Raw genomic sequence first — 56,619 nt, forward strand, 5'->3', positions numbered from 1 at the left:
CCCGCCGCCGGGCGTCGCGGTGGTGAAGGCGTAGGGCTCGCCCCGGCGCAGCGCGACCACCGAGGCGTCCATGGCCCGGTGATCGCCCAGCCATCCCCACATGGTGTGGAAGACCTCCCGGTCGAGGAGGGGCGCGACCGTGTGCACGGACTCACGCACCCACTCCACGGCTTCCCCCGGCACGGTGGTGGTGAGGCTGGACAGCGGGATGTGCACGGAGCCGGGGACGACCTGATCGGCGCGGCACCAGTACGCACGGGGCAGTGGACGTTTCACCGGGGATCACCGCCGTCGAAGTGGGGTGAGGGGTCGGGGACGTCGTCGCTGACGAGGTCGAGGAGGGCGCCGACGAGCGAGGCGAGGAGACGGGCGTGGCTCTGCGTCGGCACGAACTCCCGCGCCCGCCGTTCGGTGTCGAGGCGGGCGGCGGAGGCGACGAGCTGTCGCAGCAGGCTGTCCGGGCGGCCCTCCGCGCCGTGCAGGGCGTCGGTCACCAGGGGCCAGAGGCAGCCATGGAGGCGGTCCACGAGCGTGCACGTCTCGTCCACGGTGAGCGGCCTCGCCCCCCAGCCCAAGATCCGCTCCAGGAAGTCGTCCACCCCGTCGCTCAGGAAGGCGCCGTTCAGGCTCTTGAGCAGACCTAACAGAGCCACCTCGGAGGCGGGCCGCGCGGGTTCGACGCTTCTCGTACGGGCCGCGGCGGCGTCTCGTACGGGCAGGTCGTGAACGGTCATGGACATGCGTGCCTCCCGGTGGGGAGTGGGGGAGAAGCGGAACAGAGAAGGCGCGAAGAGACGGGAGCGCGTGGACGCGGCGGGGTCGTGAACACGGGCGGCCCCTGCTCCCGCTCCCACCGGAGATGTCGTTCTGTAGCCAGGTAACTACGGCGCGGGGGTGGGGCGGTACGGTGTCGGGCAGGCGAGGCGGTATATCGGGTATACGGGCAGGTGGTTCCATGACGACGCGCACGCCGAATGTCCAGCTCCGCGAAGCGGTCACCGAGTCCGGTCTCACCTACGCCGCGCTGGCCAGAGACATCAGAGCGGTGGCCGCCGAGTGCGGCGTGACGCTGCGGACGAACAAGTCGACCGTGGAGCACTGGCTGTCGGGCGTCGTGCCTGCGGGGGACACCGTCCGCTACCTCGCGGTCGCGCTCTCGCGCCGCATCGGCCGCGTGCTGACGCCGGCAGATCTCGGACTCGCGCCCCAGTCCCCGGACGACGAGGCGGTGGGCCTCACCCTGAGCACGGACCCGCTGGAGGCTCTGATGCCGATGTGGCGATACGAGCTGGACCGCCGCCAACTCCTGGCCAAGTCCGCGTACTCGGTGGCCGCCGCCGCCCTGCCGCTGGCCCACGTACAGGAGATTGCCGCCCGAACGGCCGCCGCCCGCACCGGCCGGACCGTCGGCATGGCCGAGGTCGCCGCCGTCCGCGACATGGTCGCCTTCTTCACCGAGATGGACGAGCGCCACGGCGGCGCCCACGGCCGCAGCGCCCTCGTTCAGTACCTCTCCGACGACGTCGCCGCCCTCGTCCGGGGCACCTTCCGGACCGAAGAGGCCCGCCGACAGATGCTGTCGGCCGCGAGCCGGGGCGTGCACCTGCTCGGCTGGAAGAGCTACGACGCCGGGCAGCAGGGGCTCGCCCAGAGGTACTACCTCCAGTCCTACAACTTGGCGGCCGAGTCCGGCATCGTTGGGCACGACGGGTTCGTGATGCGGACCATGGCCATGCAGGGGCTGAAGCTCCACCGGCCCGAGCACTGCCAGGCACTCGCGGAGACCGGCCTCACCCGCGCCAAGGGCAAGGTCGCACCCTCGGCCGAAGCCCTGTTCCGCGTCGTCCACGCCCACACGCTCGCCAAGTCCGGGCGGAAGAAGGCCGCCCTCACCGAAGCCGGCCTCGCACAGAACCTCCTGGAGGCCGGGCGCGACGACGAGCTGCCGTTCTGGGCCCTGGCCTGGGGACCGCCCGCCGCGTCCGTCTACTCCCGCACGGCCAAGGTCCACGAGGCGATGGGCAACCACCGAGCCGCCGCCGAACAGTACGAACGCGCAGCAGAGTCCCGCCCCGCACCGACGTACGCGCGGATCGTCGCGCTCGACCTCGTCGCCGGAGCGGAAATGCAACTCAAGGCCGGAGGCATCGAACAGGCGTGTACCACCTGGCACCGCGCGATCGACCACATGGCCGGCGTCCAGTCCGTACGCACCCGCAAGGCCGTCAGCCGCCTGCGCCGGGACCTGGCGAGCTTCCGCAACCGCGGGGTCCGCAGCGCCGCCGAGCTGGACGACCGCGCCGCCGACTTCCTCAGCACCAGGGCCTAGCGGGGCTGCATCCCGAGGCTGAACGCCGCCGGGGACCGCGCCGGTCATGAGGCGGCATCCGAGGGAAGGGCGAGGGAGCACCAGACGGTTCGCCCGTCACCGGTCGTGCCCCACTTCTCAGCGAAGGCGTCGACCAGCAGGAGCCCCCGGCCCCGCTCATCGTCGTCTCCGGCCTCGCGCAGCACCGGCATCTCGGGGCCGTTGTCGGTGACCTCGATCCGCAGCTCGCACACGCGGTGCTCCACAAGGAGCTGAACGGTGCCGTCGCCGTGCTGGACGGCATTGGTCACCAACTCGCTGACAACGAGGAGGGCTTCGGCTGTCACCGAGGCCAGCTTCCAGTGGCGGAGCGAGGCCCGGGTGATCCGCCGCATGTGTTGGACACGCGAGTCGTCAGGCTGGAAGGCCACCGCGAAGGCGTGGACTGGGGGCGTCGCCGTGGGAAGCCCTCTGGTCATCGAGGTCATCGGCGTTCTCCGGACAGGGGAGGGAAGGGGCGAGTGGGGATGGAGGCGCGGAGATTCCGCGCTGCGCAACTCACCCGGCTGATCACCGCGAGTGCTGGCGTGGTCACCAGCCCACACCGGGAAGGCGTTTGCAGGGAACGAAGTTGCGCTGAAGTTGACCCGTCAGTAACCACGATCGGGGTAACGGCGTACACCGGACCGGTGCCATGCTGACGGTCATGGCAAAACTCAGCGACCAGCCTGTAACCGCCGACGACTTGATGCCTCTCGCGCTCACCTCGTACGGCCACTTCACGTCCATGCGTGTCGACGCCGAGGGCCGTATCCGGGGCCTGTCCCTGCACCTCGACCGGCTGTCCCGTGACAGCCGGGAAGTCTTCGGCACCGCAGTTGACCCGGGCCGCGTGCGCACCCTGGTGGCCGCAGCCCTCGCGGAGCACTCCGGTCCGTGCATCGTGCGCGTGACCAACTACGACCCCGCGGTGAACCTCGGGCGCCCGGCCGACGCCCGAGAGCCGGAGCTGCTGGTGACCGTCCGGCCCGCCGGACAACTCCCGCCGCCTCCGCTGACCGCGATGACCATCCCCTACGAACGGGACCTTCCGCTGGTCAAACACGCCGGACTCTTCGGCGCGCTGCACGCCCGCCGCGCCGCCCAGCTTGCCGGGTTCGATGACGCCCTGTTCGTGGGCCGCGACGGCTTGGTCTCCGAGGGCGGGACGTGGAACGTCGGGTTCATCGACACCGACGGGACAGTGGTGTGGCCCCAGGCACCGGTCCTGCCCGGCGTCACCATGGCCCTGCTCCAGGAACAGCGTGCCGACTGGAAGACCACACCGGTCACCGTGAACGAGGCCAAGGGCATGGCGGCGGCGTTCGCCACCAACACCTCCATCGGCGTCCGCGCGGTCGCCGCCATCGACGACCAGCCGATGCCCGTCGAACACCCCCTCCTGACCGAGCTGCGCGACGCCTACCTGTCGGTCCCCGGCGAGGAATTGTAGGAACCGCCGATGACGGGGGTGACGCGATGGACAGGCCAAGAAGTCGCGCTGCTGCGGCGAGCGATGCGGCAGACCGGGCGGGACTTCGCGGCGATGGTCGGTGTCAGCAACCGGCAGCTCACCACCTGGGAGACCCGGGGCGCAACGATCGAACTGCGTCCCGGCAACCAGGCCGCCCTGGACACACTGCTCGCCCGCGCCGGCATCGCCGCCCAGCGCCGGTTCGCCGCACTGCTCACCGAGCGGGCCGCCGCCACCGAGGACCAGCGAACCGAAGAACTGCTGCGCCGTGACCCGAGGATGTTCAAGCACCCACTCGACGGCAAGCTCATGGTCCGGATCGAGGAGGGCATCTTCCTGTCCGGCCCGGAGAACGTACCAACCTGGGCGGACAGCTTCCTCATCGATGTCCACCCGACTACGAACGCCGACTATGCGCGCTTCGTCCGGGTCACCGGGCACCGGGCGCCCCAGCACTGGCCGCAGGGACGGTGCCCGGAAGCACTCCGGGACCACCCGGTGGTCTGGGTGGACTGGAACGACGCTGCCGCATATGTGCGCTGGTGCGGCAAGAAACTCCCCACCTCGCAGCAGTGGGAGAAGGCGGCCCGCGGCCGGAACGGGCGTGAGTACCCCTGGGGCGACGAGCCCACGGCCGCCAAGTGCAACACCTCGGAAGCCGGGATCGGCCAGACCACACCGGTCACCAGGTACCAGTCCGGCGTCAGCCCATACGGGGTCTACGACATGTGCGGTAACTGCTGGGAATGGTGCGCCACCCAGGCCCCGCAGGAGCCAGGCCGGTTCGAGCTGAAGGGCTCGGCCTTCACCTCCCCCGTCGAGCGCGCCCGCCCCTCGCTCCACAACGCCGCGAACACCACCATGCAGGACAATGACACCGGCTTCCGCGGCGTAACCCCCGCGTGACGACGGCGCGGCCAACGCGGCGGTCAAATCAGGTACACCGGGGCGTTCACCTGTGGTGGTCCTCGATGGGAATGCGAACGGCACGGGTCGGCCCTCCACGGTAACTCGGACTGGTGCACGTTTTGAGGATGAGCGTGGCGATACAGCCGAATTGACGCCATGGTCCGGCTTGCTTCGGTACAACCAGCCTGATGCACGCTCCAGTTAACATTCAAGGGAAACCTCGCAGGAGTCCGCATTGGCACATGCCATCCGGTCGGCAGCGGGCTCCATGTGCGGTACAGGGCAGTTCAGTTGACGGACTGAAACCCCTCGATGGCGGACAGATAACCTATGTCGCCGGACTGGGGCCTCGATCCGACGGATAGATGTCGAAGTGAGGGGACAGGTGGCTGCACGACGAGGACCGACATACCTACGGGTCATGCTCGGAAAGGAACTCCGCGAGCTGCGCGAAAATCTCAGGCTCACCGCGGAGAGCGTTTCGCTGGAGCTCGGCTTCTCCCGGTCGAAGCTGAGTCGTGTCGAAAGCGGGGACATTCCGCTTCCCAAGCTCAAGGACTTGGAGGAACTACTCGACCGCTACGGGGTCAGCGACCCTGACCACCGCGACACCCTGCTCCAGATGCAGCGGGACTCGCTCAGTCGAGAGCCGTTCACCTCGTACTCACCCATCCTGCCGTCCGGGCTGCCCATGTACTTGGGTCTGGAACGTGAGGCCGTCCGTATCCGTGGTTTCCAGAACCACGTAGTTCACGGACTGCTTCAGGCCGAGTCCTACGCCCTCGCGCTCGCCGGTTCCGCCAAGATTGTGGAAGAGCGCACCACGGACTTCGTTGAGCAGGGCGTCAGACTGCGGATGGATCGCAAGGCCCTGCTGACCCACCCGGACGGGCCAGAGGTGCACATCATCCTGACGGCCAACACCCTGCGCACCATGATCGGTTCCCCCGAGGTCATGCGTTCCCAGTACGACGAGATTCTGCGCCTCTGCCAACTCGACAAGGTGGACGTGCAGATCATCCCCGAAGACCTTGCCACCTACCGGTCCAGCTACAACTTCACCGTGCTGGACTTCAACGGCCTCGATTCCGTCACCCAGGGCGACAGCGCGAAGGCAACCACCATGTGGTCGAAGCCATCGGACGTCGCACAGTTCCAGCGTCAGTTCGACGCCATGGCGAAGGCCGCACCCGGCCCCAGCCAGACTGCACAGATACTGACCGAACTAGCAGAGAAGTTGTGGACATGACCAGCAACAGCGACACCCAACATGGGCCTCTCGCCGACTACAGCACCGAGCCGGACTGGTTCAAGTCCAGCTACAGCACGCAGGACAACGGCAACTGCATCGAGGTCGCCGATCTCCGTGCCCACGGCTGCATCGCGATCCGCGACTCGAAAACCCCGACCGGCCCCGTGCTGATGGTCTCCTTCGACGCTTTCACCAGCTTCATCGACGCTCGGCGCGAGCCCAACGACATCATCTGAACGGCTGCCGAATGCATGGCCCGCACCTCGAACTGCAAGCCGAGGTGCGGGCCATGCCCGTGGGATGAGGTGTCAGTCGAGACTGCACGCGCTCCCGCTCGCCTCGTCGCTGGAACCCTGCCACGCGTCGACCAGGTACCGAGCCGGCCGGGGGCCGTGTCGTCCGGCGCGGCAGTCGTCTCCCGCCCGGCCGAGCCCGGAGTTCATCCGCTGGACAGCGCGGTCGAGCTGTTCGTGCCAGCCCACCGTGGAACCCGCGGCACACAGGGCATCGGCCCGTGCGAAGGCCAGCGCCGCCACCTCGTAGGCGATCTGGCCGTGTCCCCGCCAGCAAGGCGGGATCACCTGATGCGACTGCCACGCGTAGGTGGAGTTCAACCACCGGCAGACAGCGTCCAGCCAGTGGTCCAGCTCCGTCACCAGCTCGACGGGAAGGGCACCGAGGTCCCAGGGAGCCGGGGCGCCAACCTTCGCCGGGTCCGTGATCCGGGCAACCTGGTACTCGGCGACGGCCGGCGGTTGGTCGGGAAAGGGAGCCCAGGCGTTGGGGACGGATTCCGTCATGCTGACGTCCTCCGTCCTGCCCAGACGTCCGCCGCGTGGCGGACGCGGTCGTCCCGTACCTTCTGCTGACGGTCGCGTTCGGTGGCTGCCGAGCGGCGGAGTTCCTGGACGTGCTGTCCGATCTCGCCCCAGGAGTCCCAGGTCCACATGCCGTCGATGCGGGTGATCACGGGAGGAAGGTTGTCGGCGAGCACCAGTGCTTCGCCTTCGCCCAGCGCCTTGATCTGGTCTGGTCGCAGGACGGGTTCCAGGGCCATGTGCGTGGCCGTCGAGACTCCACCGCGGTCGCCCCCCGATGTGGTCCGGGACGTTCGCACCCGCTCGACCTGGCCACACAGGTCTGACATGGACCGGAGGAAGTCCGGGTCCTTGCAGCCGCCGAAGACCACCACATGGTTGGTGAAGGAGGCGAGTTCGGCGGCGGTGTCCGGCCCGAACCGGGCAACGGCTGACGCCCACCCCTGAAGCCCGTAGATCACGGTGATACCGCGTCCCCGGCCATCGGCCACGCGTTGGCGAAGGCTCGGGATCGGCGCGATGTTCGGTGCCTCGTCCAGGGCTGCGAGGAGCGGCGGGTCGAGGCGGCCGGCGGGGGTGGTGATGGCGTGGGCCTCGGCGATGTCGAGCAGGTCTTCCGTGACCGCGGTGGTCAGCGGTGCGACGGAGGTGGCCTCGGAGTCCTTGCCGAGCAGGTAGATGGTCCCGCCCGCGTCCAGGAAATTCCGGAAGTCCGTCGGTTCGTCGCCGTTCCCTTGGAGGGCGTCCACCACGGACTGGTGGGACAGAGGTTCCAGCGCCGCGTGGAGGGTGACCGCGGTGTTTCCGACCGTACGAGAATCGCCGGTGGTCGCCGCCCGGAGCATGTCCGCCCACCCGGGGCCGGCCCCGGGGTGGGACTCCAGGATGGCGAGCGGGACTGGGTCGTCCATCTTCCGTGCCCACGCCAGCAGGTGATCGAGGCGGGCGCCGTCCAGCGCGGCGGCGTGCAGTAGCGCGGCGAGGACCTTCGCCGCCTGGCCACGGAAGAAGGACGCGCCCTCGGACTGCCCGGCCGATCCGGGGGTTCGGGACCCGGCGACGAGGGCTTTCGCGCGGGTCATCGCCACCTCCGTGGACGACGCTCCTGCGAAGGGCAGCCACTTGTAGCGGGGCAGGTAGGGGGCAATGTTCTGCGGGTCGAAGGTCAGGACCGGACGGCCGTCTCGTTTCCGCGCGTCCAGAGTCAGTTCCACCAGGTCGGGCTTGGTCGAGGTGGCGAGTACCGGCCCGGCCCAGTTGCGGATGGTCGGAGCGAAGAACCGCAGGGTCTTACCACTACCCATGGGACCGATGACCCGGCACGCCTTGTCGGCACGGGACCACAGCTCCACCCCTTTCGGGCGTCGAGAGGTGCCCAGCGAGTAGCCGAAATCGTGAGGATCGAGGGGATGGCGCATGGCGTGCTCCGGAACGAGGAGGGGCGAGGGGCGGCTCAGGAACCGATGGATCGGTCTTTCGACAGGCTCACCGCAGTCGTTCGGACGGGGCGGCCTCCACTACGGGTGAGGGACGGGCGGATCTCTGTGGCCCTCAAGACCGCCTTGGCGGACATCTGGCGCTTGAGCAGCGCCTTGGCGGCGAACCCGGCGTGGCGGCGGCCCCGGTTCGTCAGAACCCAGACGGCGGCCAGGGCCACCGCACACACACCGGTGAGCGCGTACAGGGCCACGGAGATGCTGTTCGGCACTACTCGGCCCTCCGTGCGACGCGGGCCGCCAGGTAGCGCATCCGGCGACCGCACAGTCCGGACATGGACGCATAGGGCCCGGGGTAGCGGGGCGGGGCGGTGTGGAAGGCGCTGTGGAGGTCTTCCGCCGCGCGCCAGATGTGGGCGACGGCCGTACGGACGCGGCCACCGGCGGCCGAGTAGTCGCCGTGGTCGAGCACGGTGGCCAGCATCTTCGTACGCTGGGCCAGTTCGAGGGCATCGGCGTGCAGCCTGTCGATGTCCTGTCGAACGGCGTGTTCGCCGGCCGGGCGCGTGGTCCCGTTGGTGGTGATGGTCATGGAGGGAACACGCTCCGAATCTGATTGCAAGGAGTAGGCGGGAGAGAGGCGCTGGTCCTTGCTCATGCGGCGTCCGGGGAGGTGCTGGTCAGGTCCGACATCGAGCCGGAGGAGAAGCACAGGTGCTGCTCGGCTTGGACCAGGAGGTGTTGGACGCCGGGGTAGATGACCTCTCCGACCTTCCACAGCGCGATTCCGCGGCGCAGGCGCATGATGTGCTCCGCCGTCCAGGACGGCAGGCCCAGGCGGGACACGGTGGCCTCCGCCTCAGATTTCTTCTGGCTGTAGATCACGATGGTGTCGGCCATCTTCAGCGCCGCTTGGGTCTCCGGGCTGTCGTCAATGTCCGACAGGTGGTGGACGATGAAGATGCAGCTCAGCCCGTAGCCACGGGCGAACTTCAGGAACTTCTCCAGCAGGCGGGCGAGTTGAGGGGTGCCGAGGATGTGCCACGCTTCCTCGCAGACCAGGATGCGCTTGCGCTGGGTGTAGCGGCGGCAGCCTGACTCCGGGTTGGGGCCCAGTTCCCACGCGCCGGAGTTCGCGTCGACCACGACGCGTTCGTGCCGACTCGGCTCCGTCCCGCACTCGCACCGCGGGCGCAGCCAGACCTCTTCGAGGAACACGCTGATGACGGCGACGAGGATGGTCATGGCGACGCCGCCGGACGGGACCTTGGTCAGGTCGACGACGATCATGTCGGCGTCCAGGTCCACGCCGAGGCTGGTCGGTCCGTCGAGCATGCCGGTGAGGTCGCCGGTCGCGTCCTGTTCGCTTCCGCAGAGCCTGTCCAGTACGTAGGACGCTTCCAGCCCGTCACCGAGAAGTTCGTCCCGTGTCCGCTGCTTGGCCGCGGCGTCGGACTCTTCCGGTGAGCGGAGCGCGGCGGCGACGTCCGCCAGGACCGGCGTACGGCCGAGGTCGCCCGCCCGCTGGTGGGCCCGGCGGATCGCGATGCGCAACGCGGAGCCGGCGAACTCGTCCAAGGTCTTACCGAGGCCGAGTTCCACGATCGTCCGGACCAGTTCGATCTGCCGCTTGCCCGCGATGGCGGGGTCCATCGGGTTGATGCAAGAGGCGTCGCGCCCGCCGCCGGGTGCGAACTTCACTGGGGCTTTGCCGGTCAGCGATCGGCCGAGCGCCGCCCACTCGCCCTCTTCCCGCTCCTTCTGTTCCTTGGTGTCGAGCACGACGACTTGACGGCCGAGGCGGATCTGTCGCGCGGTGTACGTCTTGGTGAGCGCCGACTTCCCCCGTCCCGTGTCGCCCATCACGATCATGTTCCCGCCCGGCAGGCCATCGCCGAACGCCGAGAACGGGCAGTAGATGAACGCCTTCCCGCTGTAGAGCTCCCGGCCGATGATCGCGCCCGCGGTGCCGAGCGTCGGCGGCGCGATCGGCAGGTACAGGGCTTGGCTGGTGGTCGTCGCTGTGTAGAGCGGACGGCGCACCGTCTCGTACATCGGGGACAGCGGGGCGAGGTCGAGCAGATCAGTCACTTGATGCCTCCGGCCAGGGGAAGGGTCGTGGCGAAGGCGCGGGCGTGTTCGAGGTCGAGCCATTCGATCCGGAGGTGAGCGTTGCGGGCACGGGAGGCGGTGGTGCGCTTCGTGCGCTCCAGCTCCTCAGCACTGCGCGAGGAGATGGTGACATAACCGACGACGGCGGAGCCGGCCGCGCCCGACGAGGCCAGGGCCATGCCCCGCGAACCGGTCGCGTTCGCCGCGATCTGGTCCCTGGGGTCGATGTTCTTGCCCCGCTGGCGGTTCCGGTGCATCTCCGCCTGGTTGTTCGTGTCCTCCGCGAGCATCCGTTCCACGGCCTTGTCGTTCGGCTCAAGCTGCTGCGTGATCGCGATGGTGCGGATGACGTCGGGCATCCCGATGAGCAGGGGCGAAAGGAAGTCGGGCCCGACCGGCGTGCTGGGCCATCCGACGACGGCCGCGGTGGCGTGGACCCAGGTGTCGGCTGAGCCTGCGGCGCGGGTGGCGACGTACGTTCCGTTGCGGACGTCGACGTTGCGCGGGAAGGAGTGTGCCTGCGGAAGGTCCGTGTCCCAGATCGCGTGGTCCGGGTCGTAGGCGTTGCGGATGAAGGCGGCCATGCGGCCCTCGTCCAGAGGCGCGATCACCGAGAGGTCGGCGTCCTCCGCGCGGGACCACAGCTCTTCCAGATACGCGGCCATCGCGGCGGCGACCCCTTCGTCACCGGTTCCCCGGGCCGCGCCTTCGGCCGCCAGGTCGCGGGTGAACTTCGCGTGGATGGTGATGTAGTAGCGGTGCTCCTCTGCTGAGGTCGATACCGCGTTGGCCAGCACGTCGTACGAGTCCTTCAGCCACTGCGGAGCGTCGGCCGTCGCCGCCGACTCGTCGCGCTGGGCGATGAAGCGCTGATGCGCGTAGGGGTCCGACTTCATCTGCCGGGCGAGGACCTGAACCCGCTTGACCGGGTGCTCCTCGACGTTGCCGAAGGCGTCAAGCAGCTCGCCCCAGCGCTCCAGGGCAACGACCTGTTCCCCCACCTCCTTGCCGCCCAGTCCGGGGGAGGCGATCTCCAGAGTGGCCGTGACGCAGCCGGCCTCCGGCTGGAGGACAACGACGGCCTGCTGACCGCGGACCGTGACGGGCACCCACGTCATACCCGCGACGCCTTCCGGCTCAGCGAGAGCGGCATCCGGAGGGGTGCCGTCGCGGCCCACGCCGGCCTCGAAGGCCGGGGACACCCACACACCACCAGTGCGGCGGAGCGCCTTGCGGTGGTAGCGGTTGATCCTCCACCAGCGGTAGAGCGTGCGCCGCTGGGACGTTCCCTTCGGCCGGTACGGGGCGTAGACGACGACGAGGGCGAGCACGATCGGCAGGACGAGGCACGTCGCGGCGACGGCCGTCACACCGCTGAAGAGGTAGCCGAACAGGATGCCGGTGGCCGCACCGCCACCGAGCACGACCTGTTCGCCGAGGTCGCGGCGGCCGACCAACCCCGTGGGGCGGTGCTTTCCGAACTGATACGTACGAGTCGACATGGGTCACTGATCCTTGCTGGGGGTCGGCTGGCCGGGTGTCTGGCCGCCCGACGTCCGCGACGGCGGCGTGGGCGTGACCGAGGGCCCGGAGCCCGAGGTGGTTCCTGATGCTGAGGAGGGGGAGGAAGGTGCCGGTACTGGAGACGGCCCGGTGGAGGCCGGAGCCTGCGGCGAGTACGGCTGTGCCGTCGGTGCCCCGCCGGTGCCGGCCGGGGCACCGGACGCTGCGTGGCTGCTGGCGGAAGACCAGTCCGGAGACGAACTGACGACCGGATCGGAAACCGCTCCCTCTTGGCGGGCAGCGGCCGGTGCGTCGGACGCTGCGTGGCTGCCAGCGGAAGACCAGTCCGGAGACGAGCTGACGACCGGGTCGGAGGCTCCCCCTTCCGGGCGGGCGGCGGCCGGTGCAGCAGATGATCCGGCGTGGTCGTCGTTCCCCTGCTGGCCCTGAGGCTGTTCCGAGCCGACGCCACCGCTGGCGGCCTCCGCGCCCTGCATACCGGGGGAATCCGCGGCCTTGTTCTTCACCATGTCCGCGCCGGCCTTGGCCACGGCCACCCCTGCGGCGACCGGCCCGGCCGCTGCCGTTCCGCCGCCCATCTTGGCCCCAGCTGCCTTGGCACCGGCCGTCTTCGGGCTCCCGCCGACCAAGGAGTCCTGCACGTGGGAGTTGATCGCACGGTTCGCGTGTTGCCCGGGACCGTCGATCGCAGCGGCCGGCCCCGAGGACTGGGCGGTCTTCCGGTCGTGGTGGAGCTGGGCCATCTCGTCGCCAAAGGCGGGCACCCACTTGTAGAGCGTGGCGCTCGCGAACACGGCGAGCAGGAGGATCAGCGCGCCGACCAGCGTCCTGGAGACCGCGTCCGACATGCTTCCCGACGTGTCGCTGAGGATCGCGCCACCGAGGCCCAGCAAGGCGAAGAGCACGGGCTTGCTCAGGCCGATCGCGAAGATAGCGCCGAACCACTTCTTGCTCTTGTTCCACAGATCGCGGTCGACAAGTCCGGCGTTCACGATGGGGCCGAGCGCGACGGCTACGTAGATCGCCGCGCTGCGGATCAGCAGCTCGACCCACATCAGCAGCGCGCCGAACATCATGACGAGGTTGACGACCAGGAGTACCCCCACGCCCTCCGTGGGGGTCGCTGCCATCACTTTCAGGATGTTCTCCAGGAAGGGCTTGAAGTTCGCGGTGGCGTACGGCTCGAACACGGCCGTGACCTCGTCAATGGCCGTCATCAGCAGGGCAATCGCACCCGGCGTCATCGCGTTGACCACGAACTGGAGCAGCAGGAAGCCGATCGCCTCGGAGACCGCGGTGGTCACGGCCACGCCGCGGACCGCCCGCTTGGCCACAGCGATGAGCCACAGGGCCACGGTGAGCAGACTGGAGGCCGCGAAGATGATCGCGTACTGCTTCAGGAAGCCCGGCGACGTGAGGTCGATCTTCGTCGTGTTCTGGATCAGCTCCAGCATCTTGCGCAGGAACCAGATGTTCGCCTCGGTGAGCTTTTGGAGCAGAAACCCCAGCGGGTCCTTCACGAAGTCGATCGCGGCCTTCGCCTCGCACACCAGTGGGATGTAGCAGAAGGGATTGGCGACCGCGGACGGGATGAACAGGAACCCGATGATCACGTTGACCATGGCCACCGTCTGAAGACGGGCCCGCCAACGGCCGGGGGTCCGGGTACCCCGCTCGATGGTCAGCAGGCCGGGGGCATCGTCACGCAGTCGCAGGCGCATTGCCAGCACCCCCCACGCTCGTGAAACTGTCGGCGGGGTCCGCCTCTTGCAGGGCCGGCGGCGACGGAACGAGGGGATCGTTGGGCGTGACGGCCGTCGTCTTCCACGTCGAGCCGTCCCAGACCAGGTCCACCGTCATCCGGAGGAAGGCGACCTGTGGGCGCTGCGTCTCGTCCTTACCCGCGACTCCGCCCACCGACGCGGTCCACAGCTCGATGCTCGCCGCCTGCTCGGAATAGGAGATCGCGCGGGTTCCGAGTGCTGCCGTCCGCGTGATCAGTTCACTGCCGTCGGCCATCTTGCCGTCCGCCCCGACCCCCCGGTTCTGCACGACCAGGCGGGCCATCGAGTCCGCGTTCGACCTGACCGCGCCCAGCACGCTCGGAGCGGCGGTGGCCGTCAGCATCCGGTGTCGCCAGTCCTCATCGGTGAAGAACCGTGGATCGCCGTAGAGCATGGTGGCGCTGACAGCGGCAGCGCGGGCACCTCGCTCGTTGTGCCCGTACGGCGCCGGGAACCCGTCCTGGTTGGCCGCGCCGCTCAGGAGGGGGTCCTGTGCCGATGCCGGGACGTAGTCGGAGAAGTCGCTCGCGACGTTGGACGCCTGCCTCACATCGATCGGGGCGACCAGTCCGGCCCTGGTCGAACTGTCCTTCAACTTCCAATCGTTGGATTCCCAGGTGAGCGTGACCGTCACTGATTCGAAGCCTGCCTTCGGCGTCGCGTCGCCCGCCACGCTGCCGCGGATCGTCGTCGTCCACAGCCGGACCATGGCCTCGTTGGCGTCGAAGCCCAGAACACGGGCGGAGAGCACCCCAGTGCGGGCAATGGCCTGCTGGGCGGAGACCTTGGATCTGTCGCCCCGGAGCGTGGCAGCGGCGCGATCGGCAGTCAGATCTGCTTTCTTCTTCACCGCGCCCGCGCTATCCCGGGCAGTCATGACCGACACCGCGCGGTGGCGGGCCCCCTTGTCCGTGAGGAAGCCAGCACTTCCGCTGGCCGTGGTGTAGTTGGCCGCTGCTGCCTTCGCGCCGGCCTCCGTCCGCGGGTGTCCCACGGGAATGCCGTGCACCTCACGTCCACGTTCTCCGATCACCTGCGGGGCCGAGTGAGCGGGCGATGACACCGAGGGAGAGGGACCGGGCGGGTTGCCCGTGGCGAGGGTGACGATCAGTCCGGCTGTGGTGACGACGGAGACTCCACCGGCGGCGATGCCCCAGAGCCGCGCCGACGGCTGATGCTCTCCGGCTGTCGAGGAATCGTTCCTTCTGTTGAATCGGGGAACCATGGGTCACACACCCATGCCGTAGGTGATGCCGAAGATCGTTCCGAAGCTGGCCACGAGGAAGACGCATGCGAGGCCGCCGACCATCATGCCCTTGCCGCGCGAGCTGTCCATCGTGCTGTGGCCTTCGCCGAACCAGCCCTTCGACTTGCCGACGCCCGTGAGGAATGCGCCGGCCCCGACGACGAGGACGACGGCGGCGATGACACCGAGGATCACCTTCGCCGTGGAGCCGAGCTTCCCGAAGGGGCCCCAGTCCGGCTTCACGCCGGACACGACGTCAGCCCCGGCGGCGAGGGTCGTGTGCAGGGAGGGGTCAGCGGCGGCAGACAGCACGTAGTACATGTTGAGTTCCTTGATGCTCTGTTTGTGAAATGGGATATTTTGTGGCGATTAGCCGATGTGCCGCATCGCGATGATCTGCGGCTTCCAGTAACTGAGCGGCTTGATCCGCACCTGAACGCCCGTGCGCGGAGCGTCGATGACCTGGCCGTCGCCGATATACATGCCGACGTGCTCAGGACCGGCCCTTCCGGGGACGGTGAACAGCAGGTCACCGGGCACGAGCTGGGAAACGCTCTTGACGGCCGTCCCGGCGTGGACCTGGTCGTAGGTCACCCGCGGCAGGTTCACCCCTGCCGAGGCCCAGGCCATCTTCGTCAGAGAGGAGCAGTCACAGCCCCCCGCACCCTGGTACGGGGGGACACAGGTCCCGCCCCACTGGTACCAAGTCCCCAGCGCAGTCTTCGCGGCGGCGATCGCACGCGCGGCACCCTTGCCAGCCGGGACATCCGGCCCCACGGCGTCCGCCCACTTCGCGGCCAGCTCACGGATGACCCGCACATAGTGACGGGTCTCGGGGTACGGAGGGACGCCGCCATACCTCAGCACGGCGCCGCCGCCAGCGTTGTACGCGGCGAGCATGTTGTCCGTGGAGTCCCCCGGCACGCCTTTGACTTCCTTGGCCAGCGTGCAGTTGTACTTCGCCTGCGCGGCGATGGCATCGGCCGGGTTGAGGATGTCCTTGATTCCGTCGCCGTCGCCGTCCACGCCGTGTGCTGCCCAGGTGCCTGGCATGAACTGTGCGATCCCGCGGGCACCCGCGTGCGACTTGGCGTTGGGGTTGAAAGCGGACTCGGCGAAGAGCTGGGCCGCCAGGAGTGAGGCCGTGACCTGCGGACACTTGCCCGCGTGCTTGTTGACGAGTTCGCGGACCCAGCCGGGGACCGGAGCGTCCGTCGAGATGCCGCCACCCGGGCCCGTCTGTTGAGCGGAAGCGCTGTCGGCGCCGCCGAACGTGGTCAGCAGGGCGACACCCGACACCATCGCGGCGGTGAAGAGCCCAAGGCCGGCTTGTGTGCTCTTGTTCATCGCGCCCCGTCACGCCCAGGGCAGTTCGGTGACGCGCCAGCCCTCGGAGGTGTGCTCCAGACGGAGGGCGAGGTGTTCGTCGCTTCGCCGTTCCTGCCCGGACTGCGGGGCCGTCGTGAGGGTGTAGCCGACGCGGGCCAGAGCGGAGGACTCCGTCACGGCTGGTGCACCGCCGGGGACCACAGCAGAGGTGATCTTGACCGACAAGCGGGCCTTCTCGGCGCGCAGTGCGGCCCACGCGCCATCCTGGCTCGGCCGTTTCTGGCTCAGGACGCCCACCAGCTCGCCCGCTGCGAACTTGGCCGCGCGAGCGCCAGCGTCGGCGTACGAGCGGTCCTTGCCATCGCGGGCGTCGTGCTCGGCGTAGGCCGTGGTGAACGCTCGCGCTGTTCGCTCGACAGCGGCGGGCAGGGCGGTGCCGGGCGGCGGCGCGGGGCTCTCTGCTCTCGGTGCGGTCGTTGCGGTGACGCCCGCCGAGACGGAGTGCACTTGTTCGCGTGCTGCGGTCGTCGACGGACCGTCCGTCGAGCTGGAGCACCCAGTCGACAGGGCTGCCAGCGAACCGGCTATGCCGATAGCGGCAGATATAGGTATGAAGCGGGTGGATCGAGGCATGGGGGGCTACAACCTTGGTGCAGGAGGGATTCGAGGGATCGGGTGTTGCGGCCTCGTGGAGGTCGGGACCGCAAAACACCCCTTCGCGGAGGGAAGGGGGAATCCCTCCCGCGGGCTAATACCGGCGACTGTCGGAGAATTCGGGGAATGAACCAGGGCGCATAGAGCCCAATTCATCGTCCTTTTTGCACGGGGAGTTCTCGGTGAACCCTTCGAGGTGGGCGCACACTTCCGTGTACGCCTTCAGCCCGTGGCATAGTGCAGAGAAATGGGTGTGGCTCAAGCCGTTACTCATATCAAGGCCATCACCCCCTCTCGGAAAAGGGGACACGGCGCGCGAAGCCCCCACCCGTCCGAAGTGCCTTTTGGCATCGGCCGTGCCTGAATCCTCGCAGGGGTGCGCGGACAACTCGAATCACCAAAAAAGCTGGAACCTAATTCCAGGAATTAGGTTCCAGCTTCTCGGCTGAGGAAGACATTCCAGTCTGTTCGGCCCTACAGGGTGGTACGGCGCAGGTGTTCGATCGCTACGCCGAGCCAGGGCGCGGCGGGCCCTGTAAGGAGCAAGGGTGCGCACACCGTGTATGAGAGCACGACTTCGGAGCGCCCCAACGTGACCCCGGAGAGAAGGGAGTGGTCGAACGGTAGCCAGGTCGGCGAGCCGGGTGGCCTGAGCCGTATCCCTGCGGAGGTCAGCATGAGGCGAGCAGGCGTGTGGTCGCGCCACCGCGGTTCGGCGGCGGCCTCCGCCTCTCGGTGCCGCCGCGCGTTGAGCCGACGGTTGGGCACCCATCGCTGGCCGAACGACGGGTGGTCCTCGACGTACCCGGTCGATCGCGGGTACGGGTAGACGACTTCGGTTCCGTAGAACCGGGCGGCCGAACACATCACGTCCGCGAAGGCGATCTCGCCCTCGGTCAGGTGGAGGTCCGCCACCTGAACCGGTGCGAGTTCGCCCCCGCTCTGGAGGTACAGCGCGAGCGTGGACGCTGCCTGCACACCATCGGGGCGGACCCCGCCCTCCCCGCGGCTCCTGCGGCGTCGCCACATGGTCTTTCCTTCCTGGTCAAGAGGATCGTTCACGGCCGCGGTGGGGAGAAAAGACACCGGCCGTGGGTGTCTACGAGAGGAGATCACCAGAGGACGCTGGAGGAACCGGCGGGCGCTTTCGCGGTCGCGTCCTCCTCTTCCTTCAGCCGGGCCAGAAGGACGCCCAAACGGTCGTTGCTGATCGGCTGCTGTGCGCGGACTGCCTCTTTGACCGCCTCACGGCTGATCCGTCCGGCCTGTTCGGAAGCGGCCCGTGCGATCGGCAGCAGTTCTTCCAGCCACTCGTCATCGGCCTCCCGGTCCTGGGGGACGTCGGTGTCGTCCGGGACGGGCGACTCCTCGCAGTCCGGACGGGTGTGGGCCGTCTCCAAGACCGAGGTCCCGGCCATCGCGGAGCCCGGCGTCACTGCCCCGTGGTCCTCCACCCAGGGAGGCAGTCCGTCCGTCTGGTCCGGTTCCACACCCGGGTGGTCCGCTCCCTGGGACGAACGCGCCCCGGAACCATCCGCAGGAGGCTCGCCGCACTGAGCCGTCTGGTGTTTCCGCAGGTCAACGGCAGTCCCGATAGCGCAGTCCGCCGGGGACGGACCAGCCGCGATGCTGTGCGGGGCGGATTCCACCGTGACGTCCAGCGGACGAGCGTCCGGCCCCACCAGGGTGGTGTCACCTGGCAGAACGTTTGTGCGGACCGGTCCCGGACCGCTGCTGTCGCCGTCCCGGACCGACAACTCTGCGGTCCGCGCCATCAGGATGTATAGGTGCACGGAGCCCGCCAGCGCGAGCGGCGCGAGCGTCGACAGCACCCCGACGACGCTGTCCGAGAGGTGCAGCGCGGACTGTCCGGACCGCGGACCGCGGTTCAGGGTGACGGCGTGCAGCGCGTTCGCCCCGAGACTCGCCCCGGTGGCCGCGAGGAAGAGGAACCAGGCGTACAGCCGGGCACCGAAGGGCCTGTGTCGAAGGAGCACGATCGCTCGAACGCCGTACGCAATGAACCCGTCGATGAACACTGGGAAGAGGTAGCTCAAGCTCTCCTGCGCGTGGATCGCGATAGCGATCTGCCGCAGCGCGTCGTAGGAGAAAGCGAAGCCGGCCGCGCCGAGCAGGACGATTGCCGAGCGGTCCCAGGCCGTCATGCCCCGCAGGTTGAACCCGCTCTGCGGTTCTGCCGTCGCCGCTATGTGCGCGTGAGACATCAGAGGTCGCCTCCGTCGCGCGGGTCGATGGACTGCCAGGCCGGGGTCTGAGAGAGCAACTGCCCGAGCTGATCAAGAGACCTCACCTCGTGCACGTGCTGACTTGGGCAGCTCACACACGACACCCGCAGCAGGATGCGCTCGGTACCGCCCTGATCGGTGTAGTACAGCTCCAGGTGCTGACCGCCGACGGTGTCGAGCGACGCGATCGCCTGGAGGTGTTCCTCGAAGGAGAGGAGTCCCAGTACCTCCCAGTCGAGCGTGACCGCCTCGTCCCCCAGAAGACGGCGCGCGTACTTCGTCGCCGCGGTGACGGACCTCGGCCCCCAGGTACGGAAGGCATTCGCCCGGGCGGTAGTGCGTCGCTCCTCCGCCGCCGTGAGGCACTTGGCCGCAGCAACCATGATCGGGTGACTCATCGGGGGCCTTCCAGGAGGTAACGGGTGCAGATCGTGTTGCCGTCGCCGGATTCGTTGGCGAGGCGGAGAAGGACGTCCGCGTGACACGGCACGTCGAGAGGGCACGTGCACATCAGGTCGAAGCCGCGGAGCGCGCGGGCGAAGAGGTCGGCGTAGCAGCGGCCCACCGGCCCACGGAGCGTGGCGGCGAAGAGGTCAACCACCTCGGCCTCAGCCATCGGAGAGCCGAGCAGGGACGGGCCACGGGTTCCCACGGTGAACGGATTCGCGTACCGGCTGCGGGGCCCGACATACGCACAGGCTGTGGACAGGGCTACGGCGTCTCGGGAAGCGCCGCAGAGACGGACAGGCATCAGGCGGCCCTCCCGCCGCGTCGCCGGTCGGACCCGATCATGGGCACGAGGCTGGTCACCATCTCGGCCAGTCGGCTCGCGACCCGGGCCCCGACGAAGTCGCTCAGGTCCGGCCCGTGCTCGTCCCGGGCGGGAAGGTTGGACGTGATGATCGTCGGGAGGCAGCGGTTGTAACGGGCGTTGACGAGCCGGTACGTCACTTCCTCGGTCCACTCCGACGTCTTGGCCGTGCCGAGGTCGTCCAGCAGCAGGTACTGCACCTCGCTCAGCCGCCGCAACTCACGCTCGGCGGCACCCATGATCTGCGAGGGCCGCAGTCGGCCGTACATGTCGGCGGAGTTCACGGTGATCACCTCGAACCGGTCGGGGCCGCCGGCCGCGACCCTCCGGAGTGCGCCGTAAGCCTCGTGGGTCTTTCCCGTGCCGGTCTGACCGGTCAGGAGCAGGGCACCGGCGGCGGCGTTGTCGGCCAGAGCCCGATCTGCCCAGGCCACGACTTCCGGGAGGGTGGCTTCCGCGTCACGGTACCGGGGCGGCGTCGCGGCGCTCCAGCGGCTCAGCGCGTAGTCGGCGCGGGCCCGGAGGTGCCACTGCCGGTCGCCGGGGTTGGTGTCCGACGGGTCGGTGATGTCTTCCGGCACGACCGGTAGTCCTCTCGCTGTGAGTATCCGTTCCATGGCCCGCAGGGATGCGGCGCTGCCCGCGCGCTGGGGGTGGGCCATGATCAGAATCCGTTCTGGTAGGCGCTGGGCTGGGCGGTGTTCTGGAAGGGAACCCAAGCTCCGGGCTGCCGCAGCGGGACGACGTTGGTTCGGGCCGCCGGTTCCGGGGCTTGGTCGGGGAGGTCCGCCCAGATGCGGAGCAGGTAGCGGGCGGACTGTGGCGGCCGATCGGAGTTCCATCGCCGGGCGACCATCTCGACCAGTCGGTCTTGCCCCCATCGGGCCGCAAGGGCTGTTACCCGATCCCATTCCGCCCCGGTCAGTCGCCAGCCGACGACCATTCCGGCCCCGGTCAGCGCCGCCACCAGCTCCCGGGCTCCTTCCGGGACCTCGACCGAATCCTGCCCGGCCGGAACTTCCCGAAGATGTGAATCAGCAAAGCTAGCTTGCTTTTTGGTGGTAATACTCCCGTAGGGAGTATTACCACCATGCGCACGCGATGAAGTAACTTCCGATTCCCCCCGAAGATGCTTCCAACTTGAGGACGCCGCAGGGGATTTCCGGGAAGGCTCTTCTCGGAAGTCCCTGCCGGATTGCGGCGCGCTGGGGCCCGAAGTGGGAAGTTTCATGCCCTCGTGCGCTGCCATACCGTCGGCCGTGCCGCCGAGGAGGATGGAGTACCTGCTGGGGTTGGATGCCCCTCCTCCGCGTTCACGGCTCAGCTCCCCGAGCGATGCCAGGTCACTGAGGCACGTTGTGATCGAGCGGACCGTCAGCCCGGTCAGCCGCGATATCTCCTCCAGGGTCAGGGTCGCCTGCCCTTGGTCGTCGGCCTCCCGGGCGAGAGCGAGTAGGACGAGCCGCGAGCCCCTGCACGCCTTGGACTCCGACCACACCAGGTCCGTGGCTATCTCGCTCATTCGAACTTCCCGTTGGATATCGCTATACGCCGTGCCGGTACGAGACCGAAGGACTGATCGTCTTCCGGGATGTACCCCTTCTGGTGTGGTTCTGGAGTGAGATAGAGCTCGTTGGCCGGAAGGTAGAAGTCGTGAGCGAGCCGCCAGTCCGCAAGGCCGCCGAAAAACCGGCGGACTCTTCGCGCCACTTCCTCTTCCGTCTTACGGTCGAGAAAAATGCGATAGAAATGTTCTTCGAACAGGTAGATGGAACCCCGTCGTGATGGCAAGATTCGTACGAGCACCGCAGTGGGTGCCATCTTCCCGATTTCTTCCCCGAGGCTTTTTCGCGCCGAGGGAGTGAGTTTTTTCTGAGACATGGATGGCTCCAAGGTGCAAGGAAATCCTTGCGAGAGAATCGTTTCCTCGCTGTCGTCAGGCGGTGTTACCGGTTCGAATCGACGGCTTGGCCAGTTCGCTCCGGCACTTCTGACGGTGAGCCCGTGCCAGCTTCAGCAGGTACTCGTGGGTGACTCCGAGCCCCCGTGCAACAGCAGCGGCGTCCACCGCGGGGTCCGCTGCGAACCGGGCGATCACCTCATCCCGCTCGGCCTGGCTCAACGCTGCGGTTGCCCCACGCAGCGCTCGGCCTACAGCTTTCGTGTCCACGCGCTTTTGCCAGCTGGCACGCAGAGCGGAGCGTTCTGATGCGATCAGACCCCCGCGAATGCCGAATTCCTCGTCGTTGCGCAAGGACTCGATCAGGCAGCGGGCGGCGGTCGTCAGCGGGCAGGCCGCGCACAAGTTAAGCGGCCTGACCAGCGAGAGGCCAAGACGCTCCACGGCCTCCATAGGCTCGGACCGTGGGCTGTCCCCGCGCAGAAAGAACATGTCAGTATTCCGCCCGGAGCACTGGGCATTCTCAGCCCAGTGCTTCCCCTGGGTATTCTCGGATTCTCTAATAAGGGGGCCCCAATCGCCCCGCAGAGCCGCCTCAGAGAGGTCGGATATCGTGATTCTCATTTCGCCTCATGGTGCTAGCGGCACGCAGCGCCGTATTGGCCCGGTGCGAGAAAAGGAATCGAGAGTTGTGGAGCTCTCGTCAATGGGGAGGTGTAAGTTACGCGGCTTCGCTGTCGACCGAGATTTCGGTAACAGGCTTAGCGAAGCTGTAGACGCGAGAGTCGCCAGGGGCCGAGAATTCGACGTCGAGGATTTTCCCCAACGTCTCCCACTTCTCGTGGCCCCAGTCCGGCGAAGCGTCGAGTTGCGCGTTCACCCAAGCGTCGATGGAGGCGTCGAGGTCGTCCGCGTCAGCCACGGCCGCCCTCACGCTCCGAGTTGGAAGACGGACGCGTGCGCTGCTGGCCGGCCCGTGGCCTGACCGCTGCTCGGATCGGAACTGAGGCGGGTTCCGCTGCTGAGGTGGATGAGCTGCGGCTGGCTGAGGCCAACCGCCAGGGAAGGGATTGCCTTCGGCATGGCAAGCATGCGATACTCCATGGTTGCTAGGAACGCGTGCGGCGACCTCTGGCTAAGATGTTCCGCTGCTCGCGTAGTAGTGAATCGGCGCCCGTCAGGTGCGCCTGGCCCGGCGTCCAGGAGTTGGTAGCTCCAGGACGCCGGTGCCATTTCTGGCCGTCCTTACGGCACCGGCCCCTCTCTCGTGCCCCGCCCGCCTGTGGTCGGGGGAGGAATCAACAGGGGCCCTCGGGCATTGAGTTGCCCAGCCGCACCCCACCTGACCAGCCTAAACGCACTTTGGTGTGCTTTGAAGCTAGAAATAACGTACACCAAAGTACGCGAAGGTGGAAGGCTAAAGTGTGCCCGGCTTTCCTGAGGGGCCCACCGGCGCACTACAGTGTGTGTATCGCCGCATCCTTGGAGCATTGCCGTGGGAGACTTTCAGTCCAGACTCAACCATCTGTTCGAGACCAAACCGAACCCCAAGACGGGGAAGCGGTTCACGAACGTGGAGGTGGCCGAACTCACTGCGGGCTGGGCGGCTGAGTCGGGCGACTCCGGCGGGAGCATCAGTGCCAGTCTGATCCAGAAGCTCCGCAGCGGCGCGAAGGGCAACCCGACTACCTCGACGGTGAAGGCGCTGGCGGCTGTCTTCAAGGTGCGGGCGAGCTACTTCATCGACGACGAGGAACCCGCCGCTCCGACGGAGTGTGGGTCGGGGGTCACGCGGCGGGACCTGGAGCAGCTGGTCAAGGATCAGGCGGTGCGGAATCTCGCTCTGCGGGCCGACGGTCTGTCTCAGGAGACCCTCTCGACTCTGGCCGGCTTCATCGAGCGTGCCCGGTCGCTGGAGGGCTTGGGGAACGGCAAGGAGTCCAGTGGTTGAGCTTTCTGGTGTCGGGTGCCGCCTGATCTCCAGTCAGATTACGCTTCGGTAACAAACGCCTCATCACCGTAAGTGATAAACGCCCCTCCGGTTCTTGATCTCGCCCCGTGGTAGCGCGGTCGCGCCTAACGTTCCGCGATCCCATCCTGGCTGAGAGTTGCGTCAGTCACACTTAGCCGGTCCGCCGCTCGCCTATGCTGCTGTAGCGAAAACCAGGGGGTCGGAGGGGAACTTCTGAGCGGGAAAAAGATCATGCGTAACTGGCTTCGAAAGGGTAGCCAGGATGGCGGAGTGAGCAGTGACTTCTCTGCTATTGCCGCCACCCTAGAAATACCGGTCCCGTTCACCATCGAGAAGCTCTGTGAAAGCATTGCTTTGAGGCGCGGTCGACCCATTTATATCCATGCCATAGAGCATGAGGGGTTGGCCGACAAGGTTCCATGCGGCGTCTGGATCGCTTTGGAAGATGCTGACCACGTATTCGTGGAAAATGCGACCAGCCCACTGCACCGCGCCCACATCATCCTCCACGAGCTGTGCCACATGCTGCTCGGCCACTCGTGTGTCCCGACCGACGAGCACGAGGTGTCGGCCGGGACGTCCGAACGACGGCGGAGCCTCGCGGAAGTCCTCTCCGTCGAAGAGTGGGCTGGGTTCCCGATCAACCGGATCGTCAGTCTTCTTGGCCGTACGAGCTACACGCACGCCGACGAGAAGGACGCGGAAGGACTTGCAGGCGTGCTCGCCCAGCGGATTCGTCAGTCCGAGGAAGCCGCTGAGAGCCCCGCCGATCCGTTGGCGAGCCACCTCTTGAACGCACTGACCGAGTAGACGAACGTGATCGTAGTCAACCTGGCCGTGTGCGCTGCTCTGTGGGGCATCACGATCTGGCGGGCGCCGGGGGCGTGGAGGAACAAAGGGAAGCGGCCCCTGTGGGCTGCCTTCTTCGTGCTCGCCCTGGAGATGTGCTTCGCCACCGACCCCGCTGCCCGGTGGCTCGACAGGACCGTTGGGGTCAACAGCTTCTCCGCGTTGTTGAAGCACACGGCTGCGGTGATCGCTGCGGCTTTCGTGCTGGAGTTCCTGGCCGACGCTTCCGCCAGCTCACGACTGACCAGGACTGCGAGCGGCCGTCATCCCCTGCGTCCCGGAACCGTGGTCCCCGCGGTCACGCTCGGAGTGATGATCACGTTGTTCGCGATTGCCGAGCGCCCCCGCGAGGCCATCGACCTGCTGACCGCCTACCCCCACGACTCCTTGGTGGTGGCTTACGTTCTGGTCTGGACCAGCTACTTCGGATGGGCCATGCTGACAGCCTCGCGCCTCTCATGGCAGTGGTCCCGTAGACCAGGCCCAGAACATCTTCGCCGCGGACTCCGTCTGATCTGCATCGGTACGAGCATCGGCATCTTCTACGCGGTGCATCGCACCTCCATGCTCTTCTTCGCCCGGTTTGGTGTCCATCCCGTGTCGGCCGAAGCAGACGCCGTGCTGAACGTTCTTCTGGCGCTCGTGCCACTGCTTCTGATTTGCGTCGGGAGCACCATGCCGGCCTACCCGAAGGTGCGGGCTGCGGTGCTCCGGTACCGAAATTTGATCAAGCTCTACCCGCTGTGGGACCACCTCAGCGAGGCCGCCCCTCAGATCCGGTACGGGCGGAAGCGGAACCGCCTGGGCGACGCCCTCGACATCCGCGACGTCCGCGGTCGTCTCTACCGGCGGACCATTGAGATCCGCGATGCCATGCTCATCCTGAACGGAAGCGCGCCCATGTCCGTCCGACTGCGGGCGGCCGATCACGTCGAGGATGCGGGGTTCAGCGGGCGCGCGGCCACCACCGCCGCCGAAGCATGCTGGCTGCGGGCCTCCCGCGAAGCCCACACGGAAGGACTCGCCCGAGCAAGCAGCCCGGAGGCCCCTGCTCAGGCCGGCAGCGACCTCGACAGCGAGGCCCGTCTGCTCCTGGAGCTATCCGACGCCTACTTCTCGGACCTCTCCATCACCTTCGCTTGGCAGCACGTCGAGCGGCTCAGCAACTCCCGTTCCACCCACTCAGGAGCCACCCCGTGACCTTCGCCCCGCCCGCCCCGCCGGCCTTCTCGGACTGCACCCCGGCCCAGAAGGCGGCCAAGGTCATCACGGACATCCTCGCTCCGGCCAACCTCGTCGTCGCCCTGCTCATCATCGTCGGCTGGCACAGCACGCACTCCTGGGCTGGCGTCGGCTGGGGACTGCTGGCCGCGCTCTTCTGCGGCGTCATCCCGATCAGCCTCGTGCTTCTCGGCGTCAAGCGCGGGGAGCTTACCGACAAGCACATACGAGTCCGGCGTCAGCGCGTCATCCCGATGGCCCTCAGCCTCATCTCGGTGGTCACCGGGATCACCCTGCTCTACGTCCTGGACGCGCCCGCCGACGTTTCCGCGCTCGTCGTCGCCATGCTCGTTGGCCTGGTCTCCTCGCTGCTGGTCACCATCGGTTGGCAGATCTCGATCCACAACTCCGTGGCCGGCGGCACCGTCATGATCCTTCTTCTGGTCTTCGGCCTCTGGGCACTCCCGGCCGCGCTCGGAGCCATCGCCATAGGCTGGTCCCGGATCATCCTCAAGGCTCACACCATCGCGCAGATCCTCGCGGGGACCGCCTTGGGCGGCACCGCCGCCCTGGCCTTCGCCCTGCTGCGGTAGCGATAGGACTCCTGCTCGCCAGCGGACTTCTCGAACCCCTCGACCAGCAAGTGGTGCTCCACCTGCCCAACGGGATAGTCCCGGGTACGGTTGGGGTCCCGTAATCCGCCTCGGCCGTACGGGCGTGCGACTATCAAAGCGAGCGCGTGACCGCAGCGGCTTCCCGAGGCGGCGGGCGGCCCTCTCGACAAGTTGCTGGGGGCGGCACTCGCCCGAGTAGCGTCCCCACCAACTTGTCCGTGGGCCCAGTGCGTTTAGACCCCGAGCAGTTAGCTAGCACGACTCACACATGCGTCATCGACCTTGGCCGCGAGCCTCAACTTCAGTGGGTCCCTCACGGTCATCGGGCCCTTCACATCTTCATAGGACCCCGAGCCCAGACATCGTGAGCAGGCACAAGGTCAGTGAGCCTCCAAATGCGCCTCCGCCGACGAGAACGGCCGGAGCCTTCGGGGTTCCTGGAGTGTGTTTGAGTAGGGCCGCCACGATGCCGACGATAACCGAGGCCAGGGCGCAGATGACGACCACCAGCACTTTGATGCCAAGAGAGAGATTCAACGGTCCGAGTACCTTCCTGGTGATCAGACCGTTCACGTACAACCTCAGTCCGACCACCACGTGATGACGTGTGGTCTGACCGAGGCCCACCGACGTTGGGGCTCAACCATTCAGGTGCCTGGCCAAGGCCGCCTGGCCGAACCTCTTTCTTGGACCGCACCGCAGTCTGCGCTAAGGCTGGGGCTCTACCCCTGCCACGCCCCAGCCGTCGGTGCCGGGGCCGCCCTGCGGATTTCTCCTCATCCTCAACTGTAGCGGAACCAGACCGCGTTGCCAGGTCACCCGAGGTCAAGCCCCCGTAGGGCGCGTGACCTGGCGCTGACGTGTACGACGCTTCGGCGGGGGCGGAGGACACCTTCGCCCGTGGGCGCGGGAACCCTCTGCTCTCCCTTCAGGGCAGGTGGTCAGAGTTCATGCCAGGTTGAGACCTTCGGGTGGCCTCGCCCGTCACCTAGGAAGAGCCTTGACATCGGGGCCGGTCGAGACTTGAGCGCCGGGCCTGTGACCTGCGGTTTTGGGAATCCGTTAAAGGATAGCCGGCCCAAAGGTGGTAGATTAATGAATGTCGGGAGGGGGAGTGCTCTTCCCGAAAACACAAGAGGCCCGGCCAGGTGCAAGCTGGCCCGAGCCTCTCGTGCGGTTAAACAGGCCCGGCCGGGTTCCTACAGGCCGGGCCTTCCGCGTAAGCAGAGTGCTCCGCCCCCTCCGGGACTGTCGGGCACACCGTCAGATCATCTGAGCGAGTTGTGCCACACAAGCGTTGGCGCCAATGACAACAGCAGCCACACCGAGCCGCAGCCCCCACTTCTCGGGCGGCGTCCACCTGTGGCGCCCATCGTCATCTTCTTCCATCACTGCCTCCTATCTCTCACTGGCGCCCTGGATGGGCACCGAGGACAGAGGCCCAAGACATGGTGACTGCATGGGCTCATGAGAGGTCGTCAGCGCTCACATCGTACGGGATCAGACTTGTTTCGCCTAACCTCCGCGACGGGTCACCCAATAGGCAACTTTCCGCACGGATTGTTAGAGCATCAGAGTGGCCAAATCGCAACGATCATGGTTGCGATTTGGTCCTCCTCGATCGTTTCATTTCATTGCCGATGCAATGAAATGAAACAGATTGAGGTAGTGGGTTCCAGAGAATTCGGCCGGTAATGCTGTTGTACCTTGAGGCCCGTGACGCCGGCTGCTGGCCGGCGGGGGTGGTCGCAGTCGTTCCCGCTCGGTATCCGTCAGATCTCCCCGCCCCATGTCCGCATCGATGACCCAAGTCCGAAGGGGGAACATAATTGGCCGGGCAAATCCTAGTTCCACACCGGGATGAGCCTCTTGGGATTCGGCGTCTTGTTCCCCTTTTTCCCCGGAAGGACCTGGACGGCGACAAATATTTCGAATAGAACTTTGCGCTTCTGTGTGAGGTCGTATTCGCCGGAGATCCACTTTTTGGCCACGTCGCTGGGTGCCTCATTTTTAGTAGCGGCTGCAAGCTCGAACTTGGCGCGTTCGTTGCGCAGCTTCTTGACTTCCCTCTCCAGGGGAGGTGCCAAGCGATAGAACATCGCATCGGAAACCTCATCGTCCTGCCACTGTCGCTCCAGCTCGGCCAGCTTATCGGCCTTCTGCTGGAGCTTCTTCCCATCAGGCCACGCAGCCTTGACCGGAACGAAAGTGGCCTGGGCCTTCTTCAGCTTTGCCAGTACCAGGCGCTGGAGCTGCTTGTCGACCATGGGGCCGGAGACCGAGTTGCGTGAGCACGACCTGCAGTTATAGACGTACGGACTCCGCTTGCTCTTGGTCGGCGTCCCGCTCATGGGCCCATTGCAGACCCGCGTCTTGATGGCGCCGTCCTTCCCCTCCTCCTCTATCCGGTACTGGCAACGGAGAAGCGTGGAGCCCAGATACTTGATGGTCTTTGGGATTCCAGTGATGCTTGGTGTACCAGACCCGCGGGCAAGGTAGGTGCTACCCGGTCCAAAAGTGGCGCACACTGCACGCCACTTCTCCGGAGTGGTCACGGTCTCCCACTTTCCCGCAATTGGAGAGCCGTCGTCCTCCAGTACGAGTTGGCCCCGGTTCGCGCGATATCCGCAGACGCGTGGAGCGGTCATCATCTGCGTGAGTGTCTGCGGACTAATTTCGACGCCGCGCGTTCCCGTCAAACCTCGCCGCTTCGCTTCAGCGCAAAGAGTGCTCATCGCTTTCCCTTTGATGCGCTCGTCAATCGACCATGCCAGATAGTCTGACTCGACCCGCCGAAGCGTTTCCCGGTCTTCCTCCCAGCCGAACGGCCTCGGGCCGCTGTGCGGCAGGCCGTCGAGAATGCGGTCCCGGTGCCAATCGCGAATTCGACGCTTCTTCTTCAAGGACTCGGCCTTGTTCACCACCGCCATGATGCCGGTCTTGATGATCTCGCTCTCCTCGGTGAGATCCATCGGGCCCGACGGGGTGTAGAAGCGCCTACTCGTGTCAATGGTCAGCGCGTCCACGAAGTCTTCCCAGTCCCGGCTGGTGCGCTGCACCCGGTCTTGGTCGGCGCAGATGACCCCATGGACGGGGTAGCCCTCGGGTGTGTGTCCCCGGTGCAGGTCCCGGAGCATGGCTTGGAAGTCGGGCCGGACCACGTCCCGTTTCGAGGCTGACAGGTCGTTGTCGGTGTACCGGTGGACGATCAGCGCGCCGTGTCGTGCCGCGTTCTTGTCGTTGCGTCGGTGCTGGTTCGCCACGCCCTTGCCCGCCGTCCACGACGAGGTGGCGGCCTTCTTGCGGTTGTGCTTCCGCCAGTCGTCCGAGATGCGGGAGTACGAGAGGAGGAACGGCGTCTCGGGGTGCAGCCGGACCAGTTCCTCCGGAGGGGCGAGCCCGGCGGGCCTGCCGCGCAGTTCGAGGTCGTCCGGTCCTTCGTCCTCGACGGCGGAGAGGGGGGCGGCCGGCTGGCTACGTGCTGTATGCAACTTCTTACTCCTGGTCCGACTGGTCCTGGGCCGGAGGCTGTGGATCGTGCGACGATGCGGGTATGAACCGACTGGCTAACGAGCAGTCGCCCTACCTACTCCAGCACGCCTCCAACCCAGTGGATTGGTGGCCATGGGGAGAGGAGGCGATGAATGAAGCTAAGCGACGGGACGTGCCCATCCTCTTGAGTGTGGGCTATGCGTCCTGTCACTTATGCTTCTACTAATTTACTGGTGCCACGTCATGGCACACGAATCGTTCGAGGACCACGCCACCGCCGCGATCCTGAACCGCTACTTCGTGAGCGTGAAGGTCGACCGCGAGGAGCGACCGGACGTCGACGCCGTGTACATGGAGGCCGTGCAGGCCGCGACCGGCCAGGGCGGCTGGCCGATGACCGTGTTCCTGACGCCGGACGCCGAGCCGTTCTACTTCGGCACCTACTTCCCGCCCGAGCCGCGGCACGGCTCGCCCTCCTTCCAGCAAGTGCTCGACGGGGTCAACCAGGCGTGGCAGGGCCGCCGGGGCGAGGTCGCCGAGGTCGCCGCGAAGATCACCCGGGAGCTGGGGGAGCGCCACATCGGGCACGGGTCCGGTCAGGCGCCGGGCGAACAGGAACTGTCCCAGGCCCTGTTGGGGCTCACCCGCGAGTACGACGCGAAGCACGGCGGCTTCGGCGGGGCGCCGAAGTTCCCGCCGTCCATGGTGATCGAGTTCCTGCTGCGCCACCACGCCCGCACCGGCTCCGAGGGCGCCTTGCAGATGGCCGCCGACACCTGCGAGCGAATGGCCCGGGGCGGGATCTACGACCAGCTGGGCGGCGGCTTCGCGCGCTACTCGGTGGACCGCGAGTGGGTCGTGCCGCACTTCGAGAAGATGCTCTACGACAACGCCCTGCTGTGCCGCGCGTACGCGCACCTGTGGCGGACCACCGGCTCCGAGCTGGCCCGCCGGGTCGCCCTGGAGACCGCCGACTTCATGATGCGCGAACTCCGCACCGAGCAGGGCGCCTTCGCCTCCGCCCTCGACGCCGACAGCGAGGGCCCCGACGGGCGCTCCAGCGAGGGCGCCTACTACGTGTGGACCCGGGAGCAGCTGCGCGAGGTCCTGGGCGAGGCGGACGCCGAACTCGCCGCCGCCCACTACGGGGTGAGCGAAGAGGGCACCTTCCCGGAGGGCGGCGAGGGCGCCTCGGTACTGCAACTCCCCCTGAGCGACGGCATGTTCGACGCCGAGCGGGTCGCGTCCGTGCGGCAGCGGCTGTTCGACGCGCGCGCCGAGCGGCCCGCGCCGGGCCGTGACGACAAGGTGGTGGCCGCCTGGAACGGCCTCGCCATCGCCGCCCTCGCCGAGACCGGCGCCTACTTCGACCGGCCCGACCTGGTCGAGGCCGCCGTCAGCGCCGCGGACCTCCTCGTCCGCCTCCACCTCGACGACTCCGCCCGGCTCGCCCGCACCTCCCGCGACGGCCGCGCCGGCACGAACGCCGGTGTGCTGGAGGACTACGCCGACGTCGCCGAGGGCTTCCTCGCCCTGGCCTCGGTGACCGGCGAAGGCGTGTGGCTCGACTTCGCCGGGTTCCTCCTCGACCACGTGCTGGCCCGGTTCACCGACGAGGAGGACGGGGCGCTCTACGACACCGCCTCCGACGCCGAACGGCTGATCCGCCGCCCCCAGGACCCCACCGACAACGCCACCCCCTCCGGTTGGACCGCCGCCGCCGGCGCCCTGCTGTCCTACGCCGCGCAGACCGGCTCCGAACCCCACCGCACCGCCGCGCTGCGCGCCCTCGGCGTGGTGTCGGCCCTCGGCCCGCGGGTGCCCCGGTTCATCGGTTGGGGCCTCGCCGTCGCCGAAGCCGCGCTGGACGGCCCGCGCGAGGTGGCCGTCGTCGGTGCCGAGGACGACCCGGCCCGTCGGGCGTTCCACCGGGCGGCGCTGCTCTCCACCGCCCCCGGTGCGGTCATCGCGGTCGGCGCCCCCGCAGAGTCCACCCCAACGGCCGCTGACGGTAAGGGAAGTGGCGCGAGTGGCGTCGAACTCCCGTTGCTAGCCGACCGCTTGCTACGCGACGGGCGGACCACCGCCTACATCTGCCGCAACTTCACCTGTGACGCCCCCACCACCGACCTGGACGGGTTCCGGGTCGCCCTGGGAGTCCGTGTGGACCTCAACGGCACCGATATCAAGTCAACTTGATGAGTCGAAATCGCTCCCGGGCGGCCGTCCCGGGGCCGTTCGGTGAACGCGCTTTCTCCCCTGCCGTGACCCGGAACGCCGCCGTCCGTACCCGAAACGTCGACTCGCTCGAACGTGCGATGCGAAACAGGCCATTTATCGACTGAGCACCCCAACTTCATATAACCCTCTTAGTCTCTCCATATCGGTGGGGGGCGCGACGAAGTGTCGTGCGCCGAGGGGGATCTCGGGGGATCTGTTGCTCACGTCTGTCTTCATCGCCACCGTGTCGCTGGCGCTCTTCTGGATGGCGGCGTTCACGCTCTGGTGGCAGATGCACGCATGGCGGACGCCCGAGACGCTGGCCGCCACCCGCTTCGCCGACCCCGAGGGCGGCGGCGCCCTGTCGTTCTCCCTGCTGCTCCCCGCCCGCCACGAACAGGCCGTGCTCGACCACACCATCCAACGCCTACTGGAGTCCGGGCACACCGACTTCGAGATCGTCGTCATCGTCGGCCACGACGACCCGGAGACCACCGAGGTCGCCCGCCACGCCGAAGCCCGCGACCCGCGCGTCAAGGTCGTCGTCGACACCCACGAGGCCAAGAACAAACCCAAGGCCCTCAATACCGCCCTCCCGCACTGCCGGGGCGACGTCGTCGGCGTCTTCGACGCGGAGGACCAGGTCCACCCCGACCTCCTCACCCACGTCGACCACGCCTTCCGCTCCACCGGCGCCGACGTTGTCCAGGGCGGCGTCCAACTCATCAACTTCCACTCCAGCTGGTACAGCCTGCGCAACTGCCTGGAGTACTTCTTCTGGTTCCGCTCCCGGCTCCACCTGCACGCCCAGAAGGGCTTCATCCCCCTCGGCGGCAACACCGTCTTCGTCCGCACCGACGTCCTGCGCGAAGCCGGCGGCTGGGACCCCCAGTGCCTCGCCGAGGACTGCGACCTCGGCGTGCGCCTGTCGAGCGTCGGCAAGAAGGTCGTCGTCGCCTACGACTCCGACATGGTCACCCGCGAGGAGACCCCCGGCAGCCTGCTGTCCCTGCTGAAACAGCGCACCCGCTGGAACCAGGGCTTCCTCCAGGTCTACCGCAAGAAGGACTGGAAGCAGCTCCCCACCGCCGGGCAACGCCTCCTCGCCCGGTACACCCTCATGACCCCGTTCCTCCAGGCGTTCACCGGCGTGATCATCCCGCTCAACGCGGCCGTCGCCCTCCTCCTCGACGTGCCCGTCGGCATCGCCTTCCTCTCCTTCCTGCCCGCCGTCACCGCCCTGGTGACCTTCGTCTTCGAAGTCGTCGGACTCCACGACTTCGGCAAGCAGTACGGGCTACGGGTGCGCCTGCCGCACTACGCCAAGCTCATCGTCGGCGGACCCTTCTACCAGGTGCTCCTCGCCGGCGCCGCGATCCGCGCCGTCTGGCGCGAACAACGCGGTCGCCACGACTGGGAACTCACCAGCCACGTCGGCGCCCACCTCGCCGCCGCACCCACCGCCGCCCCGACCCGTAAGGACGCCCCCGCGTGACCTCCACCCTCCCCACGGTGGACGCCTCCCCCGTCCCCGCGGGACGCCCCCGCGCGCGCCGCCGCCCCGCCCTCACCCACCGCCCCGTCGTCCGCTTCCGCAGTTCCCCCACCGACCTCGCGCTGTGCTGGACGCTCCTCGCCGCGATCGTCGCCGTCCAGGGCTGGAACATCGGCGCGTACCCCACCTTCAGCGACGACGAGGGCACCTACCTCGCCCAGGCGTGGGCCGTGCAACAGGGCGACGGCCTCGCCCACTACACCTACTGGTACGACCACCCGCCCGTCGGCTGGATGCAACTCGCCGCGCTCACCTGGCTCCCCGCCCAGTTCGCGCCCGAGACGATGACCGTCGGCATCATGCGCCTCGCGATGCTCATCGTCGCCGCGATCAGCGCCGTCCTCGTCTACGTACTCGCCCGCCGACTCTGGCTGCCCCGCTGGTCCGCCGGCCTCGCCATGGCCCTGTTCGGGCTCTCCCCGCTCGCCGTCAACCTCCAGCGACAGATCTTCCTCGACAACATCGCCGTCCTGTGGATGCTCCTCGCGTTCTGCCTCGCGGCCTCCCCCCACCGCCACCTCTGGCACCACTTCGCCGCCGGGATCGCCGCCGCCATCGGCGTCCTCAGCAAGGAGACGATGCTCCTGGTGCTGCCCGCGCTGCTGTTCACCATGTGGCGCTTCAGCCACCGTGACACGCGCAAGTTCGCCTTCACCGGCGCCATCACCTCCTGCGCCCTGATCGGCTTCACCTACCCCCTGTACGCCCTCCTCAAGGGCGAACTCCTCCCCGGCGACGACCACGTCTCCCTCTGGGACGGCGCCGTCTACCAGATGAGCCGCCCCGGCTCCGGCTTCCTCCTCGACACCTCCTCCGCCGCCCACGTCGTCCTCCAGGACTGGCTGTACTACGACCGGGTCCTGCCCCTCGGCGGACTCGCCGCCGCCCTGCTGCTGCTCGCCACCTACCGCTGGTCGGTCACCGCCCGCGCCCTCGCCGGCCCCGCCGCCACCGTCGCCATCTTCGCCCTCGTCGCCCTGCGCCCCGACGGCTACCTGCCCGCCATGTACGTCGTCCAGGCCCTGCCGTTCCTCGCCCTGGTCCTCGCCGGCAGCGCCGCCAGCATCACCCACGCCCTGCTCAGCCGCGGGCGGCGCAGCAACGAGAAGCGCCTCCCCCGCGGACTGCGCATCGGCCTCGTCGCCGCCCTCGCCCTCGGCGCGACGGCGTACCTGGTGCCCCGCTGGTACGACGGCAACCGCACCGCCCTCACCTCCGACGAGAGCGCGCCCTACCGCCAGGCCGCCGGCTGGATGGCCCAGCGGGTCCCCGACCCCGCCCGCACCCGCGTCCTCGTCGACGACGCCATCTGGCTCGACCTCGTCCACGCCGGCTACCGACCCGGCGACGGCGCCATCTGGTTCTACAAGGCCGACCTCGACCCCGCCGTCACCAAGACGCTGCCCCGCGGCTGGCGCGACGTCGACTACGTCGTCTCCTCCCGCACCGTCCGACGCGACGCCGTCGACCTCCCCACCGTCAAGGACGCCCTGCAACACTCCACCCCCGTCGCCGTCTTCGGCGAGGGCCCCGCCCGGGTCGAGATACGCAAGACCACCGGAGGCACCGGATGACCGCCGACGGCACCGTCCCCGGCGAGGTCGCCGCCCCGCCGCCCCGCCTCCCCGCCCTGCGCACCGCCGACCCGCTCGTCCGCATGATCGTCTTCGGGCTGATCGGCCTCACCGGCTTCCTCCCCAACCTCCTCGCCCTGCACGCCCTCACCACCGCGGGCCTCCACTACCTCACCGCCGAGGTCCTCGCCAACCAAGCCGGCGTCGCCTGGAACTTCCTCCTCATCGAACTCCTCCTCTTCCGCGACCGCCGACACCACCGCCACTGGGCCGACCGCACCGCCCGCTTCGCACTCCTCGCCAACGCCGACCTCGTGCTGCGCATCCCCCTCATCGCCCTGCTCGTCAAGCAGGGGGACATGGCGGTCGTCCCCGCCACCGCACTGGCCCTCGTCACCACCTTCGTCCTGCGCTTCATCGGCACGGAGACCCTGGTGTACCTGCCCCGCAGACGCCGTACGCGCCGGGGCACCGGCAGCCGTACGGAAGCCCCCGACGGCCCGACGCACGCGAAGGGCACCGGCACCACGACCTAGGAGCACGCCCATGACCCTCATACCGGCGCGGGTCCGACCCGCCCCACGCGCCCGTACCGTCCGACGCCGAAGAACCGCCCTCCTCGGCGTGGTCACCATGGTCGCCGGACTCCTGCTCGCCACCCCGCAGACGGCCGCCGCCGCCAACCTCCTCACCAACCCCGGCTTCGAGACCGCAGGACCCGGCGGCTCCGAACTGCCCCACTGCTGGTCCAAGGCCGGCTGGGGCGACAACGACTTCACCTACGACACGGTCACCGACGCCCGCACCGGCACCGCCGCCGTCAAGGTCGCCCTCAGCCGCCGGGTCAGCGGCGACCGCAAGGCCATGCTCACCGAGAACCCGACCTGCGCCCCGACCGTGCAACCGGGCACCCAGTACGACCTCAGCCTCTGGTACAAGTCGACCACCCCCGACACCGCGGTCACCCTCTTCCGCCGCGACACCACCGGCGGCTGGCAGTACTGGACCGACCTGCGCACCCTCCCCGTCGCCCCCGCCTACGAGCGGGTCGAGGTCCGCACCCCGCCGATCCCGCCCGGCACCGACCAGATCACCTGGGGCGTCTCCGTCTACGGCGTCGGCTCCGTCACCACCGACGACTACGCCATGCACGCCGTGGCCGTCGACCCGCCCGACCCGCTGTGCACCGGCACGCCCACCGAGTGTCGCGACGGCCGCTGGGACGTCCTCCCCACCAAGAACCCCGTACGCTCCGCCCACGCCGTCGTCCTCCACAACGGCAAGGTGCTGCTCATCGCCGGCTCCGGCAACAGCGAAGAAGCCTTCGCCGCGGGCACCTTCACCTCCGCGATCTACGACCCCGCGAACGGCTCCTACCGGATCATCCCCACCCCCAAGGACATGTTCTGCGCCGGCCACGTCCAACTCCGCGACGGCAAGGTCCTGGTCATGGGCGGCAACCTGTCCTACCCCGCCGCCAACGGCTCACACGGCTACAAGGGCTACCGCGACTCGTACGTCTTCGACCCCGCCACCGAGACGTACACCAAGACCAACGACATGAACGACGGCCACTGGTACCCGTCCGCCACCGTCATGGGCAACGGTGACGTCCTCTCCTTCGGCGGACTGCGCGACGACTCCACCGGCTCCGTCACCGCCGACCGCTTCTCCGCCGCCCAGAACAGGTGGCTGCCCACCCACCAGGTCAAGCAGACCTGGAGCTACTGGGGCCTGTACCCGTCCATGATCCTCATGCAGGACGGCCGCCTCTTCTACTCCGGCAGCCACGTCTTCGGCAACGGCACCCCCGGCACCGGCGCCTCCGTCTACGACTACGACGCCAACACCATCACCGACGTGCCCGGCCTGCAACGCAAGGACGAACGCGACCAGTCCGCCAGCGTGCTGCTCCCGCCCGCCCAGGACCAGAAGGTCCTCACCATCGGCGGCGGCAACATCGAGACCAACCCCAAGGCCAACCGCCTCACCGACATCATCGACCTCAAGGACCCCAACCCCCGCTACACCGCCGGACCCCCGCTCCCGCAGGGCACCGTCGACCGCGGCGGCGGCCAGGTCCCGCAGACCGGCGACGAGGGCAAGATGTACGTGTCCGCGGTGCTGCTGCCCGACGGCAAGGTCATGGAGACCGGCGGCTCCCTGCACAACCGGGCCGACCCCGTCTTCTCCTCCTCGCTCTTCGACCCGGTCACCCGCACCTTCGACAAGGTCGCCACCGACCCCGAGGCCCGCGGCTACCACTCCTCGTCGTTCCTGCTCCCCGACGGACGCGTGATGTCCACCGGCGACAACCCGGGCAGCAACACCTGGAACCACAACGTCTCGATCTACACCCCGCCCTACCTGATGAAGGGCCCCCGCCCCACGATCACCTCCGTCGCCGACAACGAGTGGACCTACGGTTCCACCCAACGCATCACCGTCGACCGCGCGATCACCAAGGCGCAACTCATCCGCCCCTCCGCGGTCACCCACTCCTCCGACCCCAACCAACGGTTCGTTGACCTGCCCCTGACCGTCAACGGCAACACCATCGACCTCAACGTCACCAGCAACCCCAACCTCGCCCCGCCCGGCTGGTACATGCTCTTCGCCACCGACGCGAACGGCGTGCCGTCCGTCGCGAAGTGGGTCCGCCTCGACGGGCCCGCGGCGATGAGCCCGGCGGCCTCCGGTTCCCCGGGATCGGGCGGCCACGGCGGCCATCACGGCGCCGCTGACCAGGGTGCTGGTGTGGCTGAGGCGCCGGCCCCGCACGTCCAGGACTTCGCGGACGACCTGTCGGCCAAGCCCCGGAAACCGGTGAAGAAGCGGGCGTCCCAGCCCGTCAGCCCGACCGTCTCCGGCTGCGACCGCCACTACGGCGCCGCGGGCGTCTGCGTGCCGACGGACTACCCGCCGCAGGTCAAGGCCACGACCGCCGCCCGCTGCGACTGGCTCGCCCGCCACGACTACGGCCGGCTCAAGGTCAACGGCGAGACCGACCCGCAGCGACTCGACCCCGACCGGGACGGCATCGCCTGCGGCAAGGGCGACCTACGCGGCACCAAGCGCCGCTGAGGCCCAGAGGGCCGGTGCCCGTACCTGGTACGGGCACCGGCCCCCGGTCTTGGCGGGTCCGCTTCGATTGTCTAACGCGCCGGACCGAACTCGGCGAGGACATCGGCGACCATGTGTTCCAACTGGTCGTGGTGGGCACCCCGCCAATACACGTTCCCGCAACTCGTGCAACGGGCGAACACGTCGTGCGTGCGCAGCGTTCCGGCCTCGACCCGGTGGGCCACCTCGTCCTTGGACGCGCTCACCAACGTGCCGTTGCACGCCGTGCACCGTGTCCAGGGCCGCAACTCGGGCGCGAACCTGCCTAGTACGTCGCGCAGTTGTTCATCGGGCTGGTCGCTGTACATGTACGCCCCCGCCCACAGCTCCCGGCGCCGCAACAGCCCCCGGTCCCGGCTCAGCAGCACGCGTCGTTCCGCCGCGGAACGGGTCGCCAGCGCGGGGTCACCGATGTCCACCGCCTCGTACGCGACGTCGATGCCGAGTACGCGCATCCGCCGGGCCAGGGTGCCCAGGTGCACGTCCAGCAGGAACCGCAAGGGCGCGCCGGGCACCTGCTGCGGCCGGACCACCGCTGTGACGCGGACGCGGTCCCCGTCCCGGGGTACGTAGCCGGTGGGCGCCGTGTCCCCGTTGACGTCCAGCGAGCCGACCTCGGTCAGCGGGACGCCCAGCGACTCGACCACGTGGCCGAGGCTGGACGTCCCGTCGATCCCTAGCTCCGTGGGTCCCTGGCGCCGCTTGTGCGGCACGAAGAGCGCCAGCTCGGGGGCCACCTCCACGGTGATCTGCTGGGCGTTGTCCTTGTTCACCGGCTCAGCATGTCATCCGTGCGGTGGGGTAGGGCTACGGGTTTTGCCCCGTGGGCGCCTCGTCGATGAGGTGGTCGAACTCGCCCGCCTTGACGCCCAGCAGGAACGCGCGGAGCTTGGCGGGGGTGGTGGTCACTACGGTGCCGGGGGCGTCGCTTTCGCGGAGGAGAACGGTGTCGGCCCGGGTGGCTATCTCCAGGCACTGACCCTCGTCCCCACCGCTGCTGTACGAGGACTTCTGCCAGCGGATCTCGTTACGTGTCATGGTTGCTCAGACTTCCTTTGCGACATTGCTGATCAGGGTTCGGGACTCGTCAACGCTGAGAGCCACCTGGCGGACCATGGAGAGCAGTGCGCGGTACTTGCTGAGCTGTGCTTTTGCGTCCAGATACACGCCTGCGAACGCAGTATCCACTTGGACGGTGTCCAGTTGCGGGACCGGTCCACCACCGTACGTGAACGGCTGGATGGACGAGGTCACACCTGGTGCGGTGAACGGTACGACGCGCAGTGCGGCGTTCTCCCGATGCGAGAACTCCAGGAGTGACGTGAGCTGATTGCGCATCACCTCGCCGTCGCCGTATCGAATGCGTAGTGCCGACTCGTGCAGTATCACCTCGACACCAGGAGGTTCGGGCCGGTCCAGAACGGCCTTTCGTTCCATCCGGTGGCGTACTGCGGTGTCGATCTGTTGCGAAGGCCGCTGTGTGACTGCGCCCTTGAAGACCGCGTACGCATACTCCTCGGTCTGGAGCAGGCCAGGGACGATCAGCAGCTCAACCAAGCGCAATTCCACGGCGTGGTGTTCGAACTCGGCCAGATCGAGCGCGCCGCTCGGCAACTCATGACGATAGGCCGTCCACCAGCCTCTGGTGCGGTCATCGGCCATGGCGGCGAGCGCGTCCACGTAGTCGGTGTCATCCACCAAGTAGTGCGTGGCCAGGTGGCGTACGCGTTCACCGCTCACACCGTGCCGACCGGACTCGACGTGGCTAACTCTCGGGCGCTCCCAACCCAGGCTGGCGGCGGCCTCAGCGCTGGTCAAGCCCGATGCCTCCCGCATCTTCCTCAGCTCGGCTCCGATGCGCACCTGACGTGCCGTGGGCTGGCCTCTGGGCGGCACTGTTCCCTCTTCTCCCGCGTCGGTCGTCCCCCCGACCCACACTCTGCCCGTATCCCTCCTTCGGGGGCAATCGAGGGCTCACTATTGCAACGTCTCATTAGTGTGCCCTACGTTCCGTGGTGTCGCTCAGGGTGCGTTCCGGATCACGAAGGGCCCTTTGAGATACCCAAGTTGCTGCGCTCAGGAGAGGCTCATGCCCGAAGTGCACCCCGGATTCCCCGGTCACAGCTACCGGTTCACCGCGCCCAATGTGGGGACGACCCCGAAGCTCGCCAGAGATCTGGTCGCCCTGCTGCTCGTCGCGTCGGGGCACGAGGATCTGACGGATCGGGCGCGGTTGCTGGTCTCCGAGGTGGTGACCAACGTGTTCCAGCACACGAGGGCCGCGCTGGTGACGGTGGACGCGACAGTGGGCGCCGATTCCGTCACCGTCCGCGTGACGGACCGCGAACCGGGCAGTCGTCCGCCCGCGCCGCGTTCCTTCCCGGAAGACGCTGACGAGCATGGGCGTGGGCTGATGCTGGTGGAGGCGATGGCTGACCGCTGGGGCGTCTCAGTGCACGGCGGGCTGTCCCCGCTGGACAAGTCGGTGTGGTTCGCGCTGGACGGTAAGGCGGCGAAGTCAACCCTCCAGGGCTGATGACGACACACGTCTCGGGTGCTGGGCAGTCGGTCGCCGGGCGGTTGCGAACCCTCCAGGGCTGATGACGACACCCAATCGTCCCTCGCGGGAACGCAAGTCGCGCTGGCGTTGCGAACTCCAGGGCTGATGACGACGGGCAGCCGGCCCATACCCCGCCTCAGGTACGCCCGTTGCGAACCCTCCAGGGCTGATGACGACCTGCTCGGCGGCGGCCCGGTGCACGCGGATGAGCCGGTTGCGAACCCTCCAGGGCTGATGACGACCAGTACGCCAAGAACTTCCTTACCGCCTGGGATAGCAGGTTGCGAGCCCTCCAGGGCTGATGACGACGGCACCCTCGGCTGGCAGTGCTGGATCTGCCGCATGTTGCGAGCCCTCCAGGGCTGATGACGACCGAATCAGCATCACTTGGGAGGTCTCGGAGCCCAGGTTGCGAGCCCTCCAGGGCTGATGACGACCCGAAGGTAAAGTCCCAGCTCGGAGCCGTCAAACAGCGGACCCAGGCGGCGAATTTTGCAGCGATCCGCCGGTACTGCATCGCCGCAGGTCAAACGCGTGCTCACGTACCGACTCCGCACGGACGAGAGCACCCGCGCACACACCACCCTACGGCGCCGCCCGGCCGGAGAGCAGCCGTCGCGACCGCGCGCCCCGCAGCTCCCCACTACCAAACCAGAGCACCCCGCATCGGATTTTATGAGTATTGGCGCCCTGAACGCCCAAGCGTCACTAACGTTCTCGTTGCCGGTCGGCGGCGGGCCCGTGAACACCACCAGGTGCCGTCAGTCGAGGTAGTAACAGCCAGCGGACCCAATCGAGTTGGGGGAGCATGCGCGTCAGAGTTGACGTGGAAGCGGACGTACCGAGCCTGTCGTGGGACGACGTGCACGGACCCGCGAGAGGCGTGGTGTACGAGTTGCTGAGCAGCCACGACGCCGACCTGGCGAGAACGCTCCACGACGAGGGCTGGAAGGGACAGTCGCTCAAGCCGTTGGGCGCGACGAGCCCACAGTTCCGAGGCGCGCGCCGGACCAAAGGCGTGTACACGACCTCCGCCGACGGCTCCCTGTGGTTCGGGTCGCCGGAACCACGGATCGCCTCCGCGCTCGTCGCCGCACTCTCGACGCGCACCGAAATCCGTTGGGGCGCCGCCAGGTTACGAGTGCGGGGCGTCGCGCTGGACGTGGCGGTCCCGCCCACCTCCGGAATGGTCGAACTGGCGACGCTCACCCCGGTGATCGTGAAGCACGACAGCCGGTACGTGCTCCCGGGCGACCCGCACTACCTGGACCGACTCCACCACAACCTCACCCACAAGGCCGACCTGCTGGGCTTGCCCGCACCCGCCGACCTGCACGTAGTGGAAGCCGGGCCCCGGCGTAGGTTCACCGTACGGGGCGCGCCCCGAATCGGGGCCCAGGTACGCGTGGCCATGGAAGCGGACGGGCGCTTCGTTGAGGCGCTGCGGTCCTGGGGCCTCGGGCTGGACACCGTGCAGGGCTTCGGGTGGATCAAGTGAACGTCGCCACCGCGGCCCCGGAACGACCCGTGATCGCCACGCGCCACCCGCTCCAACGGGGCGGAGCCTGGGCCGTGGCCGTCCTCGCGGGTCGGGCCCGACCGGACGAGGTCACCGTCACCGACCTCGACACCGTCGCCGCGGTGATCGTGGAGGACGTCGTAGCAGCCGCGACCGCAGCGAAGGACACGGCCGCGTACGACTGGTGGAAGGTCCTGTTCGCGCTGTACCCGAACTCCAAGGCCACGCACAGCAAACGCCCCAAGGAATCGACGGTCCTGCGTCCGGACATCGCCCTGCTCTTCCGCCCGGACCGCGAACCGGAGACGGAGCCCGTCCAGGCCGCGGCGACCCTCCGCCCCTGCACGTTCTGCGGGACGCGGACCACCGTCGTGTGGACGAAGTCGACCCTGCCCCTGTACGACACGGACCGTGCGCTGAACACCCTCCCGCCGGGCGTCCCCGGCTGGCCGGTCTGCCGGGGCTGCCGCGTCGCGATGTGGGCGCTGCCGTACGGCGCCTGGCTCACGGCCGGCTCGGCAACGGTGCTGACCTGCGAGAACGAGGACGCCGAGCGGGACTTCGTAGCGCAGAACGTGTTGCGGGCCCGGCGGGTGACCCACCTCGGGTTCGAGCGGATGCCCGCCGGGACACGTTCCGAACTCGTCGCCGTACGCGCGCTCAGGGCAGTCCGGGACGGGGACTTCGCCGCGTCCACCTTGTGGTCGTTCAAGAACGACAACCAAGAACCGTGGCTGCGGGTGACCCGTACGCGTCGCGCGGTGCCCGCGTTCCTGGGGAAGGTGGACGGGAACGCGGTGCTCCGCCGCGGCTGGCGCCTGCTGGAGATCGGGCTCACCCGCGTGGACCGCACCGGCCAGCTCGTGGCGCGGGGGCCCGACGAAGCGGCGCGACTGTTGTTCGAGGCGGAGGACGGGCGTAGCCGCTCGTTCCTCGGCCAGGTCCACGAACTGTTGAGCGGGTCGGACCGTCGCTGGTGCGCGGAGGACCGCGCCGCACTGACCCGGCTCGCGTTCACCTACGCCGAGGAGATCCTGGGGATGACACCCGACCTCAAGCCCGTCGCGACGCTGATCGCGGACTGGATCGAGCACGGGAGCGGCAGCCCCAGGGGCCGGTTCGCGGAGTACCGCAATGCCGCGCTGAACGACTACCAACTCGGCGTGCTGCTCACCCAGGCGCAGTACCGGTTGATGCTGGACGGACGACCGGCGCCGTCTGGGCCCGAGGACTGGAGCCCACTGATCCAGCGGCGCCCCCGGACTTGGGAACTGCGCATGCTGCTGTCCGCGACGGTCGTCCAACTGCTCCAGGAACGCGGAGTGACGGTGAACGACACCCCCGTGGACCCGGAGGAGCGGCAGCGGACGGAAGCGCTGCTGGAGCAGTCGAACCACCAGCGCGCCGAAGAGTACGAAGACGAAGAGGAAGAGATGGGGCCCGCGTAATGGCGTATCTGGCGGGGAAGATGGTGCTCGCGGTCGAGGCGGGCGCGCCGAACAACGGCAAGGGCGAGGACACCAAGGCCCGGGTGAAGCTGGCCCGGATCAGGGGCAAGCGGTACCCGTACGTGTCGGCACAGGCGGCGCGCCGCTGGCTGCGCGACGGGATGGTGGAGCTGGGTGCCGTGCCGTCGCCGGTCACCCGGGTCGGCAAGGCGCAGAACAAGGCGCAGAAGGCCAACACGGAGGCGGACCCCGTCCGTTACGCCGATGACGACCTCTTCGGGTACATGCGCGCGGGCGCGAAGAAGGACGACGCGGCGACGACCCTGCGGGACAGTCCGTTCCTGCTGGGCACCCTGATGTCGGTGGAGCCGGTGTACCCGACGGAGGACTTCGGGGTGATGTCCCGCGGGGTCCCGGAGCCCGTCCTGCACGGTCACGAGTTCTATACCGCCGACCTGGCCGCACCGTTCCTGCTGGACCTGCCGCGGATCGGCACGTTCACGATGCCCGACACCAACGGCGTCGGCCGCCCGAACTACCTGACCGCCGAGCAGGCGCTCCTCACGAGCGAGGCGATCCAGGCCGGGGCCACCGCGACCACCTTCCGGGACCAGCCCGCCGTCCGGCTGCCGATCGAGGAGCGCCGCAACCGTGCCGCCCTGCTGCTGGAGGCCCTGGCCCACCTCAGCGGCGGCGCGAAGCAGGCCCTCCACTACGGGGACCGGGTGCCCGCGCTGATCGTCATGGTTCCGTTCAACGGCGGCATCAACCCGCTGGCCCACTGCATCGACGGCGAGGAGGGCGCGGGGCTGCGCGTGCGCGGGGACGTGCTGCGGCAGGAACTCGACGCCTGGGCGGGGGAGTGGCAGGCCCCCGTACGGATCGGCTGGCGACCCGGCTTCCGCGACGACCTGCGCGCCGACTTCGAGAAGGCGTGCGCGGAGGAGATCGCGAACGAGACGATCACCCTCGCGCACCCCCGCACCGCCCTGCGCGAGCTGGCCAGCGACCTCCGTGGGGGCCGGCTCGACGGCTGGTTCGACGACCCGGCCCGGTGAGCCCGGTGCACCGAGAGTCCCAGGCGGTGTGGCGGGCCGAGTTCTGGGCCCCCGTCGCCTCCTTCCGCGACCCACTGTTCCCCGGGGTCAGCCGATGCCTGCCGCTCCCGCCGCCCTCCACGGTGCGGGGACTGCTGGCCGCGGCGACGGGCCGGCCCGCCGAGTCCTTGGCGTTCGGCATGGCGGCCCGGGCCGGTGGCAGCGGGGTGGACGCGGAGACGTACCACCCCATCGCCGCCGACGGTCGCAACCCGGCCGTCTCCGGTCGGGTGCGCCCCGGCAAGGGCGGCATGACGATCAGGGACCGCCCGTTCCTGACCGACGTCCACCTCACGCTGTGGCTGCCCGGCGCGGACGGCGACCGCATCGCGCGTGCCCTGCGCCGCCCCCGCTGGCCACTGCGCCTCGGCCGCTCGCAGGACGTCGTCCACCCGCTGAAGCTCCGCCGCATCACCCTGCGCCCCGCCGAGCGCGCCGTAGTGGATCACGCCCTGGCGCCGTCCGACGCGCACCGGGTGCCGTCCGCGAACGCGCACCTGCTCGCGGCGAGCACGTCGACGGACCGGTTGACCACGCGTTGGGCCGACTACCTGTGGTGCGAGACGTCCACCGGTGCGCAACCCGTGCGGGGCGCCCACCAGGACGACACCGGGCAGGCCGTGTGGCTACTGGAGCCGTGAACGGGGCCCGAGGGCAAGGTACTTCGACGGCCCGGGGCCTACGGGACGTCCGCGCCAAGTCCGCCCCGGTACGGGACCCGGAACGCCTCACCACCCACTCCCGTACCGTCCACGACACCGTCGCGCAGATCGAGGCACGGATCGCGAACGCCGGTGTCCTGGCCACGGAACCGGCGTTCTGGTCGCGGGTGCGTCGGGCGGCCCTCCTGCACGACACGGGGAAGGTCGCCGAGGGGTTCCAACGCCAGTTGCTGCCCGGCGAGCCGCCCTGGGGCGAGCGGCACGAGGTGCTGTCACTGGCGTACGTGGACCTGATGGCCGCGGCCGGCGACTGGACGGACGACGACCGCCTCATGGTCGCCACGCTGGTCGCCACCCACCACCGCGCCCTGCACTCCGCGTCCGGCGGACCCGTAGCGGGGACCGGGGCCAAACCCAGCCTGGCGCAGACGTACAACGCCGGAACCCGCTGGGAGCACGCCTTCGGTCGCACGCCCGGCCCGGACGGCGAACTCGTCCAGGTCACCCGACGGCTGCACCGGGAGCTGACCGCCTGGCTGTCCGGCGCGCTGGCCGTGGACCCGCCGCACGACGACGGCACACCGCTGGCCGAACGCGCCCGCCGCCTCCTCGCCACCCTCCTCGACACCTGGCGCCGGCAGGTCCCGCCGGACCGCGGGCTGCTCGCCGTGCTCGCACAGGGTGCACTCACCCTCGCCGACCACGCCGGTTCCGCCCACGTGGACCTCCAGACCCACATGCCGCTCCCCGCCGACTACTTCGACCGCCTCCCGTACCCGCCCCACCCGCACCAGCGGGACGCCGCGGACGTGGACGGGCACCTCGTCCTCATCGCCCCGACCGGCAGCGGCAAGACGGAAGCGGGACTGGCCTGGGCCGCCCGGCAGATCGTCGACATGCCCGGACTGCCCCGCCTGGTGTGGGCCCTCCCGTACCGCGTCTCGCTCAACGCCGCCCGCCGCAGACTCGCCGCCGACCTCGTACCCGCGCCCGGCGAGGACACCCCGGACATCGGGCTCCTGCACGGCACCGTCGCCCACACCCTCCTCCTGGAGGCCGCCGAGGACTGCGACCCGCTTGCTCCGTCCGCCCCGACCGCCGCGATGGCCCGCCAGGCCCGGGCCCGCGCCGGGGCCATGCGCCTGTTCACCCAACGGGTGCGCGTCGCCACGCCCCACCAACTCCTGCGCGGAGCCATCGCCGGCCCCACCCACTCCTCGGCCCTCCTCGAACAGGCCAACTCCGTCTTCGTCCTGGACGAACTCCACGCCTACGAACCGGAGACCTTCGGCCGGCTCTGCGCGTCCATGGGCCTGTGGGAACGGCTCGGCAGCCGGGTCGCCGTCCTCTCCGCCACTCTCGCCCCACCACTCACCGAAGTCATCGACGAAAGCCTGACCCACCCGGTCGCCCTCCGCCGAGCACCTCGGGGCACCAGTCCCGTCCGGCACCGACTGACCCTCGACCCCGAGCCCCTCACCACCCCGGCCGGCGTCGACCGCCTCCGCACCTGGCTGCATCAGGGCCACAGCGTCCTCGCCGTCGTCAACACGGTCGCCACCGCCCGCTCCCTCTACCGCGAGCTGGCCCCCGACGCGCGGGCCGCGGCCAGCCCCGACGACCCCCACCCGGCGCTGCTCCTCCACTCCCGCTTCAAGCACCGCGACCGTGACGCCGTCGAACGCAGCTTGCTGGCACGCCACCCGGAACGCCGGCCCGGCGAACGCGGCGCCCGCGGCGGGCTCACCGTCGCCACGCAAGCGGTCGAGGTCTCCCTCCAACTCGACTTCGACCGGGGCGCGGTGGAGAACGCCCCCATCGAGGCCGTCGCCCAGCGCGCCGGCCGCGTCAACCGCCGCGGACTCCACCCGGACGGCCCCGTCGAGTTCCGCGTCCACCGCTCCGAGGGTCACCTTCCCTACGAGAAGGGTGCCGTGAACGCGTCCTGGCTCGCCCTGACCACCCTGGCCGAAGAGGGCGCCGACACGCTCAGCGAACAGGACATCGAACGGCTGCTCGCCCTCGCGTACGACACGGAGTGGGGCGCCAGCTGGAGGGCGAGGGCCCGTCGTGCCCGCGACGGGTTCACGGCCGCGTTCCTCTCCTTCCCCGACCCCTTCCACGACCGCACCGAGTTCGCACGGCGGTTGGACGAACAGTTCGACGGAGTCGAAGTCCTGCACGTGGACGACGTCGAGAAGTACCGCACCCTCACCACCGGCCCCGACGGCCACGCCCTACGCGCCGCCGGCCTCCTCATCCCCCTGAGCTACGTCCAGTTGAAGCAGTACGACGTACACCTCGACCGGAGCTTGGGCGTGCGGGTGACGAAGGCCGAGTACGACCCGGAGACGGGCCTACGACCCCCCGACGAACCGGAGACCATCCTGTGACCGTCCCTGACCCCGCGGCCTCGGTGGGCGGGGTCCACATCAAGTACTTGCACCACTGCCCGCGCCAACTCTGGCTGTACGGACAGGGGTACCGCCCCGAGCAGCGCAGTGACCTGGTCGCCTTCGGTGAGGTCGTGGATGCCACCACGTTCACCCGCCGACGGGACGTGGACCTCGGCGAGGCCAAGATCGACTGGGTCACCGCCGGCGCGGTCGTCCACGAAACCAAGTCCTCCCGCTCCTCGTCCCCGGCACACGCGGCTCAGGTCCGCCACTACTGCCTCCTCCTGGAGCGGCGCGGCGTCGCGGTGCGCGGCGGAACGGTCCACTATCCGCTCATTCGCCGAACGGTCAACGTCCCCTGGGACGCGGACGCCCGCAGCGAGGCGGAGGAATCCGAGGGACGGGCCCGGGCGACTCTTGCCGCTGCCGGGCCCCCGGACCGCCTCAAACGGAGCGAGTGCCGGGGCTGCTCATACGTTGACTACTGCTGGGGAGACACCTGATGGCCGCCGTGGGCCGTACCTACTGGCTGACCGAACCCTGTCGCATCCGCCGCGAGGACAACAGCGTGCGGGTGGAACGCCCCGACAGCAGCCCCGTCCGCATCCCCATCACAGACATCCGGGACCTGGTCGCCTTCGACCGCGTTGACATCAATACTTCGGCCTTGTCGCTACTCAGTCGCAACGGTGTGGCCATCCACGTGTTGGACCACTACGGCAACCATGCGGCACTCGAAACGGACCACCTGGACCCGGCACTGGAAGTCCTACGCGCCGCCCTGCCCGACTGCCCGACTGCACGGACAGCGACATGATCATGGGCCAGGAAGGCAACTTTCGTCGTACCGGCTGGGCGCTCCTGGACACCCAACTTCCTTCGCGGCTGCGCCTGGACGTTCGAACTCGTCGCCCGCCCACCAATGCGGGCAACGCCTTCGTCAGCTACCTGAACTCCATCGTCTACGCCAGGGTTCTCACCGCCCTGCGGAGCACACCGCTCCACCCGGCCATCGGCTTCCTCCACGCGGACACGGACCGCCGGCGCAACACCCTGGCCCTCGACCTGGCAGAACCCTTCAAGCCCCTCAGGCCGAATGGCTTCGAGACCGAAGTGGGCAGGGCATCCCTCAGTAAGGACGGTCGCAAGAAGGTCGCCGCGCTGGTCAGGGACGAACTGGCGAAGACGGTGCACCACCGGACCCTCAAACGCAAGGTCAATTACGAGGAGCTGATCCACCTGGAAGCCCTCAAGCTGGTGCGCCTCTGTCTCTAAGGCAATCCCTACAAGCCCTTCCGGCCCTGGTGGTGACGGCGGGTGTTCGTGATCCTCGTCTACGACACGGCCGTCGAACGCAACCCGAAGGTCCTCAAGACCTGCCGCAAGTACCTCCACTGGACGCAGCGCAGTGTGTTCCAGGGCGAGTTGTCGGCCGCGCAGTACCGTGCTCTGATGGCTGCGCTGAGCACGGTGATCGACCCGAACTACGACAGCATCGTCTCGTACACTGCGAGGTCCCCAACATGATCGAGGCCAACACCCTGGGCGTCGTCCTCGGCGGCCCCGGAGACATCCTCTGACCTGCGGTGATGCACTACCAGCGGATCGCTGCACTTTCCCCTTCCTGCGTCGCTCACGGGGGTGCGTTGACCTGCGACTTTACCCTCGGGTCCTCATCAGCCCTGGAGGGTTGGAAACGAGGGGCTGAAGTGCCCCGCGTGGTTGCCGTAGTGGTCGTCCTCATCAGCCCTGGAGGGTTGGAAAAGCGAGCTGCTCGGCCGCGGCTGCGGCGAGCCGGGCGGCCGTCATCAGCCCTGGAGGGTTGGAAACTCCTCAAGCTCAGCAATCCGTGCGGCGTACCCCGTTCCAGGTCGTCATCAGCCCTGGAGGGTTGGAAACGTGATCTCCTCGGCCTCCACCGCGACACGGCAGACGGGTCCTCGTCAGCCCTGGAGGGTTGGAAACCGGGCGAGAGCCGCGCGCATGTTGAGGCGGCCGGGCGGGTCCTCATCAGCCTTGGAGGGTAGGAAACTTCTCTGACTACGTGATGGCGCAGGACGCCGCCGGCCGCCGTCAGCCCTGGAGGGCCTGCCATGCCCCGGCTGCGCCTGAGCCGGCGAGCAGCCGCGCCTAACGCAACCCACCACCGCAGCCACCTCACCCCACCACCCCCGCCCGCCGCACCCCAACCCCAACGACCGCCACCGCCACAATCGCCGTAGCGCCCCCCGCCGCCATGACCACGGACGTGGAGGCGTGGTCGACGACCGTTCCGCCGGCCAGTGCGCCCAGGGCGATCGTCGCCTGGAACGACGAGGTGAACAGGACCGAGGACGCCTCCGTCGCACCGGGAGCCGCGCGGGCGAACCAGGTCTGGGAGCAGACCGGCACCGCACCGTACGCGACGCCCCACACGATCAGCAGGGCCACCGCGCCCACCCCCCAGTGGCCGAAGACCGACAGGGCCAGCGTCGCGACCGCGATCAGGGCCGCGGCGCACCCGAAGGCAGCGCGAGGTGCACGGGACACCGCGGAGCCCGCGAGGAAGGTTCCTGCGATGCCGGCGGCGCCGTAGATCAGGAGGCAGACGGTGACGAGGTCGGGGTCCAGTTGGGGGACCTGTTCCAGGAACGGAGTGACGTACGTGTACGCGCCGAAGTGGGCGAGGACGACGAGGAACGTCACGGCCAGCGCGTACCGGGTGGCGGGGGTGCGGAGCAGGTCGCCGAGGACGGAGAGGTTGGCCGGGCGCCGCGGGGGGAGGGGCGGGAGGGCGAGGAGGAGCAGGGTCAGGACGGCGAGGGTGAGCAGGGCCATGGTGAGGAACGCGACGCGCCAACCGGCCGTGGAGCCGATGTACGTGCCGAGCGGTACGCCGAGCACGGAACCGAGCGGCACCGCGGAGAAGATCACGGCGGTGGCGCGCCCGACGGACGCGGCGGGTACCAGGCGGGCGGCGAGGCCCGCGCCGACGGACCAGAAGCCGCCGATGCTGATGCCGACCAGCACGCGGGAGAGGAGGACGAGCCAGTAGGAAGGTGCGGCGGCGGCCAGGAAGTTGGCGACTGCGAGGAGTAGGACGAACGCGGCCAGGACCGGGCGGCGGTCGGTGGTGCCCAGGGCCGAGGTGACGAGCGGGGCGGAGACCGCGGCGAGGATGCCGGGGAGCGCCATCATCAGGCCGGCGGTGCCCTCGGAGACGGTGAAGTCCGTGCCGATGGTGGTGAGGAGGCCGATCGGGAGGATCTCCGTGGTGACGATGACGAAGATGCCGAGGGCCACCGACACCACGGCCAGCCAGGAGACGAGCGGTGACCGTGGTGCGTCGGTCGGGGCCGCCGGGGGTGGGGAAGGGAAACGGCTGGGCGCTGCGGTGGCCATCGGGTTCCGTCCTGCGGGGGGGGCGTGGGGTGCGCACACCACTTCAGCAGGGCCCGGGGAGCGTGTCCGGCAGCTTCTCGACGTCAACGTCCGGTGGGGCCGCCCTGGTTGGCGCGTGCGACGCCGGGTCCGAGCCCCTGGGCGAACACGGTCAGCGCGCGGTCGAGCAGGTCGCCGATGTCGTCGGGGTAGTCGCGTTCCGCCCAGTAGCGGGAGGTTTCGAAGAGGGTGCCGACGAGGCCCATCGCGTAGGCGCGGACCTCCAGTTCGGCGGGGTCGCGGCCGGTGCGTTCGGCGATGACGCGGCAGAGCATGCCGCCGGTCACCGACATGCTCTCCAGGCTGCGGGAACGGACCGCCGGGACCTCGACCATCAGGCGCATGCGGAGCTTGGTGACCTCGGGTTCGTGGCGCATGGAATGTTCCATGGTCTGCCGCAGGACGTGGCGGAGTGAGTCGAGCAGGGGTTCCTCGGCGGGGCGGTTGCGGAGGGCCTCCTCCATGACCGGGTCGTGTTCGTCGGTGAGGACGATGTCCTCCTTGGTGGGGAAGTACCGGAACACCGTGCTCGGCGACACCTCGGCCGCCTGGGCGATCTGCTCGACGGTCGTCGCCTCGTAGCCCTGCTCGGTGATGAGCCGGTACGTGGCCTCGCGGATCGCGACGCGGGTCTTGAGCTTCTTGCGTTCCCGCAGGCCGAGCTGCGACGGGTCCACGGGAGACGGTGGAGGTGCGGTGGCGGGCATGGCCTCATTGTCGGCCATCGGCGGGGTGCGTGCCGTCCCCGCCCGACGGCAGCAGGGTGAGGGCCGCGAGTGCGGTGAGCAGGGCGGCGGCTGCGCACACCACGAGGACGAGCCGCATGCCGTCCAGGTACGCGGCGTCCGCGGCCCGGGCCAGTTCCGGTGCGCCGAGCCGCTCGGCCAACAGGTGCGCGGCGACGACGGATTCGCGTGCCGTGTCGGCGGCCCCGGGCGGGAGTGCGGCGGTGGCGTCGCCGGTGACGCGGGCGCCGTAGGTGCTGGACAGCAGGGAGCCCAGTAGGGCGATGCCGAGGGCGCTGCCCACCTGCCGCACGGTCATCAGCAGGCCGGAGCCGGTGCCCGCGCGCTCGGCGGGCAGCGTGCCGAGTGCCGTTTCCATCGCGGCGACCACCGCGAATCCGAAGCCGAGTCCTGTGGTGCCCAGCCAGAGGGCGACGTACCCGTAGCCCGAGTCGGGTGCGGTGCGGCTGCCGAGGAGCGCGGCGCAGGTCAGCACCACCAGCCCCCCGCCGATCACGGCACGTGCTCCGTACCGTGCGGCGAGCGGTGCGCAAGCCTTCGCGGCGATCAGCATGCCTCCCATCAGCGGCAGCATCCGTAGCCCGGTGCCGAAGGCGTCGTTGCCGAGCACGGTCTGGAGGTACGGGGGCAGGACGAACATCAGGCCCGCGAGGACGAACATGACCAGGGTGGCGGCGAGGGTGTTGAGGAGGAAGGGGCGGCGGGTGAGGAGGTCCAGGTCGAGCAGGGGGCGGGGGGCGCCGCGTTCGCGGACGACCAGTGCGGCGACGAGGGCGGTGCCGGTGAGGAGGGGGCCGAGGGTCAGGGGGTCGGTCCAGCCGCGGTGCGGGGCTTCGATGATCGCGTAGATGAGGGTGCCGAGCCCGGCGACGGTCAGTGCGGTGGAGGTGAGGTCGAGGCGCGGGGCGGCCCGGTCGCGGCTCTCGGGGAGCAGGAGGGCGCAGGCGGTGATGCCGAGGGCGGCCATGGGGACGTTGATCAGGAAGACGGAGCCCCACCCGTAGTGGTCGAGGAGCCAGCCGCCGACGATCGGGCCGAGCGGCAGTCCCAGTGCGGAGGCGGAGGTGACCGCGGCGACGGCCTTGCCGCGTTCGTCGGGGCCGAAGAGGGTCGGGAGGACGGACAGGGCGAGCGGGGTGATCAGGGCGCCGCCGATGCCCATGGCGGCGCGGGCGGCGATCACGGTGGGGACGTCGTCGGCGAGGGCGCCGGCGAGCGAGCCGAGGAGGAAGACGGCGAGTCCGGCGATGAGCATGCGGCGGCGTCCGTAGCGGTCGCCGAGGAGTCCGGCGGGCAGCATCAGCGCGGCGAAGACGATGACGTAGGCGTCGGCCATCCACTGTTGTTCGCCGGTGGAGGCGCCGAGCTGGCCGGCCATGGTCGGCAGCGCCACGTTGAGGATCGTGAGGTCGAAGCCGAGGGCGAGGAAGCTGGCGACCAGGGCTCCCAGGGCCCACCAGCGGCGGGGGTGCGGCGGGGTGTCGATCGTCGGGTGCAGGGTGACCATGAAGTGAGAGTAGCTGTCATTTGGGAGTCGCTGTCAATATGGTTCAGGGGTTCGGGTGGGGAACGCGCCAGGGGGGGGGCGGGGTCCGGGCATGAAAAAGGTGGCCGCGGCGGGGAGCCGCGGCCACCTGGGCCTGGGGGAGGAGGGGCTATCCGTGCTGGTAGGCCACGAGGGAGATGCCGACGTAGTGGACGACGAACGCGGCCAGGGTGAGGGAGTGGAACACCTCGTGGAAGCCGAACCAGCGCGGGGACGGGTTCGGGCGCTTGATGCCGTAGATCACGCCGCCCGCGCTGTAGAGGAGCCCGCCGACGATCACCAGCACCAGGACCGCGATGCCGCCCGTGCGCAGGAAGTCGGGGAGGAAGAAGACCGCCGCCCAGCCCATCGCGATGTAACAGGGGGTGTACAGCCAGCGCGGGGCGCCCACCCAGAACACGCGGAAGACGATCCCGGCCGCCGCGGCGGCCCACACGCCCCACATCAGCCACTGGCCCTTGGCGTCGGGCAGCAGGAGCAGGGTGAGCGGGGTGTACGTGCCGGCGATGATCAGGAAGATGTTGGCGTGGTCGAGGCGGCGCAGCAGTCCGCCCGCGCGGGGGCCCCAGTTGCCCCGGTGGTACAGCGCGCTCACGCCGAAGAGCAGGCAGGCGGTGAGGACGTAGATCCCGCAGGCGATGCGGCCCCGGGTGGAGTCGGCGAGTGCCGTCAGGAACAGTCCGGAGACCAGGACCGCCGGGAACATGCCCGCGTGCAGCCAGCCGCGCAGCTTCGGTTTGAGTTCCGGGGTTCCCGTGGTCGCGGCGGTTGCGCCGGAATCCGGTGTCAGCGTCTGCGTCATGGGCTGCGGGTCCGTCTGGTGGGGGACTGAGAGGGCTGGGCGCGCGCCGCCCGGCTCCATGGCTCGGTCGTCCTTCGGACCTGGTGAATCCGGGGGTGCGGGCACAGGCGCAGTCATGTTCGGCATGGTACCTACGCCTCCGTAGGTCCATCATCTCCCCCCGTCCGGCCGCCCTCCAGTCCCCGCCGGAGCCCTGGGGCGCGCCCCTGTGGTGCGCCCCTGGTGTGCGCCCGGCGTACGGGGTCGGGGGCGCCTCGTGTGCGGTGCGGGTGCGCAGGGTCCCCGTGCGCCCCGTGGTCCGCGCCGGTGGCGCACCGTGGCGAGGCTCACGCCGCTCACTTGTGAAGCCCTCTGGACATATGCGCAACAACGTCGGAGGATCAAATGAGTGCGGTCGGCACCGGATGAGCGCCAAGGCGTGAGCCCTCACTCACGTCGTGAAGCATCCGGGTCGCAGCCCCCAAGGGGCGGAAGACAACGAACCCTCATTTAGGAGCAATCGTGGCGCGCGACATCGCGGCTCCCGGCACCACCGGCGACACCCTCCTCACCCCGCCCACCACCCACCAGGGCCTCCTCAGTTGGGTGAGCGAGATCGTCGAGCTGACCCAGCCGGACGACGTGGTCTGGTGCGACGGATCGGAAGCCGAGTACGAGCGCCTGTCCGAGGAGCTCGTCGCCAAGGGCACGTTCCGCAAACTCGACCCGGTCAAGCGCCCGAACTCCTACTACGCCGCCTCCGACCCGACCGACGTCGCCCGCGTCGAGGACCGCACCTTCATCTGCTCCGAGAAGGAGGAGGACGCGGGCCCGACGAACCACTGGCGCGCCCCCGCCGAGATGCGCGAGGTGTTCCGGGGCGTCGACGGCAAGGGCGGCGTCTTCCGCGGCTCGATGCGCGGCCGGACCATGTACGTCGTCCCGTTCTGCATGGGCCCGCTGGGCTCGCCGCTCTCCGCGATCGGCGTGGAGATCACGGACTCCGCGTACGTCGCCGTCGCGATGCGCACCATGACCCGCATGGGACAGCCCGTCCTGGACGAGCTGGGCTCCGACGGCTTCTTCGTGAAGGCCGTCCACACCCTGGGAGCCCCGCTGGCCGAGGGCGAGGCGGACGTCCCGTGGCCGTGCAACAGCACCAAGTACATCTCGCACTTCCCGGAGAGCCGCGAGATCTGGTCGTACGGTTCCGGCTACGGCGGCAACGCCCTGCTCGGCAAGAAGTGCTACGCGCTGCGCATCGCCTCGGTGATGGCCCGCGACGAGGGCTGGCTCGCCGAGCACATGCTGATCCTCAAGCTGACCCCGCCGAGCGGCGAGGCGAAGTACGTGGCCGCCGCGTTCCCCTCGGCGTGCGGCAAGACGAACCTCGCCATGCTGGAGCCCACCATCAAGGGCTGGACCGTCGAGACCATCGGCGACGACATCGCCTGGATGCGCTTCGGCGCCGACGGCCAGCTCTACGCGATCAACCCGGAGGCCGGGTTCTTCGGCGTGGCCCCGGGCACCGGCGAGCACACCAACGCCAATGCGATGAAGACGCTGTGGGGCAACTCCGTCTTCACCAACGTCGCCCTGACCGACGACAACGACGTCTGGTGGGAGGGCATGACCGAGGACACCCCGGCCCACCTCACCGACTGGAAGGGCAACGACTGGACCCCCGAGTCCGGCGTGCCCGCCGCGCACCCCAACGCCCGGTTCACGGTGCCCGCCGCCCAGTGCCCCACCATCGCGCCCGAGTGGGAGGACCCCAAGGGCGTGCCGATCTCGGCGATCCTCTTCGGTGGCCGCCGCGCCACCGCCGTGCCGCTGGTGACCGAGTCCCTGGGCTGGAACCACGGCGTGTTCCTCGGTGCGAACGTGGCCTCCGAGAAGACCGCCGCCGCCGAGGGCAAGGTGGGCGAGCTGCGCCGCGACCCGTTCGCGATGCTGCCGTTCTGCGGCTACAACATGGGCGA

General features: G+C 68.9%; 54 protein-coding genes, 4 pseudogenes and 1 CRISPR repeat array (2 of these 59 running past the window's edge). Of the genes and pseudogenes, 25 read left to right on the forward strand and 33 right to left on the reverse strand.

From position 1 onward, the window contains the following. Positions 1-276 carry the 5' portion of a hypothetical protein gene (locus ACFWIA_RS07985; RefSeq protein WP_387001524.1) on the reverse strand. It extends 150 nt beyond the left edge of the window, so the window shows 276 of its 426 coding nt (coding positions 1-276); its start codon is at positions 274-276; the stop codon falls past the left edge of the window. After that, positions 273-740 (reverse strand): DUF6415 family natural product biosynthesis protein, encoded by a 468-nt coding sequence (locus ACFWIA_RS07990; protein WP_387001526.1) that lies wholly within the window; start codon positions 738-740, stop codon positions 273-275. The genes ACFWIA_RS07985 and ACFWIA_RS07990 overlap by 4 nt, the downstream gene beginning before the upstream one ends. A gap of 215 nt (positions 741-955) precedes the next feature. Here ACFWIA_RS07990 and ACFWIA_RS07995 point away from each other — a divergent pair, with 215 nt between their 5' ends. Next, positions 956-2,329, forward strand: coding sequence for a hypothetical protein (locus ACFWIA_RS07995; RefSeq protein ID WP_387001529.1), 1,374 nt, complete (start codon positions 956-958; stop codon positions 2,327-2,329). 44 nt (positions 2,330-2,373) lie between these two features. Here the strand turns inward: ACFWIA_RS07995 and ACFWIA_RS08000 are convergent, their stop codons facing one another. Then, positions 2,374-2,787 carry an ATP-binding protein gene (locus tag ACFWIA_RS08000; protein ID WP_387001531.1) on the reverse strand — a complete coding sequence of 138 codons (414 nt, stop codon included), beginning with the start codon at positions 2,785-2,787 and terminating at the stop codon, positions 2,374-2,376. A 227-nt stretch (positions 2,788-3,014) separates the two neighbouring features. Here ACFWIA_RS08000 and ACFWIA_RS08005 point away from each other — a divergent pair, with 227 nt between their 5' ends. The 4 genes from ACFWIA_RS08005 to ACFWIA_RS08020 all read left to right on the forward strand — a co-directional run bounded on the left by ACFWIA_RS08005 (position 3,015) and on the right by ACFWIA_RS08020 (position 6,218). Beyond that, positions 3,015-3,800, forward strand: a complete 786-nt coding sequence (locus tag ACFWIA_RS08005; RefSeq protein ID WP_387001533.1) for an aminotransferase class IV family protein — start codon at positions 3,015-3,017, stop codon at positions 3,798-3,800. A gap of 9 nt (positions 3,801-3,809) precedes the next feature. Continuing rightward, positions 3,810-4,727 (forward strand): formylglycine-generating enzyme family protein, encoded by a 918-nt coding sequence (locus ACFWIA_RS08010; RefSeq protein WP_387001535.1) that lies wholly within the window; start codon positions 3,810-3,812, stop codon positions 4,725-4,727. Between the two features lie 424 nt (positions 4,728-5,151). Further along, the gene (locus tag ACFWIA_RS08015) at positions 5,152-5,979 is read left to right on the forward strand and encodes a helix-turn-helix domain-containing protein (protein WP_387001537.1); all 828 of its coding nucleotides are present in this window, start codon (positions 5,152-5,154) and stop codon (positions 5,977-5,979) included. Further along, positions 5,976-6,218: a DUF397 domain-containing protein gene (locus tag ACFWIA_RS08020; RefSeq protein ID WP_387001540.1), complete on the forward strand. Its 243-nt coding sequence runs from the start codon at positions 5,976-5,978 to the stop codon at positions 6,216-6,218. The genes ACFWIA_RS08015 and ACFWIA_RS08020 overlap by 4 nt, the downstream gene beginning before the upstream one ends. 72 nt (positions 6,219-6,290) lie before the next feature. On the opposite strand, the gene ACFWIA_RS08025 is transcribed toward ACFWIA_RS08020, so the two are convergent. The 20 genes from ACFWIA_RS08025 to ACFWIA_RS08120 form a co-directional block, all read right to left on the reverse strand. Next, positions 6,291-6,782 carry a hypothetical protein gene (locus tag ACFWIA_RS08025; RefSeq protein WP_387001542.1) on the reverse strand — a complete coding sequence of 164 codons (492 nt, stop codon included), beginning with the start codon at positions 6,780-6,782 and terminating at the stop codon, positions 6,291-6,293. Beyond that, positions 6,779-8,218, reverse strand: coding sequence for a type IV secretory system conjugative DNA transfer family protein (locus ACFWIA_RS08030; RefSeq protein WP_387001543.1), 1,440 nt, complete (start codon positions 8,216-8,218; stop codon positions 6,779-6,781). Before ACFWIA_RS08030 ends, ACFWIA_RS08025 begins: the two co-directional genes overlap by 4 nt. A 35-nt stretch (positions 8,219-8,253) precedes the next feature. Continuing rightward, positions 8,254-8,508 carry a hypothetical protein gene (locus ACFWIA_RS08035; protein WP_387001545.1) on the reverse strand — a complete coding sequence of 85 codons (255 nt, stop codon included), beginning with the start codon at positions 8,506-8,508 and terminating at the stop codon, positions 8,254-8,256. Further along, a complete protein-coding gene (locus ACFWIA_RS08040) occupies positions 8,508-8,828 on the reverse strand; it encodes a DUF6238 family protein (RefSeq protein WP_387001547.1) in 321 nt (106 codons plus the stop codon). Before ACFWIA_RS08040 ends, ACFWIA_RS08035 begins: the two co-directional genes overlap by 1 nt. Positions 8,829-8,890: 62 nt before the next feature. After that, positions 8,891-10,327 carry an ATP/GTP-binding protein gene (locus tag ACFWIA_RS08045; RefSeq protein WP_387001548.1) on the reverse strand — a complete coding sequence of 479 codons (1,437 nt, stop codon included), beginning with the start codon at positions 10,325-10,327 and terminating at the stop codon, positions 8,891-8,893. Continuing rightward, the gene (locus ACFWIA_RS08050) at positions 10,324-11,850 is read right to left on the reverse strand and encodes an SCO6880 family protein (protein WP_387001550.1); all 1,527 of its coding nucleotides are present in this window, start codon (positions 11,848-11,850) and stop codon (positions 10,324-10,326) included. Before ACFWIA_RS08050 ends, ACFWIA_RS08045 begins: the two co-directional genes overlap by 4 nt. 3 nt (positions 11,851-11,853) lie before the next feature. Further along, positions 11,854-13,593, reverse strand: a complete 1,740-nt coding sequence (locus ACFWIA_RS08055) for a hypothetical protein (protein WP_387001551.1) — start codon at positions 13,591-13,593, stop codon at positions 11,854-11,856. Beyond that, positions 13,574-14,881 (reverse strand): hypothetical protein, encoded by a 1,308-nt coding sequence (locus tag ACFWIA_RS08060; RefSeq protein WP_387001553.1) that lies wholly within the window; start codon positions 14,879-14,881, stop codon positions 13,574-13,576. Before ACFWIA_RS08060 ends, ACFWIA_RS08055 begins: the two co-directional genes overlap by 20 nt. A gap of 3 nt (positions 14,882-14,884) precedes the next feature. Further along, entirely contained in the window at positions 14,885-15,223 is a 339-nt protein-coding gene (locus ACFWIA_RS08065; protein ID WP_387001556.1) for a hypothetical protein, read from the reverse strand. Between the two features lie 48 nt (positions 15,224-15,271). Then, positions 15,272-16,249: an NlpC/P60 family protein gene (locus ACFWIA_RS08070; RefSeq protein WP_387001558.1), complete on the reverse strand. Its 978-nt coding sequence runs from the start codon at positions 16,247-16,249 to the stop codon at positions 15,272-15,274. Positions 16,250-16,258: 9 nt separating this feature from the next. Further along, entirely contained in the window at positions 16,259-16,738 is a 480-nt protein-coding gene (locus tag ACFWIA_RS08075; RefSeq protein ID WP_387001560.1) for a hypothetical protein, read from the reverse strand. A 621-nt stretch (positions 16,739-17,359) separates the two neighbouring features. Continuing rightward, positions 17,360-17,947 (reverse strand): hypothetical protein, encoded by a 588-nt coding sequence (locus ACFWIA_RS08080; protein WP_387001561.1) that lies wholly within the window; start codon positions 17,945-17,947, stop codon positions 17,360-17,362. Between the two features lie 50 nt (positions 17,948-17,997). Beyond that, positions 17,998-19,110, reverse strand: a complete 1,113-nt coding sequence (locus tag ACFWIA_RS08085) for a DUF2637 domain-containing protein (protein ID WP_387001563.1) — start codon at positions 19,108-19,110, stop codon at positions 17,998-18,000. Further along, on the reverse strand, positions 19,110-19,529 hold the full coding sequence (locus ACFWIA_RS08090) for a DUF6195 family protein (protein ID WP_387001565.1): 420 nt from the start codon (positions 19,527-19,529) through the stop codon (positions 19,110-19,112). The genes ACFWIA_RS08085 and ACFWIA_RS08090 overlap by 1 nt, the downstream gene beginning before the upstream one ends. Beyond that, entirely contained in the window at positions 19,526-19,882 is a 357-nt protein-coding gene (locus tag ACFWIA_RS08095; RefSeq protein WP_387001566.1) for a DUF4326 domain-containing protein, read from the reverse strand. Before ACFWIA_RS08095 ends, ACFWIA_RS08090 begins: the two co-directional genes overlap by 4 nt. Beyond that, the gene (locus tag ACFWIA_RS08100) at positions 19,882-20,604 is read right to left on the reverse strand and encodes an ATP-binding protein (RefSeq protein ID WP_387001569.1); all 723 of its coding nucleotides are present in this window, start codon (positions 20,602-20,604) and stop codon (positions 19,882-19,884) included. The genes ACFWIA_RS08095 and ACFWIA_RS08100 overlap by 1 nt, the downstream gene beginning before the upstream one ends. 2 nt (positions 20,605-20,606) lie before the next feature. After that, positions 20,607-20,909 (reverse strand): hypothetical protein, encoded by a 303-nt coding sequence (locus ACFWIA_RS08105; RefSeq protein WP_387001571.1) that lies wholly within the window; start codon positions 20,907-20,909, stop codon positions 20,607-20,609. Between the two features lie 551 nt (positions 20,910-21,460). After that, positions 21,461-21,823, reverse strand: coding sequence for a hypothetical protein (locus ACFWIA_RS08110; RefSeq protein ID WP_387001573.1), 363 nt, complete (start codon positions 21,821-21,823; stop codon positions 21,461-21,463). A 55-nt stretch (positions 21,824-21,878) separates the two neighbouring features. Next, positions 21,879-22,466, reverse strand: a complete 588-nt coding sequence (locus ACFWIA_RS08115) for a WhiB family transcriptional regulator (protein WP_387001575.1) — start codon at positions 22,464-22,466, stop codon at positions 21,879-21,881. Positions 22,467-22,563: 97 nt separating this feature from the next. After that, complete coding sequence (locus tag ACFWIA_RS08120) at positions 22,564-22,764, reverse strand: hypothetical protein (protein WP_387001577.1); 201 nt, start codon at positions 22,762-22,764, stop codon at positions 22,564-22,566. 573 nt (positions 22,765-23,337) lie between these two features. Here ACFWIA_RS08120 and ACFWIA_RS08125 point away from each other — a divergent pair. The 4 genes from ACFWIA_RS08125 (at position 23,338) to ACFWIA_RS08140 (ending at position 26,477) form a co-directional block, all read left to right on the forward strand. Next, complete coding sequence (locus ACFWIA_RS08125; protein ID WP_387001579.1) at positions 23,338-23,793, forward strand: transcriptional regulator; 456 nt, start codon at positions 23,338-23,340, stop codon at positions 23,791-23,793. Between the two features lie 291 nt (positions 23,794-24,084). Beyond that, positions 24,085-24,624 carry a hypothetical protein gene (locus tag ACFWIA_RS08130; RefSeq protein ID WP_387001581.1) on the forward strand — a complete coding sequence of 180 codons (540 nt, stop codon included), beginning with the start codon at positions 24,085-24,087 and terminating at the stop codon, positions 24,622-24,624. A 6-nt stretch (positions 24,625-24,630) separates the two neighbouring features. Further along, on the forward strand, positions 24,631-25,863 hold the full coding sequence (locus ACFWIA_RS08135; RefSeq protein ID WP_387001583.1) for an MAB_1171c family putative transporter: 1,233 nt from the start codon (positions 24,631-24,633) through the stop codon (positions 25,861-25,863). Continuing rightward, positions 25,860-26,477, forward strand: coding sequence for a hypothetical protein (locus ACFWIA_RS08140; RefSeq protein WP_387001585.1), 618 nt, complete (start codon positions 25,860-25,862; stop codon positions 26,475-26,477). Before ACFWIA_RS08135 ends, ACFWIA_RS08140 begins: the two co-directional genes overlap by 4 nt. 360 nt (positions 26,478-26,837) lie before the next feature. On the opposite strand, the gene ACFWIA_RS08145 is transcribed toward ACFWIA_RS08140, so the two are convergent. Next, positions 26,838-27,071 carry a hypothetical protein gene (locus tag ACFWIA_RS08145; RefSeq protein WP_387001586.1) on the reverse strand — a complete coding sequence of 78 codons (234 nt, stop codon included), beginning with the start codon at positions 27,069-27,071 and terminating at the stop codon, positions 26,838-26,840. A gap of 1,271 nt (positions 27,072-28,342) precedes the next feature. Next, complete coding sequence (locus ACFWIA_RS08150; protein WP_387001588.1) at positions 28,343-29,989, reverse strand: recombinase family protein; 1,647 nt, start codon at positions 29,987-29,989, stop codon at positions 28,343-28,345. A 62-nt stretch (positions 29,990-30,051) separates the two neighbouring features. Between ACFWIA_RS08150 and ACFWIA_RS08155 the strand changes: the two are divergent. The 5 genes and pseudogenes from ACFWIA_RS08155 (at position 30,052) to ACFWIA_RS08175 (ending at position 38,423) form a co-directional block, all read left to right on the forward strand. Then, positions 30,052-32,189 (forward strand): annotated as a pseudogene (locus ACFWIA_RS08155) (thioredoxin domain-containing protein). Positions 32,190-32,427: 238 nt separating this feature from the next. Continuing rightward, complete coding sequence (locus ACFWIA_RS08160; protein ID WP_387001590.1) at positions 32,428-33,705, forward strand: glycosyltransferase; 1,278 nt, start codon at positions 32,428-32,430, stop codon at positions 33,703-33,705. Beyond that, positions 33,702-35,339, forward strand: a complete 1,638-nt coding sequence (locus tag ACFWIA_RS08165) for an ArnT family glycosyltransferase (RefSeq protein ID WP_387001592.1) — start codon at positions 33,702-33,704, stop codon at positions 35,337-35,339. Before ACFWIA_RS08160 ends, ACFWIA_RS08165 begins: the two co-directional genes overlap by 4 nt. Positions 35,340-35,386: 47 nt before the next feature. Then, positions 35,387-35,875 (forward strand): annotated as a pseudogene (locus ACFWIA_RS08170) (GtrA family protein); the annotation flags it as partial. 97 nt (positions 35,876-35,972) lie between these two features. Next, the gene (locus ACFWIA_RS08175) at positions 35,973-38,423 is read left to right on the forward strand and encodes a galactose oxidase-like domain-containing protein (RefSeq protein WP_387001640.1); all 2,451 of its coding nucleotides are present in this window, start codon (positions 35,973-35,975) and stop codon (positions 38,421-38,423) included. A 71-nt stretch (positions 38,424-38,494) separates the two neighbouring features. On the opposite strand, the gene ACFWIA_RS08180 is transcribed toward ACFWIA_RS08175, so the two are convergent. The 4 genes and pseudogenes from ACFWIA_RS08180 to ACFWIA_RS08195 form a co-directional block, all read right to left on the reverse strand. Next, positions 38,495-39,235: a Mut7-C RNAse domain-containing protein gene (locus tag ACFWIA_RS08180; protein ID WP_387001594.1), complete on the reverse strand. Its 741-nt coding sequence runs from the start codon at positions 39,233-39,235 to the stop codon at positions 38,495-38,497. 34 nt (positions 39,236-39,269) lie between these two features. Then, positions 39,270-39,500 carry a DUF397 domain-containing protein gene (locus tag ACFWIA_RS08185; RefSeq protein ID WP_387001596.1) on the reverse strand — a complete coding sequence of 77 codons (231 nt, stop codon included), beginning with the start codon at positions 39,498-39,500 and terminating at the stop codon, positions 39,270-39,272. A 6-nt stretch (positions 39,501-39,506) separates the two neighbouring features. Next, entirely contained in the window at positions 39,507-40,160 is a 654-nt protein-coding gene (locus ACFWIA_RS08190) for a DUF5753 domain-containing protein (protein WP_387001642.1), read from the reverse strand. Then, a pseudogene (locus tag ACFWIA_RS08195) lies at positions 40,161-40,400 on the reverse strand (helix-turn-helix domain-containing protein); the annotation flags it as partial. Positions 40,401-40,551: 151 nt separating this feature from the next. Here ACFWIA_RS08195 and ACFWIA_RS08200 point away from each other — a divergent pair. The 10 genes and pseudogenes from ACFWIA_RS08200 to cas2 all read left to right on the forward strand — a co-directional run. After that, a pseudogene (locus ACFWIA_RS08200) lies at positions 40,552-40,908 on the forward strand (ATP-binding protein); the annotation flags it as partial. Positions 40,909-40,984: 76 nt separating this feature from the next. Next, positions 40,985-41,459: direct repeats of the CRISPR family, unit length 21 nt; unit sequence CCCTCCAGGGCTGATGACGAC. 371 nt (positions 41,460-41,830) lie between these two features. Then, positions 41,831-42,520 carry a CRISPR-associated endoribonuclease Cas6 gene (gene cas6 / locus ACFWIA_RS08205; RefSeq protein ID WP_387001598.1) on the forward strand — a complete coding sequence of 230 codons (690 nt, stop codon included), beginning with the start codon at positions 41,831-41,833 and terminating at the stop codon, positions 42,518-42,520. Next, entirely contained in the window at positions 42,517-43,989 is a 1,473-nt protein-coding gene (locus ACFWIA_RS08210) for a hypothetical protein (RefSeq protein WP_387001600.1), read from the forward strand. The genes cas6 and ACFWIA_RS08210 overlap by 4 nt, the downstream gene beginning before the upstream one ends. Beyond that, complete coding sequence (gene cas7i, locus ACFWIA_RS08215) at positions 43,989-45,047, forward strand: type I-B CRISPR-associated protein Cas7/Cst2/DevR (protein WP_387001602.1); 1,059 nt, start codon at positions 43,989-43,991, stop codon at positions 45,045-45,047. Before ACFWIA_RS08210 ends, cas7i begins: the two co-directional genes overlap by 1 nt. Before the next feature lie 5 nt (positions 45,048-45,052). Then, the gene (cas5, locus tag ACFWIA_RS08220) at positions 45,053-45,727 is read left to right on the forward strand and encodes a CRISPR-associated protein Cas5 (protein ID WP_387001604.1); all 675 of its coding nucleotides are present in this window, start codon (positions 45,053-45,055) and stop codon (positions 45,725-45,727) included. After that, a complete protein-coding gene (gene cas3 / locus ACFWIA_RS08225; RefSeq protein WP_387001606.1) occupies positions 45,724-48,141 on the forward strand; it encodes a CRISPR-associated helicase Cas3' in 2,418 nt (805 codons plus the stop codon). The genes cas5 and cas3 overlap by 4 nt, the downstream gene beginning before the upstream one ends. Then, entirely contained in the window at positions 48,138-48,647 is a 510-nt protein-coding gene (locus ACFWIA_RS08230) for a CRISPR-associated protein Cas4 (protein WP_387001608.1), read from the forward strand. The genes cas3 and ACFWIA_RS08230 overlap by 4 nt, the downstream gene beginning before the upstream one ends. Beyond that, on the forward strand, positions 48,647-48,961 hold the full coding sequence (locus ACFWIA_RS08235; protein WP_387001610.1) for a CRISPR-associated endonuclease Cas1: 315 nt from the start codon (positions 48,647-48,649) through the stop codon (positions 48,959-48,961). Before ACFWIA_RS08230 ends, ACFWIA_RS08235 begins: the two co-directional genes overlap by 1 nt. Next, positions 48,958-49,419, forward strand: coding sequence for a CRISPR-associated endonuclease Cas1 (gene cas1 / locus ACFWIA_RS08240; protein WP_387001612.1), 462 nt, complete (start codon positions 48,958-48,960; stop codon positions 49,417-49,419). Before ACFWIA_RS08235 ends, cas1 begins: the two co-directional genes overlap by 4 nt. Positions 49,420-49,461: 42 nt before the next feature. After that, the gene (gene cas2 / locus ACFWIA_RS08245; RefSeq protein WP_387001614.1) at positions 49,462-49,671 is read left to right on the forward strand and encodes a CRISPR-associated endonuclease Cas2; all 210 of its coding nucleotides are present in this window, start codon (positions 49,462-49,464) and stop codon (positions 49,669-49,671) included. A gap of 630 nt (positions 49,672-50,301) precedes the next feature. Here cas2 and ACFWIA_RS08250 read toward each other — a convergent pair. The 4 genes from ACFWIA_RS08250 to ACFWIA_RS08265 form a co-directional block, all read right to left on the reverse strand. After that, complete coding sequence (locus ACFWIA_RS08250) at positions 50,302-51,525, reverse strand: MFS transporter (protein ID WP_387001616.1); 1,224 nt, start codon at positions 51,523-51,525, stop codon at positions 50,302-50,304. 83 nt (positions 51,526-51,608) lie between these two features. Beyond that, positions 51,609-52,271, reverse strand: coding sequence for a TetR/AcrR family transcriptional regulator (locus ACFWIA_RS08255; RefSeq protein WP_387001618.1), 663 nt, complete (start codon positions 52,269-52,271; stop codon positions 51,609-51,611). 4 nt (positions 52,272-52,275) lie between these two features. Next, positions 52,276-53,817 (reverse strand): MFS transporter, encoded by a 1,542-nt coding sequence (locus ACFWIA_RS08260; protein WP_387001621.1) that lies wholly within the window; start codon positions 53,815-53,817, stop codon positions 52,276-52,278. A gap of 148 nt (positions 53,818-53,965) precedes the next feature. Next, a complete protein-coding gene (locus tag ACFWIA_RS08265; RefSeq protein ID WP_387001623.1) occupies positions 53,966-54,775 on the reverse strand; it encodes a hemolysin III family protein in 810 nt (269 codons plus the stop codon). Between the two features lie 384 nt (positions 54,776-55,159). Between ACFWIA_RS08265 and ACFWIA_RS08270 the strand changes: the two genes are divergently transcribed. Continuing rightward, positions 55,160-56,619: the 5' portion of a phosphoenolpyruvate carboxykinase (GTP) gene (locus tag ACFWIA_RS08270; RefSeq protein ID WP_387001625.1), read on the forward strand. The gene runs 394 nt beyond the window's last position; only the first 1,460 of its 1,854 coding nucleotides appear in the window; the start codon lies at positions 55,160-55,162; its stop codon lies beyond the right edge, outside the window.

Origin of the sequence: Streptomyces sp. NPDC127068 (assembly GCF_042724695.1) — a bacterium.
In the GTDB taxonomy this organism is placed as follows: domain Bacteria; phylum Actinomycetota; class Actinomycetes; order Streptomycetales; family Streptomycetaceae; genus Streptomyces.

What these genes read in the sequence shown, in the direction of transcription:
- ACFWIA_RS07990 (WP_387001526.1), bottom strand. Translation starts at nt 740, where the DNA reads ATGTCCATGACCGTTCACGACCTGCCCGTACGAGACGCCGCCGCGGCC.
- ACFWIA_RS07995 (WP_387001529.1), top strand. Translation starts at nt 956, where the DNA reads ATGACGACGCGCACGCCGAATGTCCAGCTCCGCGAAGCGGTCACCGAG.
- ACFWIA_RS08000 (WP_387001531.1), bottom strand. Translation starts at nt 2,787, where the DNA reads ATGACCAGAGGGCTTCCCACGGCGACGCCCCCAGTCCACGCCTTCGCG.
- ACFWIA_RS08005 (WP_387001533.1), top strand. Translation starts at nt 3,015, where the DNA reads ATGGCAAAACTCAGCGACCAGCCTGTAACCGCCGACGACTTGATGCCT.
- ACFWIA_RS08010 (WP_387001535.1), top strand. Translation starts at nt 3,810, where the DNA reads ATGACGGGGGTGACGCGATGGACAGGCCAAGAAGTCGCGCTGCTGCGG.
- ACFWIA_RS08015 (WP_387001537.1), top strand. Translation starts at nt 5,152, where the DNA reads ATGCTCGGAAAGGAACTCCGCGAGCTGCGCGAAAATCTCAGGCTCACC.
- ACFWIA_RS08020 (WP_387001540.1), top strand. Translation starts at nt 5,976, where the DNA reads ATGACCAGCAACAGCGACACCCAACATGGGCCTCTCGCCGACTACAGC.
- ACFWIA_RS08025 (WP_387001542.1), bottom strand. Translation starts at nt 6,782, where the DNA reads ATGACGGAATCCGTCCCCAACGCCTGGGCTCCCTTTCCCGACCAACCG.
- ACFWIA_RS08030 (WP_387001543.1), bottom strand. Translation starts at nt 8,218, where the DNA reads ATGCGCCATCCCCTCGATCCTCACGATTTCGGCTACTCGCTGGGCACC.
- ACFWIA_RS08040 (WP_387001547.1), bottom strand. Translation starts at nt 8,828, where the DNA reads ATGACCATCACCACCAACGGGACCACGCGCCCGGCCGGCGAACACGCC.
- ACFWIA_RS08050 (WP_387001550.1), bottom strand. Translation starts at nt 11,850, where the DNA reads ATGTCGACTCGTACGTATCAGTTCGGAAAGCACCGCCCCACGGGGTTG.
- ACFWIA_RS08055 (WP_387001551.1), bottom strand. Translation starts at nt 13,593, where the DNA reads ATGCGCCTGCGACTGCGTGACGATGCCCCCGGCCTGCTGACCATCGAG.
- ACFWIA_RS08060 (WP_387001553.1), bottom strand. Translation starts at nt 14,881, where the DNA reads ATGGTTCCCCGATTCAACAGAAGGAACGATTCCTCGACAGCCGGAGAG.
- ACFWIA_RS08065 (WP_387001556.1), bottom strand. Translation starts at nt 15,223, where the DNA reads ATGTACTACGTGCTGTCTGCCGCCGCTGACCCCTCCCTGCACACGACC.
- ACFWIA_RS08070 (WP_387001558.1), bottom strand. Translation starts at nt 16,249, where the DNA reads ATGAACAAGAGCACACAAGCCGGCCTTGGGCTCTTCACCGCCGCGATG.
- ACFWIA_RS08085 (WP_387001563.1), bottom strand. Translation starts at nt 19,110, where the DNA reads ATGTCTCACGCGCACATAGCGGCGACGGCAGAACCGCAGAGCGGGTTC.
- ACFWIA_RS08090 (WP_387001565.1), bottom strand. Translation starts at nt 19,529, where the DNA reads ATGAGTCACCCGATCATGGTTGCTGCGGCCAAGTGCCTCACGGCGGCG.
- ACFWIA_RS08095 (WP_387001566.1), bottom strand. Translation starts at nt 19,882, where the DNA reads ATGCCTGTCCGTCTCTGCGGCGCTTCCCGAGACGCCGTAGCCCTGTCC.
- ACFWIA_RS08100 (WP_387001569.1), bottom strand. Translation starts at nt 20,604, where the DNA reads ATGGCCCACCCCCAGCGCGCGGGCAGCGCCGCATCCCTGCGGGCCATG.
- ACFWIA_RS08110 (WP_387001573.1), bottom strand. Translation starts at nt 21,823, where the DNA reads ATGTCTCAGAAAAAACTCACTCCCTCGGCGCGAAAAAGCCTCGGGGAA.
- ACFWIA_RS08115 (WP_387001575.1), bottom strand. Translation starts at nt 22,466, where the DNA reads ATGAGAATCACGATATCCGACCTCTCTGAGGCGGCTCTGCGGGGCGAT.
- ACFWIA_RS08175 (WP_387001640.1), top strand. Translation starts at nt 35,973, where the DNA reads ATGGTCGCCGGACTCCTGCTCGCCACCCCGCAGACGGCCGCCGCCGCC.
- ACFWIA_RS08185 (WP_387001596.1), bottom strand. Translation starts at nt 39,500, where the DNA reads ATGACACGTAACGAGATCCGCTGGCAGAAGTCCTCGTACAGCAGCGGT.
- cas6 (WP_387001598.1), top strand. Translation starts at nt 41,831, where the DNA reads ATGCGCGTCAGAGTTGACGTGGAAGCGGACGTACCGAGCCTGTCGTGG.
- cas7i (WP_387001602.1), top strand. Translation starts at nt 43,989, where the DNA reads ATGGCGTATCTGGCGGGGAAGATGGTGCTCGCGGTCGAGGCGGGCGCG.
- ACFWIA_RS08235 (WP_387001610.1), top strand. Translation starts at nt 48,647, where the DNA reads ATGGCCGCCGTGGGCCGTACCTACTGGCTGACCGAACCCTGTCGCATC.
- cas1 (WP_387001612.1), top strand. Translation starts at nt 48,958, where the DNA reads ATGATCATGGGCCAGGAAGGCAACTTTCGTCGTACCGGCTGGGCGCTC.
- ACFWIA_RS08250 (WP_387001616.1), bottom strand. Translation starts at nt 51,525, where the DNA reads ATGGCCACCGCAGCGCCCAGCCGTTTCCCTTCCCCACCCCCGGCGGCC.
- ACFWIA_RS08255 (WP_387001618.1), bottom strand. Translation starts at nt 52,271, where the DNA reads ATGCCCGCCACCGCACCTCCACCGTCTCCCGTGGACCCGTCGCAGCTC.
- ACFWIA_RS08260 (WP_387001621.1), bottom strand. Translation starts at nt 53,817, where the DNA reads ATGGTCACCCTGCACCCGACGATCGACACCCCGCCGCACCCCCGCCGC.
- ACFWIA_RS08265 (WP_387001623.1), bottom strand. Translation starts at nt 54,775, where the DNA reads ATGACTGCGCCTGTGCCCGCACCCCCGGATTCACCAGGTCCGAAGGAC.